Here is a 54,190-nt window from a genome sequence, read left to right as displayed (position 1 = left end):
GGCCCACGGATCCACCCAGCAGCCAGCCCGCCGCCAGGACCACGATCTCGATGGCGGTGCGCACGAGACGCAGGGAGCGGCCCGTGGCGGCCGTGAGTGCGGTCATCAGTCCGTCGCGGGGACCGGGGCCGCAGCGGGCGCCGACGTAGACGGCGACGGAGAGCCCGTTGAGCAGGATGCCGGTGGCGAGCAGGGCGCCGCGGACCGGCGGCGCGGGATGGTCGGGGAGCAGCCACAGGCCGAGGTCAGAGGACCAGCCGACGGTGAGGATGTTGGCGAACGTGCCGAGGGTCGGGCGCTGCCGCAGCGGGATCCACAGCAGCAGGACGGCCGCGCCGACCAGCGTCGTGAGAGTGCCGAAGCTGAGCGAGGTGTGCCGGGCCAGGCCTTCGTTGAGGACGCTCCACGGGCTGAGGCCCAGGCCCGACCGGACCATCAGGGCGAGGCTGATCCCGTACAGGGCCAGGCCCGCGAAGAGCTGGGGCAGGCGGCGCGCGGGGTGTTCGCGCAGCGGGACGTACGTGAGCGGCATGGGGTGACTCCGGGGACGGGCGCCCCGCACCGGGGCACTTTCAAGGCCAATCCCGTCACTCTGTAGATTGACCGGCCCGGATCACACGGCCAATTGCGGGAGAGTGGTTTTGTGGAGATCGCCGACGGCCGGCGCGCGGGGACGCCCCGCACCGTGGGTGCCCGGCAGCTCGCCGCGCTGCTCCCAGATCCCGCGCGGGCGCGTCCCGCCTACCGTCATCTCGCGCACGCCATCGGCGAGTTGATCCTCGACGGACGGCTCGCCCTGCACCTCCGGCTGCCCGCCGAGCGGGAGCTGGCCGGCGCGCTCGGCGTCAGCCGGACGACCGTCACGGCGCTGTACGACCTGCTGCGCGAGAACGGGTTCGCGCACAGCCGCCGGGGCTCCGGCACCTGGACGTCCCTGCCGCAGGGCCGCGCCGCGAAGGGCGTCAGCCGGCTGCTCGCGCCGCAGGACGCCGCGATCGACCTGGCCAGGGCCGCGCCGACGCTGCCCGGCCGGACGCTCGCCGACGCCCTCGCCGAGGTCACGCCGCGGCTGGCCGGGCACGCGGACGGCCCGGGCTACCACCCGTACGGGCTCCCGGAGTTGCGGTCGGCGCTCGCGGCCCGGTTCACGGCCCGCGGCCTGGCCACGACGCCCGAGCAGATCCTGGTGACCGCCGGTGCGCAGCACGCGCTCAGTCTGGTCCTGGGCCTGCTCGCCGGCCCGGGCGACCGGATCATGGTCGAGAACCCGTCGTACCCGAACGCCCTGGAGGCGATGCGCCGCGCCCGGCTGCGCCCCGTGTCCGTACCGGTGACGGACGACAGCGGCTGGGACCTCGGGATCATGGAGTCGACGCTGCGCCGCTCGGTGCCCCGGCTCGCCTATCTGATCCCGGACTTCCACAATCCGACCGGTGCTCTGATGCCGGCGGCCGAGCGGGCCGGGATCCTGGGCGCGGCCGGTCGCAGCGGCACGTGGCTGATCGTCGACGAGACCCTCGCCGAGCTCGCGCTGGACACCACTCCCCCGGCACCGTTCGCCGCGCACGGCCCGGCCGCCCAGGTCGTCACGGTCGGTTCGATGAGCAAGACGCACTGGGCGGGCCTGCGCATCGGCTGGCTGCGCGCTCCCGCCCGGCTCGTCACGGAGCTGGCGGCGCAGCGGGTGGCGACCGACATGGGCGGTTCCGTGGTGGACCAGCTCCTGGCGCTCTCCCTGCTGGCCCGCCAGGGCGATGCGCCGGCCGACCGGCTCGCCCGGCTGCGTGCCCAACGCGCCGCGCTCGCCGAGGCGTTGAGGCAGCACGTCCCGCACTGGACGTGGCGGACGCCGCCCGGCGGGCTGTCCTTCTGGGTCGACCTGGGCGCGAGCGTCGCGTCGGAGTTCGCCGAGCGCGCGCTCGCCCATGGTGTACGGATCGAGAGCGGCGCGTACTTCGCCGCGGACCCGGGCCTGTTCGAGCACCGGCTGCGCATCCCGTACACGCTGCCCGAGGAGACGTTGCGCGAGGCGGTGCAGCGGATGGCCCGCGCCGAGGCCGAGGGGCCCCGGCCGGCGGCCTCAGGCGCGCGGCAGCACTGGATCGCCTGACGCCGCCGGGCCCGCGGAGCCGGTGTCAGGCGCGCTCCTCAGGCGCTCGGCCAGGCCTTGGCCAGCGCGGTGCGCGTGTCCCCGAGCAGCTGCGGCAGCACCTTCGTGTGGCCGACGACCGGCATGAAGTTCGTGTCGCCGCCCCAGCGCGGGACGATGTGCTGGTGCAGGTGGGCGGCGATACCGGCCCCCGCGACGGCGCCCTGGTTCATCCCGATGTTGAAGCCGTGCGCCCCGGACGCGGAGCGCAGCGCGGTCATCGCGAGCTTGGTGAACACGGCGAGCTCGGCGGTCTCCGCCTCGTCGAGGTCCGTGTAGTCGGCGACGTGCCGGTAGGGCAGCACCATCAGGTGCCCGCCGTTGTACGGGTACAGGTTGAGGATCGCGAAGACCCGCTCGCCGCGGGCGACGATCAGGGCGTCCTCGTCGGATTTGCCGGGAGCGGCGCAGAAGGGACAGCCGTCGTCGGCCCCGGGGCCCGTCGGCTTGCCCTCGCCCTGGATGTACGCCATGCGGTGCGGGGTCCACAGACGCCCGAATCCGTCCGGCTCACCCACAGGACCGATCTGCTGCTCCGGCTCACTCGTCATGAAGTGCAGCATATGGCGTCACCTCGGCAGGGCGTGTCGGCGGGGGCCGCCCCTGCCCGGCAGGGGCGATGCTGTCCGGATGACCGACAGTCCTCTCGCCCGCTGGGAGCGGCACAACGGCGTCGTCCTCGCCGTGGCCTCCCTGCTCTACCTCGCTTCGTACGCGATCCGGGTGCTCGGCCACGGCCTGCCGAACGTGGTACGGGACCTGTGCCTGGCGGTGACGTTCGCGGCGTGGGCCGTGTTCCTCGTGGATTACGCGGTGCGCCTGCGGCTGAGCGGGCAGCGCCTGCATCGCTTCCTGCGCACCCACTGGCTGGACACCGTGGTCCTGCTGCTGCCCCTGCTGCGTCCGGTCCGGATCGTGCAGGCCTACGAGACGGTGCAGCGCCACCACGACCAGCCGCGGCTCGCCCTGCACGCCCGGGTGATCACGTACGCGGGCGTCTCGGTGACGCTGCTCGGCTTCGCGGGGTCGCTCGCCCTGTACCAGCAGGAGCACGCGGCGCCGGGCGCGGACATCGTCACGTACGGCGACTCGGTGTGGTTCACCTGCACGACCCTGTCGACGGTGGGCTACGGCGATCTGGCGCCGGTGACCCCGCTCGGCCGGCTGGTGTCGGTGGGCGTGATGGCCTGTGGGCTCGCCCTGCTCGGCGCGGTGACCGGCACGTTCTCGTCGTGGCTGCTGCAGGTCTTCGCGCGGGAAGGGGAGAGGCCCCCGGAGAGCTCGGAAAGCTCTTCGGGGGCCTCTCGCCACGACGGTGACTGACGGCGTCAGACCTGCGCCCGCTCCTCGACGACCTTCGCGATCTTCGCGATGGCCTCGTCGACCGGGATGCCGTTCTCCTGCGAGCCGTCGCGGTAGCGGAAGGACACCGAACCGGCGTTCATGTCCTCGTCGCCCGCGATGACCATGAAGGGCACCTTGGCCTTCTGCTGGTTGCGGATCTTCTTCTGCATGCGGTCCGAGGACGCGTCGACCTCGACCCGCAGGCCCTGGGCGCGGGCCTTCTCGGCGAACGCCTCCAGGTACGGGATGTGCGCGTCGCCGATCGGGATGCCGACGGCCTGGACCGGGGCGAGCCAGGCCGGGAAGGCGCCCGCGTAGTGCTCGAGCAGCACACCGAAGAACCGCTCGATCGAGCCGAACAGGGCACGGTGCAGCATGACGGGCTGCTGGCGCGAGCCGTCCGCCGCGGTGTACTCCAGGCCGAACCGCTTGGGCTGGTTGAAGTCGACCTGGAGGGTCGACATCTGCCAGGACCGGCCGATCGCGTCCTTGGCCTGGACGGAGATCTTCGGGCCGTAGTAGGCGGCGCCGCCCGGGTCGGGCACGAGCGGCAGGTTCTGCTTCTCGGCGGCCTGGCGCAGGGCCTCGGTGGCCTCGGCCCAGTCCTCGTCGGTACCGATGAACTTGTCGGAGTCGTCGCGGGTGGACAGCTCCAGCTCGAACTCGGTCAGGCCGTAGTCGCGCAGCAGGTCGAGCACGAAGGTCAGGAGCGTGTCGAGCTCCTGCGGCATCTGCTCCTTGGTGCAGTAGATGTGCGAGTCGTCCTGGGTGAAGCCGCGCGAGCGGGTCAGGCCGTGCACGACGCCCGACTTCTCGTACCGGTACACGGTGCCGAACTCGAAGAGCCGCAGCGGCAGTTCACGGTAGGAACGCCCTCGGGACTTGAAGATCAGGTTGTGCATCGGGCAGTTCATCGCCTTGAGGCGGTAGTTCTGCTCGTCGAACTGGATGGGCGGGAACATGCCGTCCGCGTAGTGCGGCAGGTGACCCGAGATCTCGAAGAGGTGCTCCTTCGAGATGTGCGGGGTGTTCACGAACTCGTAGCCGGAGACCTCGTGGCGGCGCCGCGAGTAGTCCTCCATGACCTTGCGGATCACGCCGCCCTTGGGGTGGAAGACCGCGAGGCCCGGGCCGAGCTCCTCCGGGAAGGAGAACAGGTCGAGCTCGGCGCCCAGCTTGCGGTGGTCGCGCTTCTCGGCCTCGACGAGGAAGTCGAGGTACGCCTTCAGCTCGTCCTTGGTCGGCCAGGCGGTGCCGTAGATCCGCTGGAGCTGCGGGTTCTTCTCGCTGCCGCGCCAGTACGCGGCGGCGGAGCGCATCAGCTTGAACGCCGGGATGTTCCGGGTGGTGGGCAGGTGGGGACCGCGGCAGAGGTCCTTCCAGCACAGGTCGCCGGTCTTGGCGTCGAGGTTGTCGTAGATGGTCAGCTCGCCGCTGCCCACCTCGGCGTCGGCGCCGTCGGCGGCCTGCGCAGCGTTGCCCTTGAGGCCGATGAGCTCCAGCTTGTAGGGCTCGTCGGCGAGCTCGACGCGCGCGTCGTCGTCGGTGGTCACGCGGCGCGAGAAGCGCTGCCCCCGCTTCTGGATCTCCTGCATCTTCTTCTCGATGCGCTTGATGTCCTCGGGGGTGAACGGCTCCTTGACGTCGAAGTCGTAGTAGAAGCCGTCCTTGATGGGCGGGCCGATGCCGAGCTTGGCGTCCGGGAACAGCTCCTGGACGGCCTGCGCCATCACGTGCGCGGTGGAGTGCCGCAGGATGTTGAGACCGTCCTCGGAGGAGATCTCGACGGGCTCGACCTCCTCGCCGTCCTGCACGGCGTACGCGAGGTCCTTCAGCTCGCCGCCCACGCGGGCCGCGACGATGCTGCGCTCACCGGCGAAGAGCTCGGCGGCCGTAGTGCCCGGCGTCACCACGCGCTCTTCCCGCTCGGAATCGCGTTGGATGATCACACGGACGTCAGACACCGGTCTTCTCCTACCTGAAGATGGAACGCCGCGCCATTACCTGTGACGCGTGCAGAAGCGATCGTACCGAGTCACCGGGACCGCTCGCGAAACGGTTAACGGGCACCCCTCCGAGGCCGGGCCTAGCGTGGAGCGCATGGCACTCGACTGGAACACGCTCCTCGCCGACCAGCTCGACTGGCACTGGCGGCACCAGCTGCGCCCGCGCCTGGCCGGCCTCACCGACGACGAGTACTTCTGGCAGCCCGTACCGGACTGCTGGACCGTGTACCCCGGCCCCGGTCAGGACCGTCCCGCCATCGACTGGGCCTATCCGCCGCCGGTCCCGGCGCCGGTGACGACGATCGCCTGGCGCATCGGGCACATCCTGGTCGGCGTGCTCGGCATGCGCAGCGCCGCGCATTTCGGCGGGCCTCCCGTGGACTACGGGACGTACGCGTATCCGGGCACGGCCGCCGAGGCGCTCGACCGGCTCGACGCGGCGTACGCGGTGTGGATGACCGGGGTGCGCCGGCTCGGTGAGGACGGGCTGGCGCGGCCGTGCGGCCCGGCCGAGGGCCCGTACGCGAAGGAGCCGCTGGCCACGCTCGTGCTGCACATCCACCGCGAGACGATCCACCACGGCGCGGAGATCGCCCTGCTCAGGGACCTGTACGTGCACAAGTTCGGCTAGTCGTCGCCCGCGCACGCCTCTTCGAAGAAGTCCAGGTTCTCCTGGAGCGACTTCATCAGGCGGTCCCGCTCGGCCTCTTCCACCTGCACCGGTACGACTCCGGTGGCGCCGGTGAGCCGCCGGAAGCCGCCCCGGCTCTCCAGCCGCCCGTGCACCCGGATCGGCAGGCCCACCAGGTGCGCGTGGCCCGCTATCCGGTACGCCTCCTCGTCCAGCGTCAGCCGGACGTGCGGGACCTCGGCGCCGGCGATGACGCGCAGCCGCACCGTGCCCTCGCCGCGCGGGCCGGTCCTGCGCAGCCGCTCGACGGTGCCGGTGATCCGGACGGAGACCGCGGGTTCGGCGTGCAGGTAGCGGGCGCCGGCCTCGCGGAGCACGTCCAGGTCGCCGGGTGAGAACTCGACGGGCGCGTCCCCGTCGGTGCACTCCTCGGGCACTCCGGCGGCGGGCGCCCAGGCGACGGCGACCCGGGCGCCCTCGGTGCCGCGCACCAGGGCGACCAGCGCCTCGGTCAGTTCGTGGCTGACGCCTGCCTCGACGGCGCCGTCGAACGCGTCCATGCCGCCGGTGGCCCGCCGGTAGTCGATGGCCTCGCGCACCGCGTACAGCGCCTGGTGCAGCCGGACCGCGAGGGTGCGTCCGGCGGCGACCGGTACGAACGCGGTGAGCCTGCGGCCGCCGGGTGCCGTCTGCACCAGTACGTTCTCCAGGGCCGCGGCGGCAGGCCGACGGTGCCGGGCCCCGTAGTACCCGGCGCGTCCGCGGGCGGCGAGGGCCCCGGCGAGCAGCATCCGCCGCGCGGCGGACCGCAGTTGCTCCTCGGCGGTCCAGGACGAGGCGCCGCCCGGCCCTTCGGGCACGTCCCGCCACCACCGGATCTCGTCGCTGGGCACGGCGAGCGAGATCAGGACCTCGCGGGCGGACGGGGCGCCGCTGCGCTCCAGGGCCAGGAGCGCCTCGCCGAGCAGGTCCTCGCTGTCCGGGAAGGTCCGGTTCTCCGGCACGAGCAGGCTGGTCCGGGCGCCGGAGCCCGGCAGGGTCCAGCGCGCGTACCGTCCCGCGGCGCCCCCGCGGCGCTGCCAGCCGTGCCGGTCGAGCAGGGCGCCGAGGACGGCCGGGTCGACCTGTCCCGGCTCGGGTCCCGGGAGGTCGACGGGGTGCGCGCGGGCCGCGCCGAGGGAACGCAGGGGCTCGCCGCTCGACCGGTGCTGCATGTCGTAACTCCCTTCCGGGCCAGCCGACGTGACCGGTGACCGGTCAGGGCCGCCCGCCCGTCCCGACCCGGTTCATGATCTCGCAGAGCGCGCGGTCGTCGAAGATCCGCGAGGTCGGGACGCGCACGGTGGTCCTGCGCCGGCCGGTGACCGGCTGGCCGGCGAGATTGGTCCAGTAGCAGCAGTGCCGCAGGTCGAGCCGGTCGTGGCTGGCGCGCAGCCAGTCGTCCTGGGAGCGCGGCACGAGCATCACGACGAGGATCTTGTGCACCGAGACCGGGGTTCTGGCGAGCTTCTCCAGGTGTGCGTTGTCGAGCGTGAAGGAGAAGGACGGGCCCCGTGGGTTCGGGGGGATCTGGTACGTCGCTTTGAGCTGCACCTTGATGGTGACCTCGTCGTCCACCGTGTGCCCGGGGGCGCTGTGGCTGACGTGCCAGTCGATGCCGTTGTCGGGAAAGGGCTGCGAGAGCGAGCATCCGGCCGCCGCGGCCACGGCGTGCAGATAGCCCACCTGCAGTGTCTCCATGCAGGCAGTGGTGGCGAGTGTGCCGCGCGACGGTGCGATCCGCCCGGGCAGCAGCCCACCCTGTTCGGGCCGCGCGAGCGCCATGGTCCAACTGGCCTTTCAGAAAGGTGAATCCCCGTGGAGATCAAGAATTTGATCAAGCCGGAGTCAATGGCACCCCGCTGAACTGCCATGACTCGTATCTGTGTTGTCACCGCTCCGCGTAGGGCGCAAACGGCCCGGGTATCACCGGGTGGGGCAGGAGACGCAAAACGACGGGACGTCATCTGCCGGGCGTGAACAGGGAGTTGCATTGTCATGACGTGCTGGTACGAGGGCCCCCTTGCCGCCTTCGACACAGAGACGACCGGCGTGGACGTGGAGACCGACCGCATCGTGTCGGCGGCGATCGTGGTGCAGGACGCGCCGGGCACGCGGCCGCGGGTGACGCGCTGGCTGGTGAACCCGGGTGTCCCGGTGCCGCCCGGGGCGACGGACGTCCACGGTCTGACCGATGAGCATCTGCAGCGCAACGGCCGCTGGCCGGCGCCGGTGATGGAGGAGATAGGCCGCGAGCTGGCGGAGCAGGCGGCGACCGGCCGGCCGCTGGTGATCATGAACGCGCCGTTCGATCTGACCATGCTGGACCGGGAGTTGAAGCGTCATCGCGCTTCGTCGCTGGCCCGCTATCTGGAGAGTTACTCGCTCTGCGTCCTGGATCCGCGGGTCCTCGACAAGCACCTGGACCGCTACCGCAAGGGCCGTCGCACGCTGACGGATCTGTGTGCGCACTACGAGGTGGAGCTGGCGGAGGCGCACGACGCGGCGGCGGACGCACAGGCGGCGCTCGACGTGGTCCGCGCGGTGGGCCGTCGTTTCGCGGCCCGCCTGGAGCGCCTCTCCCCCGCCGAGCTGCACACGCTCCAGGCGGTCTGGCACGCGGCGCAGGCGCGCGGTCTCCAGGCGTGGTTCGCGCGCTCCGGCACTCCGGAGCAGGTGGACCCGGCGTGGCCGCTGCGGCCGGAACTTCCGGCGGCGGCTTGATCGTTCCCCCGCTGGGGGCCCGACAAGCAGAAACGAAAAACCGGCCCGTCTCTCGACGGACCGGTCATTTCCGGGTGGGCGATACTGGGTTCGAACCAGTGACCTCTTCGGTGTGAACGAAGCGCTCTCCCACTGAGCTAATCGCCCGGGAACGGGTTGAACAATACAGGGCGCGGCGGGCTGTGTTCAAACCGGTTGCAGGTGGGCCAGCAGACCGCGCCGTCCGCCGCGCATCATCCACCGGTGGTTGGCGCGGAAGACGGGCCTGCCGAGGACGGCGAAGCGGCGCATCAGGGGTTTGCGCACCTCCACCTCCTGGTCGTAGACCGCGCGTGTGCCGCCGCCGCGTGAGCTGACCGTCCACCGGGCCCAGCCGTCGAGGTCTCCGCTCATGGCGATCTCCAGGACCCCGGCGGCCGGGTCCCGGTGTGTCTCGCGGGCCGTGATCGTGAGCTCGTACGGCAGGAAGGACCGGAACACGGCGACGCCGCTGGTGGTGTCCAGCGGCGCCACCGAGCGGACCTGCGGCCACCACGCCGGGTACTCCTCGGCCCGTTCCAGGACCGCGTACACGGTGGCCGGTGGTGCGGGCAGGTCCCAGACGCTGCGGAAGCGGTAGTGGCTCAGGGCGCTCCAGTCCATGGCCCGAGTCTGCCCGGGCGGCGCTCGCTTCTCGTGGACGTCAGGGCATTTTGTCCCCGATCAGTGCCAGGTTCTCGATGGCGGCGAGGCCGTAGAGGGCGGTGTCGTTGGTGGAGATCCAGTTCGCCTCGGCGCCGGCGACGAGGGTGACGGGGCCGTCGGTCTTCTCCGTCTTCCACGGGGAGGATTCGGTGTAGCCGTCGCTCTTGTAGAACTTCTCCCAGGCGCGCCGGGCGAGCTTGTCGTCGCCGGTGCGCACGGCGGCGTACGCGTCGAGGCGCGAGTGGCCCTGGAAGAGGATGAGGGACCCGAAGTCCGACCCGTACCGCGCCTTCTGCTCCGCCTTGGTGGCGTTGAAGTAGCGGCAGTAGTCGTAGTACGCCTCCTCGAACTCCGGCATGTCGACGAGGTCGATCAGTTCCGCGCACAGCTCGTTCAGGCCGAAGACGGCCGACAGGTGCGAGACGCCGACGACCGGCTCGTCGGCGATCGCGAACCTGCCGGTGTCGAGGTCGTAGAGTCCGCTGCCCTGCACGAATCCGTTGGGCTGTGCGGCGATGGTCTCCATGGTCGACAGGACTCTGGCCCGGGCCTTCTCCCACTGGGGTCCGCGCCGCTCCCACTCGGTGAGCCAGGCCGAGACGAGGCCGCTCCAGTCGGTGCCGAAGCCGATGGACAGGGCGTGCGGGTCGGGCTCGTAGTCGGGGTCGGGGCGGACCTTGCGCTGCGGGTCGAGCACGAGGAAGGTCTCGTCGGAGTCGATGTTGGCGTGCATGAGGTCGCCGACGCGTTCGTCGCCGGTGAGGAAGTAGTAGTAGCGGCGGTACGTGGTGTTGGCGATGCGCTGCTGCTTCGCGGAGTCGGCGTAGTGCTGGACGCCGTGGCGGGTGCCGAGCCCGGCCCACGTGCCGAGGTGGTAGACGTCGACCTCGCCGGTGTGGCGGGTCATGGCCTCGGCGAAGCGGAAGATGTCGGCGCGTCCGCTGCGCAGGTACGCGAACCAGAGCCAGAGGTCGGGCGAGAGCTCGGAGTTGTCCCAGGCGTAGCCGCCGACGTCGTAGCGCCATTGGTGCCGTGCGGTGTCGTAGGAGTGCATCACGTCGCCGTAGTCCCAGAAGCCGTACCAGCGCCGCATCTCCACCTGGTCCTTGTAGTAGGTGAAGAGGAAGTCGAGGTGGTCCTCGATCCTGGCCTTGGCGGGTGTGGAGCGGTCCGGCTCGGAGTAGAGGCCGGGGCCGAAGACCTTCGCCTCGATGAGCTGCCGAGGCGGTGCGGCGAGCTGGGGCAGCACGCGGACGGCCTCGACCTGCTGGGCGAGGACCTCGGGCTTCGGTGTCGACTCGTTGGCCCAGAACATCAGCTCGCTGGTGCGGGCGATTCCGTAGGGCGTGCCGAACTCGGGCTCGTAGTCCTCGTAGGTGATGTTGAGGCCTTCGAGCTGTTCCGCGTACGTGTCCTGGCCCATGCCGTCGTGGTAGAAGCGCAGGTCCATCGGCTGGGCCTCGGGCGACCACAGCCACAGGGTGACCTCGGCCTCGTCGGTGTGCGCGGCGCGGATGTCGAGGCCGGCCGGGTGCTTCTCCCAGAAGTCCCGGATTCCGAAGGAGAGTCCGCCGCTCGGGCCGCCGAGGTACCCGAATCCGCTGGCGCGGCGTCCGCCGCCCGCGGCGATCCAGCCGTGTCCCTTCTTGGTCCGCTTGCGCAGGGTGAAGCCGTCGGCGGACAGCTGGGAGAGGGTGTAGTCGCCCCATTCGGGGATGTAGCGGAGTCGCGTCGTGACGCGCTGGTCCCAGGTCGAGGGGTCGGGCAGTTTCTCGCCCGCGAACTGGGCGGCCTGCACGGCGGCGCCGGGGTCGCGGCGCAGGCCGGTGATGCCCTGGACGGCTTCCCGCAGCAGTCCGGTGTCCTCGCCGCCGATGCGGATGTGCCGGTCGTACGGGGCGTCGCGCATCGGCACGGTGAAGCGGACGCCGAGCCCGCGGACGAAGTCGCCGGAGGTCTTGCCGGGTTCCTGGGTGCCGTCGTAGGTGAGGGTGTGGACCATGCGGAAGGAGTCGGCGCCCGCGTAGAAGTAGAGGCGGACCGAGAACGGCAGCCAGCTGCGGCTTCCCTTGCGGTGTTTGCCGTCGATGCGGACGACGGCGCGCACCGGGCCGTCCTGTTCGACCTTCGTCTTTTCGATGACGCTCTCGAAGCGTTCGTACGTGTCGGTTCCCTGGTCGCCGTCCTCGATCTCGCCCTGGCGCAGCAGTACGAGCCGGCCGTGCTTGGCGATCTCGGTGGAGCCGCGGGTCACGCTCTTGACGAGGGTGGATCCGCTCGTGCCGAGGCGGGCGGTGATGACTCCGGTGTCGACGGTGACGGCTCCGCCGTGCGTGGCGACGGTGACCTTCTTGTCGGGCGCGGCGGGGCTCCCGGCCGCCAGCGTGAGCGTGCCGTTCCCTGCGTCGGGGCCGACGGCGTGCGCGGTCCACTTCAGGGAGCCGTCCGGCCATTGCGCGAGCGGCCAGGTCTGGACGGGGACCCGGGTGCCGTCGTCGGTGCTGAGCGTGAACTCCTGGTCCTTCTCGTACGCGCCCTTCGGCCAGGGCACGCCGACGGTGGAGCCGGGGGCGGCGCCGAGCCCGCCGTCCTCCAGCCAGCCGAGCGTGACGGGTCGGGCCTCGGCGGCCGGGGCGTTCGGCGCGGCCTGCGCCTCCTTGCTGCCGAGTGCCCAGCCGAACTGGGCGGCGGCACCGGCCGCCGCGGCGGCTCTGAGGAGGGCTCTGCGGGGAAACCCTGGGGGGACACCCGGGGAGGCACCTGGGGAGACACCTCGGGAGACAGGGGACATCGTCGTTCCTTTCCGTGCATGCCAAAGGTGCTGTACGAGAAGGGGGTCGAGCGGGGTGCGGGGGTTCAGCGGGCCCGGCCGCGCTCCTCGACGGCGACGGCCGCCGCGGCGAGGACGCCGAGCGCCGGTACGGCGAGCGGGGCGAGGAACCCGGCGCACAGGACCACGACCGCGAGGCCGCACACGAGCAGGAGCGATCCGGCGGGGGCCCGGACGGTGCGCCGGGCGGCGGCGCCGAGCAGGGGCCGCCAGTGCGCTCCGGGTTCCCAGACGGCGGCGGCGCGCAGGACGGTCACGGCGGCGCCGAGCAGGGCGAGGACGCCCACGGCGGCGGCGAGCCGGCCGCCGGGGAGTCCGGTGTGCGCGACCTCCAGATCGATCCGGACGGCGGCGCAGGCCGCGGCCCCGGCGAGTCCGACGAGCCATCCGCGCCGGGCGGCGACGCGGAGGTCGGCCGCGAACTCCCTTCGGCCGCCGCTCTGTTGGCCCAGATACCGGCGCAGGTGCCGGGACCCTGCGGCGAACGCGGCCGGCGCGGTGACGACGGGCACGGACGCGAGCGCGATCCACACCCCGGTCAGCAGGCACTCGGCGAAGACGCCGAACCGGACGCGCCGGCGCGACTCGGTGAACGGTGGCTTCGAGGGCGTACGGGTGTGGCTCATCCTTTGAGTCCCGAGGTCGCCATGCCGTCGATCAGATACCGCTGGAAGGCGGCGAAGAACGCGATGACGGGGATCAGGGCGACCAGGGACATCGCGATCTGGCCGCCGTAGTTGGAGATGCCTTCCTGGTCCCGGAACATCATCAGGCCGAGCGAGACGGTGTATTTGTCAGGGCTGTTGAGGTAGATGAGCGGCCCCATGAAGTCGTTCCACGCGTTGATGAAGGTGAAGATGGCGCTGGTGATGATCGCGGGGCGGCTCAGGGGCAGCACGATGGACCAGTAGGTCCGCAGGTGTCCGCAGCCGTCGAGCTTGGCGGCCTCGTCGAGTTCCCTGGGCAGGCCGCGCATGAACTGGACCATCAGGAAGACGAAGAACGCCTCCGTGGCCAGGAACTTTCCGGCGACGAGCGGCACGAAGGTGTCGATGTAGCCGAGCTTGCGGAACATCACGTACTGCGGGATGAGCAGGACGTGGTACGGCAGCAGCAGGGTGCCGATCATCAGCGTGAACAGCAGGTTCCGTCCGGCGAAGCGGATCTTGGCGAAGGCGTACGCGGTCAGCGAGCTGGAGAGCACGACGCCGGTCACGGCGAGGACCGCGTAGGTCAGCGAGTTGACGAAGAAGCTGCTGATCGAGATGCCGGAGATGCCGTCGGCGAGCCCGGAGAAGTTCGCGAGGACCGGGCTCGCGGGGAACAGGTCGAGGCTCCCGACGATGTCCTTGCTCGGCTTGAAGGACGCGCCGAGCACCCAGATCACCGGGTAGAGGACGACCGCGAGGACGACGAGCGCGCCGACGTGCCAGACGGCGGAGCCGGTGCGCCGGCGCTCGCTCGGGGTGCGCACGACAGGGCTGGTGGCACTGGTCACTTGGCGGCCTCCGTGCTGTCGTCGTAGTGCACCCACTTCTTCTGCGACCAGAACAGGACCGCCGTGACGAGCGCCACCGCGATCACGAGCGTCCAGGCCATCGCGGAGGCGAAGCCCATCTGGGACTCCTTGAAGCCCTTTTGGTAGAGGTAGCAGGTGTAGACGAGCGTGGCGTCGGCCGGCCCGCACTGTGTGTTGGAGACGACGTACGCGGACCCGAAGACCTGGAACGCGTGGATCGACTCCAGCAGGACGTTGAAGAAGAGCACCGGGGAGATCATCGGCAGCGTGACGTTCCAGAACCGGCGCAGCGGTCCGGCCCCGTCCATCTCGGCGGCCTCGTACAGTTCCTGCGGGACCTGCTTGAGCCCGGCGAGGAAGATGACCATGGGTGCGCCGAACTGCCAGATGCTCAGGGCGGCCAGGGCGTAGAGCACGTAGTCCGGGTTGCCGATCCAGCCGCCCACGTCCAGGCCGAGAATGCTCTGCGTACGGTCCACGACGGCGTCGTCGGAGAACAGTGCCCGCCATACGAAGCCGACGGACACACTTGCGCCGATGAGCGAGGGCAGGTAGAACGCGGCCCGGTACAGGCTCTGGCCGCGCCTCTTCTGCGCGAGCAGCAGCGCCACACCGAGCGCGAGCAGCAGTTTCAGCGGGGTGGCCACCACGACGTACTTCAGGGTCACCTGCACCGACTTCTGCCAGCGCGGGTCCTGGAACATGGTGGTGAAGTTGTCCAGGCCGACCCACCGCGGGGGCGTGAACAGGTTGTAGCTGGTGAAGGCGTAGTACAGCGAGGCGATCATGGGCCCCGCGGTGAGCAGGACGAAGCCCGCGATCCACGGGGACATGAAGAGATAGCCGGCGAGGTTCTCGCGGCGCCGTCCGCCGCGCCCGGCGTGGGGCGCGGCGGGCCGCTTCCCTGCCGGGCGTGCGGGCGCTTCCTTGACGAGGGTCATGGCGGTAGGTCCCCTCAGCCCGCGAACGCGGCCTTGGCCTCGCCGAAGAACTGCTGGGCGGCGGCGGCCGGCTTGGTCTTGCCGTGGGCGACCTCGCCGCCGATGCGCAGGAAGGCGGCCTCGACGACATCGGTGCCGGAGGGCTGCGGGGTCATCTTGCCGAGCACGCCGGCCCGGGAGACCTCCGTCTCGTAGGCGGCGACGGCCTTGTTGGTCGCGTCCGTCGGCCGGTACGCCTCGAACTGTTCGGTGGTCGCGAGGATGCCGCGGTCGTAGCCCATGATCGTGCCGACCTCGGGGTCGTGGACCATGAAGTCGATGAACCGGGCGGCTTCCTCGGGGTGCTCGGTCCCGCTGAAGGCGCTGAGCATCAGCGAGGACAGGTACTGGCCGGTCTGCTGGCCGTCCGTGGTGGGGATCGGTACGAGTCCGTAGTCGGAGTCGCCCTCTCCCTCGTACCGGACGGAGAAGTTGTCCCAGGTGAACTCGGAGGCGGCGATCCCCTTGGACAGGCCGGAGGCGGGCTTCACCTGGTCGATCTTGTTCGGGTCGGCGACGAGCCCGGACTTCACCCGGCGGTAGCCGTCCTCCCACCACTGCGTCAGATCCGCTTCGGTGAAACCGAGTCCGGTCCCGGTGAAGAATGCCTTGCCGTTCTGACGGAGGACCAGGTCGTACATGTACATCACGCCGAAGTAGCCGGTGTCACCGGCGATCTTCTGGGTGTCGTGGATCTTCTGCAGCGCCTTCCAGTACTCGTCCCAGGTCCAGCCGAACTTCGGGTCCACGCCCGCCTTCTTGAAGACCTTGAGGTCGACGACCAGTGACATGGTGTTGGCGCCGACGGGTATCCCGACCTGCTTTCCGCCGTCCACCTGACCGGACGTCAGGACTCCGTCGCGGAAGTTCTTGAGGCTCAGATTCCCGGCGTCCGCCTGGGACTTGAGATCCATCAGAACACCGCGCTTGTCGTACTTGCGCAGGAAGGCGACCGAATTCTGGAAAACATCCGGTGGATTGCCACCGGAAGCCTGCGTCTGGAACTTCTCCCAGAAGGCCTCGTAGTCGGTGAATTCGGGCTTGATCTTGATTTTCGGGTTCTTCTTCTCGAAGAGCGCGATCGTCTTCTTGATCGCGATCGCCCGCGGCTCCCCGCCCCACCATGCGTACCGAAGAGTCACCGGGCCGTCGGACGACCCGCTCCCGCCACCGCAGCCGGCCGCCGTCAGACCGAGCGCCGCGAGCGACCCTCCCGCGACCTTCAGCAGGCCACGCCGGTCGAGATCCCTGTTCGTAGGCACAGTTCGCCCCTCCACCCCACGCATTGAATCGTTTTAGGCAAGCGCTTGCCGGGCCAAAGTAGAGAGGAGCTGGGGGTGCGTCAACGGTTCGGACAAGAATTGCATCGAAGCGCTTCGAAAGTGCGGCGCGCGAGGCGCCCTGAACCGTTGCATGGGAACGCGAGAACGCCGAGAGCCCCGGAGACTCGATGTCTCCGGGGCTCTCGGTCCGGGTGGGCGATACTGGGTTCGAACCAGTGACCTCTTCGGTGTGAACGAAGCGCTCTCCCACTGAGCTAATCGCCCGGGCGCAGGAAGAACATTACCCCATGTCAGGGGGTGCCTGAGACCATCCCGCGCCCCGCGCTCACTGCTTGATGTTCCAGGGCATCTCGAGCCCGAACTTCCACACGTAGACCCCCACCAGCACCGCGATGACGACCAGGCCGATCGTGGTCAGGATGATGTTCCGCCGGCGCACCTTGGGGTCGAGGGCGCGCTGCGTGGCCTCCGTGACCTTGCGCTTCGTCCAGCGCAGCACCAGCTGGGCCCAGACGAACTCGGTCGCCCAGATCGCCATGCCCCCGAAGATCACCAGCCAGCCGGGGCCCGGCAGCGGCAGCATGATGATGCCCGCGACCACGACCGCGAGCCCCACGATGAAGACGCCGACCTGCCAGCTCAGGTGCAGGGTCCTGCGCGCCTGGATGAACTCCGGCGCTCGCGAGCCCAGCGGCCTGGCCCCGGATGCGGTCTCGTCGGCACCGGCGACCGCGCCGGCCGCCTCGTCACTCCCCGTATTCATGGGCCCAAACCTACCGGACTCATTCCCGTCACCGGAATGGCCGTTCCCCTACAAGAAAGACTCGGCCGTACGAGCTACCTAAAGACGCCCAAAACACTCAGAGGGGTTTACAACGGCACCGTAGGTGGCATGTCGATTTCGCCGACGTGCGAATCCCCGAGCGCACACTGAGCGAAAGGCCCTGGCGCTTATGAACACCACGGTCAGCTGCGAGCTGCACCTGCGCCTCGTTGTGTCGAGCGAGTCCTCACTGCCTGTACCCGCAGGACTGCGGTATGACACGGCCGATCCGTATGCCGTGCACGCCACCTTCCACACCGGAGCGGAGGAAACCGTCGAATGGGTTTTCGCCCGCGACCTCCTCGCCGAAGGCCTCCACCGGCCGACCGGTACCGGTGACGTCCGAGTCTGGCCGTCCCGCAGCCATGGCCAGGGCGTCGTCTGCATCGCCCTGAGCTCCCCCGAGGGCGAAGCTCTCCTCGAGGCCCCGGCACGGGCCCTGGAGTCGTTCCTCAAGCGGACGGACGCGGCTGTGCCCCCGGGCACGGAGCACCGTCACTTCGACCTCGACCAGGAGCTCTCGCACATCCTCGCGGAAAGCTAGTCGCGCAGGAGGCCCGCGCCGGCAGCCGGTCGGCGTGAGCGGGACGAGGGCGCCTTCGCGCCGTCCACTCGGGGAGACGGCGCGGTTCAGCAAGTTCAGGACAACCGCATACGGCAGACACCGGCGCTGCCGCCGTGGGGCCTACCACGGCGGTGGCGCCGTTGCGTGCCCGCGGCTCCCCCGCACCGGAAGGGCGCTAGGCTCGGCCAGCATCGGCGGGCGCAGGCCCGACCCCCCAGGCCAGGGAGCGAATCGTGCTGATCACCCACGACACCCGGTGCGCGCTGGACGCCGTGGTCGATCTGGTGAACACCGCACCGGACGGCGACGACGACTCCGCGACGGCCGACCGCCTCGCGACCGTGGCGGCGTTGGCGGATTTCGTACGAAAGCACGAGATCAGCGATGTGGGCGTGCTCGCGGAGCGTGACCTCGAGGCGGTCCTCGCGATCCGGGCCCAGTTCGCCCAGGTGTTCGCGGTGCCGGATCCGCACAGCGCGGCCACGGTGATCAACGATCTGGTCGCGGCGGCGGGCACCACCCCTCGGCTGACCGACCACGACGGCTACGACTGGCACGTGCACTACTTCGCGCCCGGCGCGTCCGTCGCCGACCACCTGGCCGCCGACTGCGGGATGGCCCTGGCGTTCTTCGTCGTCGCCGGGGAGCAGGAACGGCTGCGGCGCTGCGAGGCGCCCGACTGCCGGCACGCGTTCGTGGACCTGTCGCGCAACCGCTCACGCCGCTACTGCGACAGCCGCACGTGCGGGAACCGGCTGCATGTGGCCGCCTACCGGGCCCGCCGCAAGGAAGCGGCGGGCTGAGCGTCCTCACAGCAGCAGCAGGTCGTGCAGCGCGGCCATCATGAGCAGACAGCCGATCACCGCCAGGAAGATCATCAGCGGCGGCTGGGAGAGCGCGAAGAGGCAGCCTCGTGGTGCGTCGGGTGGTGCGGGCGTGGGCGGCTCGGGCTCGCTGTGCGGCGGCTGCCCCGGGTCGGCGTCCAGCTGGTCGCCCAGCTGCGGTGTGTCCAGCATCTCGCGGAGATGATGTCGCAGGTTGCGGGTGCCGATTGCCCAACACGCGCGTTCTACGCGGGAGTTCGCCGGATTACGTGACCCTCCATCCGGGCACCTGCGCGATAACTGCGGTTTCCGTCGTACGTACGTCCAGACGTACGAGGCCATGCGGGGACGGGGGTTGGGGTCCTGGCTGCGGCATCGCGTCCGGGCCGGGCCGCTCGTCGCCCGTCAACCTCGTTGGCGTGAAGGGCTCTTGGCTCAGATGCCGTGCTTCTTGAGGATGGCCTCGATGTCGCTGAAGTCGTCGGCCGCGCCGGCCTTCGGGGCCGGCCGGGCGGCGGGCGTGGCGCCGGCGCTCGGGCCCAGCGAGGGGGCCGAGGCGGCCGGGGCGACGGCCCCGCTCCGGGCGGCCTTCGCCGCCGCCTTGCGTTCCTTGCGGGTGCCGCCGCTGCGCCGCTCGACGGCACGGGTCCCCATGAAGGTCAGCCAGGCCACGCCGAGCACACCGAAGCCGGCCCACGCGGTCGGGCTGAACGCGGTGTCCACGACCCAGCCGACCGCGCCGGTCATCACCAGGCCCAGCGGGACCAGGGCGTACGCGGCGGTGCGGGCGGCCGCGAGGAACCGCTTGCGGTAGGCGGTGACCGCGGCGATGCCCAGGCCCGCCACGGACACGGCGGAGCAGACGGTCTCGGCAATCATCCGGTCCTCCAGGGCTCGGGCGTTCTGGTCGCGGGCGGGACATTCCGTCCCCTTCCATCCTGCACCGCAGGGGCGGCCCCGGGCCACGGCCCCGACGGACCTCAGGGAGATCTCGGGGTCAGGTCTCCTCCCCAGGTCCAGGTTGGGGAGGGTCGGCCCGGCCTGGGAGACTGGCCCCATGAACGCCCCGAACCCGATTCTTGACGTGTGGTGCGAGCTGCAGTGCCCCGACTGCCGCTCGGCCCTGGACGACGTGCGCGCGCTGCGCGAGCGCTACGGCGACCGCCTGGAGCTGCGCCTGCGGCACTTCCCGCTGGAGAAGCACAAGCACTCCTTCGCCGGTGCGCAGGCCGCCGAGGAGGCGTTCGAGCAGGGCAAGGGGTGGCCGTTCGTGGAGGCCGTGCTCGGCCGCGTCGAGGAGTTCGACCGCGAGGGCGAGCCGTTCCTCGTCGAGGTGGCGCGTGAACTGGGCCTGGACGCCGAGGAGTTCGACACCGCGCTGGTCGACGGGCGGCACATCCTGATCGTCGACGCCGACCAGGCCGAGGGCAAGGCGATCGGCGTGACGGGCACGCCGACGTACGTCATCGGGGGCGAGCGCCTCGACGGCGGCAAGAGCCAGGACGGCCTGCGTGCCCGTATCGAGGAGATCGCCGACCGGCTGCTCGCCGAACAGCCGCAGCGGTAGCGGTCAGAGCAGCTGCTTGTACAGGTGGTGCCGGGTCGGCTCGTACCCGAGCGACTCGTACAGGCGTAGCGCGGGGGTGTTGCCCGCGAACACGTTGAGGCCGATCCGGGTGGCGCCCGCGGCGATCGAGTCGGCCTCGGCCAGCAGCATCAGGGTGCGTCCGTGGCCCCGGCCGCGGTGGTCGGGCGCGATCTCCACGTCGTAGACGTACGCACCGTCGGGGCGCTGGGCCAGCCACAGGGTGCCGACCGTCTCTCCCCCGTGCTCCAGGACGCTGACCAGCACGTCCGGGGTCGCGATGCCTTCGGGCAGCAGAACCGCGTGATCGCGGTCGGCCTTCGCGCGGGCCTCCTCGGGCGTCGCCCCGCGCTCGATCACGGTGCGCGCGTAGCGTTCCTTGGCCAGCTCAAGCCACGGGCCGTACTCGGCTTCCGTCATGCGCCGCCCGGTGCTGCCCGCGGGCAGTTCGGGCGGCCGCCGCGGCAGCGTCTTCGCCATGTTCCGGTTGCGCTCGACATAGCCGAGGGCGCTCGCGAGCCGGAGCAGGCCGGGCTCGTCCGCGGGGACCGAGGCCTCGACACGGCGGCAGTTCCAGGAGCGGGCCACTTCCTCGGCGGCGAGCGCGGCGACCGTGCCGCGGCCGCGGCCCCGGTCCGGCTCGTCGATCCGCAGATCCAGGACCTGGGCGACGGCCGGGCCGAAGACCGGGTGCGTGGCGAGGTGGAGCGTGCCGACGGGACGGCTGTTCACGCACACCGCGTAGTGGCGCGAGCGCGACCCGTCGGCCGTGCGCTGGAGCGGCTCGGTCGGCCGCAGAGTCGTGGTCATCAGGGGTGTTCTACCCGCCCGTACCCGGGGGACGACAGGCGTTTTACGGGTCGAGGTGGTCTGCGGCCCGCTCGTCCCAGACCTGCATCGCCTTGGCCGTGACCGGGCCGGGGGCGCCCGTCAGGTCGCGGTCGTCGATCCGGTGCACGGCCTGGATGTCGCGCAGCGTCGAGGTCAGGAACACCTCGTCGGCCTCGGCGAGCACCGACAGCGGCAGATCGGTCTCCTTGGCGCCGGTCCACTCGACGGCGAGGGCGCGGGTGATGCCCGCGAGGCAGCCGGAGGCGACCGGCGGGGTGTGGATCTCGCCGTCGAGGACGACGAAGACGTTCGAGCCCGTGCCCTCGCAGAGGCGGCCCAGCGTGTTCGCGAACAGGGCCTCGGAGGCGCCGCGTTCATGGGCACGGGCCAGCGCGACGACGTTCTCCGCGTACGAGGTGGTCTTCAGGCCGGCGAGAGCACCGCGCTCGTTCCGCGTCCACGGGACGGTGATCACGGCGGTGCTGTCGGGCCGCCGGTTGACGCCGCCGAGGGCGACGACGAGCGTGGTGCCCGCGTCACCGCGGTCGGAGCCGAGCGGGGAGATGCCTCCGGTGTAGGTGATGCGCAGGCGGCCCAGCGCCATCGGGTTGGCCTCGACGACGGCGGCGCAGGCGCGGCGCACCTCGTCGAGGTCCGGCTCGGGCAGGCCGAGGCCGCGCGCCGAGCGGACCAGCCGGTCGAGGTGGCGGGTGAGGGCGAAGGGCCTGCCGTCGACCGTCTTCACGGTCTCGAAGATGCCGTCGCCCACGGTGAGCCCGTGGTCGAAGACGGAGACGCGCGCCTCCTCGGTGTCCTGCAGCCGGCCGTCGAGCCAGATCTTCACGTGAGGTCCCTCTGCCTTCCCCGGGCTACGAACCGCTCGTTTGCCCGTCGTACCCTTCCGACGCTACCGCGAGCAGCCGCGACGCCTTCAGTTCGGTCTCCCGCCACTCCCCCTCCGGGTCGGAGCCCCAGGTGATCCCGGCGCCGGTGCCGAATCGCAGGACGTCCCCGGTGTCGCCGCGGTCGATCCAGAACGTACGGATCCCGACGGCCAGTTCCGCGGCGCGCCGGTCCGCGTCGACCCAGCCGATGCCGCCGCAGTACGGGCCGCGCGGCGCCGTCTCCAGGGCGTCGATGATGCGCAGGGCGCTGGACTTGGGCGCCCCGGTCACGGAACCGGGCGGGAACGTGGCGTCGAGGAGTTCGGCCCAGCCGGCCCCCTCGCGCAGCTCGCCGTGCACCAGCGACACCAGGTGGACGAGCCCGGGGTGCTTCTCGACGACGCACAGGTCCGGGACGGTCACGGTGCCGGTGGCGCAGACGCGGCCCAGGTCGTTGCGGACCAGGTCCACGATCATGACGTTCTCGGCGTGGTCCTTCTCCAGGAGGTCCGCCTCGGTGCGGCCGGTGCCCTTGATGGGCCCGGACTCGACGATCCCGCCCTGCCGGCGCAGGAACAGCTCGGGCGACGCCGTCGCGATCTCCACTCCGTGGCCGGGGAGCCGGATGGTGCCCGCGTAGGGCGCCGGGTTCCCGCGTGCGAGGAGGGAGGTGAGGGCGTCCACGTCCGCGTCGGCGGGTAGCGGCGCGGACAGGACGCGGCAGAGGTTGGCCTGGTAGACCTCGCCGGTCGCGATGTGCGCGCGGATCCGTCGCACCCCTTCCGTGTACGCGGCGTGGTCGAGCGACGACGACCAGTGCGCCGGTGCGGGCCCGCGCCAGGCTCCGGGGCGCGGGGCGGGCACCGGTTCCTTGCGTACGTCGGCGAAGCGGGCGCAGACCAGACGCCCCTCGAAGTCGGCGGCCACCGCCCAGAAGCCGGTGGAGTCCAGGGCCGCGGGGTCGCTGGTCACATCGCGCAGGCCGGTCGCGACGAGTTCACCGAAGCGGGCGAGCGGGGGGAGGTCGATCACGCCATCGAGTCTAGGACGGGTGACGGGACGGTGACCTGGAGTGGAGGCGGGGATGCCGGTTCGGTGGCCGCACCTCAGCACGCTGCGCAAACGCGTTTTTGTGCTGGCCCAGGAATCCGCTAGAGTTCAACACGTCGCCGGGACGCGGAAGCGAAACGGAAACACACGCGAACGTAGCTCAGTTGGTAGAGCGCAACCTTGCCAAGGTTGAGGTCGCCGGTTCGAACCCGGTCGTTCGCTCGAAGTGGGGGATCTTCCCGAACCCCTACGCTCCTGGTGGAGTGGCCGAGAGGCGAGGCAACGGCCTGCAAAGCCGTCTACACGGGTTCAAATCCCGTCTCCACCTCCATGCGCGATTAGCTCAGCGGGAGAGCGCTTCCCTGACACGGAAGAGGTCACTGGTTCAATCCCAGTATCGCGCACTGGATCTTCGGACTCCGGTTCGTCTTCGATCCGTCCCGCGCGATTAGCTCAGCGGGAGAGCGCTTCCCTGACACGGAAGAGGTCACTGGTTCAATCCCAGTATCGCGCACGCAGCATCACGCAGTACTCGGCAGTACCCCTCGCGGAGCCTGATAGAGTCTGGCCCGTTCCCGCGCGATTAGCTCAGCGGGAGAGCGCTTCCCTGACACGGAAGAGGTCACTGGTTCAATCCCAGTATCGCGCACCAGCAAGAAGCCCCCGGTCCTCGGACCGGGGGCTTCTTCGTGTCCGGGTGCTCAGGAGGAGAAGAGCATCCGGCCGAAGCCCTTGTTGTGGTGGCCGTGGTGGCCGTGGTGCCCGCCGTGGTGCGGCGCTCCCCACGCCGGGGCCGGAGCGGCCGGATAGGCCTGCGGGGCGGGCGGGGCCGGTGGAACCTGCTGCTGCCACTGCGACTCGAGGCGGGTCAGCGACTCCAGCTCGCCGTAGTCGAGGAATATCCCGCGGCAACCGCTGCACTGCTCGATCTGGACGCCATTGCGGTTGTACGTGTGCATCGGTGCGTGACACTTGGGGCACTGCATGGTGGGGTCAACTCCTCGCCGTTCGGCACTGCTTCGCCGGAAGACTTCCCGGCTTCCGTCCCTCGCACCCTACTTGGCGCGTTCCTGCCCCAACTGTGTCGGTACCAGCACCATTCGGTCACAGGCGTCGACCACTGCCTCCTCCACCTCGTCGAGCGGGCGGCCGGCCTCGGTGGCCTTCGTGACGGCGAGGGCGGCCGTCTGCACAGTGAGGGCGCGGGCCGGGACGTCCAGGGTCGGCCAGGGGTCCGGGGCGTTGAGTCCCGGGGCGCCGCCGGCCTGCCGGTACGCGGTGAGGAAGCGGGTCCATGCGTCGGCGGGCAGCAGGCCGCAGGCGTACCAGGCCGCCGGGCGGGCCAGGTCCCAGGCCGGGTCGCCGATGCCGAGGTCGTCGACGTCGATGAGCAGCCAGGGCCCCGAGCCGGCCGGGTGGCGGACCAACTGGCCCAGGTGGAGATCGCCGTGGCACAGGGCGCGGGCGTGGTCGTAGGGCGCTTCGGCTCGGGCCCAGGGCGGGAGTGTGTCCCAGGCCCGCTCGATGGGCCGGGCGGCGGGGTGGCCGGGTGCCGTGGCGCGCAGCCGGGCCAGGGCGCGGGCCGCTTTGACCGGTCCCCGCATCGGCGGGAGCGCGGCGGGGAGCAGGTGGGCGGGGGTGGTGTGGAGGCGGGCCAGGAGGGCGGCGGCGGCTTCCCAGGGGGCGCGCTCCGGATGGTCGGGGTCGACGGGGGTGCCGTGGGGCCAGAACGTGACGAGACGGCCGTGCAGGGGCGCCGCAGAGTCCCGCAGGGGCGGCAGAAGGATGCCGGTGAGGGCGGGGTGGGCGGCCACGGTGAGGCGCAGGCGCAGTGCTGCCGGGTCCGTGTCGGGGGCGTGGGCCTTGGCGACCGTGTCGCCGTGCCGGACGACGGTGCCGTCGGGACGGTCGGTCAGTGTCGCGGCGCCGCAGGCACAGGAGGCCAGGTCCTGGTGGAGGGTGCCGCGGGCCGTGGCCTGGAGCGCGGGCGCGAGGGGCGTGGTCACGGCCCCGAGCCTACGGGCCGGTCCGGCCGCGCCCGGGCCGTGCGGGAAAAGCAATGCCGCGTGCAGCTCCCCAGCTGCACGCGGCATTTGTGCCGTCCGCCGCACCCCCGTCCCCACGGGGTTTCATGGCCGGATGTCCCCGCCCGGACCGCTCTTCCGGGCCTGGGAGCGCCGCTCAGCGCCCCAGCATCACGCCCACGGACGACGCCTGTGTGACCACCGCGTCCCAGCCGCCGAAGACGACGACGAGAAGGGCCGCGAGAGGGAGAACCATGGCCGTGGCCACCAGCGGGTGGCGGCGGCCGGTCGCGGGGCTGCCCGAAGACACGGCCCTGCGGGTCCACGTGTTGCGGAACGCTGCCGTCCGCGGTGTCGTGTCCGCCATGGTCCTCTCCCGGTCGAATCCTGGGTCCTGCCGGACAGGTCCGGAAGGATCTTGAGTTGTCTGCAGCGGCGGGTGCCTGACCTCGGGGGACGAGTGCTGCACCCGCCGCTTGACCTCAAATCTATGGGCGGCGGCCGCTTGGGACGTCATGCCCTCGTACCGATTGCCGGGCCTCCCGGAGGATGACCGCCCCCACCTCATGTACTCCCCTGGGTGGAGACGAGGCCCCGAAGGCCTACTCGGTCTCGGGGTCATCCCCGAGGGGACGGCCCGTGCGGGCCGCCTTCTCCGCCGCTTCCTCCCGTGGGACCGGCTGCTCGACCAGCGCGAGGACCCGCGTCGCCATGAAGCGCGCGGTGCGCACCACGGAACCGGAGCGGGTGACTTCGCTCACTTCCACGACCCCCCTGCGCACCGCGGTCTCCACTCTGCGGCCTGCGCGGCTCGCCACCACCTCGTACGTCCGCGTCGTGTCCCCGGCGTCCACGACTATCTCGACCCGATCACCCTTCATGGACCCAATCCCCCTTCTGCGACGGTTCGTTGGGAGTCGGGGCAGCCTCAAGCCGCCCTGTTCCCGCGCTCCCTGACCACCTTTCAAGTTTCCCACCCGGCACTGACAATCGAATCCGGCGTGAGGGCGCGGCCTGAGCACACAGTCGGCCGCGTAAACGTAAGCTGTGGCTCGTCAGACGAGACCGGGCAGCAGCGGGGATGAACATGGCGATGATGCGCCTGAGGCGCGAGGACCCGCGCGTCGTCGGCTCGTTCAGGCTTCACAGACGGCTCGGAGCGGGCGGGATGGGCGTCGTCTATCTCGGCTCCGACCGGCGTGGGCAGCGGGTCGCCCTCAAGGTGATCAGGCCCGATCTGGCGGAGGATCAGGAGTTCCGGTCGCGTTTCGCGCGCGAGGTCTCCGCCGCGCGCCGGATCCGTGGCGGGTGCACCGCGCGGCTGGTCGCCGCCGACCTGGAGGCGGACCGGCCGTGGTTCGCGACGCAGTACGTGCCCGGTCCCTCCCTGCACGACAAGGTCGCCGAGGAGGGGCCGCTGGCGGCGTCCGACGTGGCCGCCGTCGGGGCCGCGCTGTCCGAGGGGCTCGTCGCCGTGCACGAGGCCGGGGTCGTCCACCGGGACCTCAAGCCGTCGAACATCCTGCTGTCCCCGAAGGGGCCGCGGATCATCGACTTCGGGATCGCGTGGGCCACCGGCGCCTCGACGCTGACCCATGTGGGGACCGCGGTGGGCTCCCCCGGGTTCCTCGCCCCCGAGCAGGTGCGCGGCGCGGCCGTCACGCCGGCCACGGATGTGTTCGCCCTCGGGGCCACCCTCGCGTACACGGCGATGGGTGACTCGCCCTTCGGGCACGGCAGTTCCGAGGTCATGCTCTACCGCGTGGTGCACGAGGAGGCACAGCTGCACGGGGTGCCGGACGCGCTGGCGCCGCTGCTGCGCGCGTGTCTCGCCAAGGACCCCGAGGAGCGGCCCAGCACGCTGCAACTGTCGCTGCGGCTCAAGGAGATCGCCGCCCGCGAGGCCCAGGGCCTGGGCGAGGCGCGGCCGCCTGCGCCGCGTTCCTCCGACACGGACCGGCCCACGGGACGGCTCTCGGACAGTTACGTGGAGCAGCGCACCCAGCGGCGTACGCAGTCGGGCACGCCCGCGTCGCGGACGGGCAACGGCCGGACGGGGGGCGGTTCCGGGCCGCGCTCCACCCCGTCCCGGTCCGGGAACAGGCCCGCTCCGCGCAGTGGTGCGGGGCGCCCGGCTTCGCGGACGAACGGGACGGGCGCGGGCAAGAAACTGCGGCCGGCCAATCCGCGGCTGCTGCGGCAGCGGCTGTTCGTGTTCGTGGTGGTGACGCTGCTCGTGGCGCTGGCCATCGCAGCGGCGCAAGGCTGCCAGGGGCCTTCGCGCGGGCTCGGTGACAGTGGCGTACCGCGGACGACGGCGGTCGCCGACCGCTCGCTGCCGCCCGCGGCGGACTGATTCAGAGTTCGGGTCGGCCCGTGGCCACCGCGTAGAACGCGACGGCGGCCGCCGCGCCCACGTTGAGCGAGTCGACGCCGTGGGCCATGGGGATGCGGACCCATTCGTCGGCCGCCATGAGCGCCTTGGTCGACAGGCCCTCGCCCTCCGCGCCGAGCATGAGCGCGACGCGGTCCATGCGGTGCGGGGCCACCTCGTCCAGGGACTTGGCCTTCTCGGCCGGGGTGAGCGCGAGCAGGTTGAAGCCCGCCTCCCGGACGGTCTGCAGCGACTTGGGCCAGGCCTCCAGGCGTGCGTACGGCACGGAGAAGACCGCGCCCATGGAGACCTTCACCGAGCGGCGGTAGAGCGGGTCCGCGCAGTCGGGTGAGAGCAGGACCGCGTCCATGCCGAGGGCGGCGGCCGAGCGGAAGATCGCGCCGATGTTGGTGTGGTCGTTGACCGACTCCATGATCACGACGCGGCGGGCGGTGGCGAGGAGGTCGTCGGACGTCGGCAGCGGCTTGCGCTGCATGGAGGCGAGGGCGCCGCGGTGCACGTGGTAGCCCGTGACCTGTTCGGCGAGGTCGGGGGCGACGGCGTAGACCGGGGCGGGCACCTCGTCGATGACGTCGCGCATGACGTCGACCCACTTCGCGGACAGCAGCATCGAGCGCATCTCGTAGCCCGCCTGCTTGGCGCGCCGGATCACCTTCTCGCCCTCGGCGATGAACAGGCCCTCGGCCGGCTCCCGCTTGCGGCGCAGTTCGACGTCGGTCAGGCCCGTGTAGTCGCGCAGGCGCGGGTCCTCGGGGTCTTCGATGGTGATGAGATCGGCCACAGGGTGATACTGCCTTGTCCTGGGAGTGGTGCCAACGGCTCGGGGCGAGTTCGGTTACCGCTGGTTACGTTCGGGGCCCTCGCGCACCACGTCGCCGACGACGATGACCGCCGGGGGCTTCACGCCCTGCGCGATCACCGTTTCGCCGACCGTGGCGAGCGTCGCGTCGACCCGGCGCTGGGCGGCGGTGGTGCCTTCCTGGACCAGCGCGACCGGGGTGTCGGGGGCCTTGCCGTGGGCGACCAGCGCCTCGGCGATCTTCCCGATCTTGTCGACGCCCATGAGGATGACGAGGGTGCCGGTCAGCTTGGCGAGCGAGGCCCAGTCGACCAGGGAGCGCTCGTCGTCCGGTGCCACATGGCCGCTGACCACGGTGAACTCGTGGGCGACACCGCGGTGGGTGACCGGGATGCCGGCCGCGCCGGGGACCGAGATCGAGCTGGAGATGCCGGGGACGACGGTGACCGGGATGCCTTCGGCGGCCAGCGCCTGGGCCTCCTCCATGCCCCGGCCGAAGACGAACGGGTCGCCGCCCTTGAGCCGGACGACGGCCTTGCCCTGCTTGGCGTGCTCTATCAGCGCGTTGTTGATCGCTTCCTGGGCCATGAAGCGCCCGTACGGGATCTTCGCGGCGTCGATGACCTCGACGTGCGGCGGAAGCTCGTCGAGGAGGTCGCGCGGGCCGAGGCGGTCGGCGATGACGACGTCGGCCTCGGCGAGGAGGCGGCGGCCACGCACGGTGATCAGGTCCGGGTCGCCGGGGCCGCCGCCGACCAGGGCGACGCCCGGGGTGCGGGTCCGCTCGGCGGTGACGGTGCCGTCGCGCAGGGCCTCCACGAGGGCGTCGCGGACGGCGGCGGTGCGGCGCGGGTCGCGGTCGGCGGCCTCGGTGGACAGCACCGCGACGGTGACGCCCTCGGTGCGGCCGGTGGCCGGGGTCCAGGCGGTGGCCGCCTCGGCGTCGTCGGAGCGGACGCACCAGACGCGGGCCTCTTCCGCCTCGGCGGAGGCCTGCTCGTTCGCGGTGCGGTCGCCGGTGGCGACGAGCACGTACCAGGCGCCTTCGAGGTCGCCCCGCTCGTAGCGGCGCCTGACCCAGGTCAGTTCGCCCGCGTCCGCCATGGCCTCCACGGAGGGGGTCGCCGAGGGGGAGATCAGGGTGAGGTCCGCGCCGGCCGCGATGAGAGCCGGGAGACGGCGCTGGGCGACCTGGCCGCCGCCGATGACGACGGTCTTGCGGCCGGTGAGGCGGAGTCCTACCGGGTAGGCGGGGTGCTGTGCGGCGGGCATGGGGCGCTGCTCCTCGGGCGGGCGGTGAGGGGGCTACGGCTCTGGAGCACCCCGGCTATGTGCAGGTCAGACTACGTGGGGGCGCCTCGGCTCGGCGCCCCCACGTCCACATACCGGCTACTTCTCGGTGACGCCCGCGGAGTCGAACGTGGCGACCTCGTGCATCGCGCGGGCCGCGCTCTGCACGATCGGCAGGGCCAGCAGGGCGCCGGTGCCCTCGCCGAGCCGCAGGTCGAGGTCGACCAGCGGGCGCAGGCCCAGCTTGTTGAGCGCGGCGACGTGGCCGGGCTCGGCGCTGCGGTGGCCCGCGATGCAGGCGGCCAGCACCTCGGGGGCGATGGCGCGGGCGACCAGGGCGGCCGCGCCGGCGCTGACGCCGTCCAGGATCACCGGCGTACGCAGCGAGGCACCTCCGAGCAGCAGGCCGACCATCGCGGCGTGCTCCAGGCCGCCGACCGCCGCGAGGACGCCGATCGGGTCCGCCGGGTCGGGCCGGTGCACGTCGAGGGCGCGGCGCACGACCTCGATCTTGCGGGCGTGGGTCTCGTCGTTGATGCCGGTGCCGCGGCCGGTGACCTCGGCCGGCTCGACCTCGGTGTAGACGGAGATCAGGGCGGCCGACGCGGTGGTGTTGGCGATGCCCATCTCGCCGGTCAGCAGCGCCTTGTTGCCGGCGGCGACCAGGTCGCGGGCGGTCTCGATGCCGACCTCGATGGCGGCCTTGACCTCTTCGCGGGTCAGGGCGGGACCGGCCGTCATGTCGGCGGTGCCGGCGCGGACCTTGCGGGGCAGCAGGCCGGGCGTGGCCGGGAGTTCGGAGGCGACGCCCACGTCGATGACGCAGACCTCGGCGCCGACCTGGTTCGCGAACGCGTTGCAGACCGCGCCGCCGCCCAGGAAGTTGGCGACCATCTGGCCGGTGACCTCCTGCGGCCAGGGGGTGACGCCCTGGGCGTGGACGCCGTGGTCGCCCGCGAAGATCGCGACGGCCGCGGGCTCCGGGATCGGCGGCGGGCACATCCGGGAGAGGCCGGACAGCTGCGCGGAGATGATCTCCAGCATGCCGAGCGCGCCCGCGGGCTTCGTCATGCGCTTCTGCCGCTCCCACGCCTCGCCGAGCGCCTTGGCGTCCAGCGGGCGGATGTTGGAGACGGTCTCGGCGAGCAGGTCGTGCGGGTCCTCGCCGGGCAGCGCGCGGCGGCCGTACGTCTCCTCGTGCACGACCCAGGACAGGGGGCGGCGCTTGGACCAGCCCGCCTGCATCAGCTCGGGCTCCTCCGGGAACTCGTCGACGTACCCGACGCACAGGTACGCGACGACCTCGAGGTGCTCGGGCAGGCCCAGGGTGCGGACCATCTCGCGCTCGTCGAAGAAGCTGACCCAGCCGACGCCGAGGCCCTCGGCGCGGGCGGCGAGCCACAGGTTCTCGACCGCGAGCGCGGAGGAGTAGGGGGCCATCTGCGGCTGGGTGTGGCGGCCCAGGGTGTGGCGGCCGCCGCGGGTCGGGTCGGCGGTGACCACGATGTTCACCGGGGTGTCGAGGATGGCCTCGATCTTCAGTTCCTTGAACTGCTTCGCCCGGCCCTTGGGCAGCGACTTGGCGTACGCATCCTTCTGCCGCATGGCCAGCTCGTGCATCGTGCGCCGGGTCTCGGCGGAACGGATGACGACGAAGTCCCAGGGCTGGGAGTGGCCGACGGACGGCGCCGTGTGGGCGGCCTCCAGGACGCGGAGCAGGACCTCGTGCGGGATGGGGTCGCCGCGGAAGCCGTTGCGGATGTCGCGGCGCTCGCGCATGACACGCAGGACGGCCTCGCGCTCGGCGTCGTCGTAGCCGGGGGCGGCCGCGGCGCTCGGCTCGGCGTCGTCGAATCCGGGCTCGGGCAGCTGCTCCGGCTCGGCCTCGGGGTGCGCGTCGGCGGCCGGCGTCTGCTGGGGCTCCGTCTCCGTCGCGGGCTCCGGGGCGACCTCGATCAGCTCGGGCTCGTCGAAGAACTCGGGCTCGGGGGTCACGGCGGGGTCGCCGTCGCGGGGCGCGGGCACGACGGCCTCGGCGGGCTGCTCGGCGACCGGCTCGACGGTGGGGGTCTCGGCGGCCGGGACCTCGGCGGGCTGGACCTCGGGCTGCTGTGTCTCCTGCACCGGGGGCTCGACGGGAGCGGGCTCCTCGGCCGGGAGCGGCAGGGGCTCGGCGACCGGTTCGACGGGCTGCTCGACCGGCTGCTCGGCGATCGGCTCCGCGACGGGCTCGGCCACGGGCTCCGCGACCGGCGGCTGCTCGGCGGCAGGCGCGACCTGCTCCTGGGAGGCCTCGGGCAGCTCCGCGGGCTCGGGGACCTCGGCGGTCTCCGGCGTCGGCTCGGGCAGCGGCGGGACGACCATGGCCTGCGGCGGCGTCGGTGCCAGGTGCGGCGTCGTGGGCACCGTGCCCTCGACGGGCACGAACTGGCCGAGGGGCTGCTCGGGCGGGGTCTGCTGCGGGAAGTCGTACTGCTGGGGCTCGTGCGCGGCGGCGTACTGGCCCGACTGGCCCAACTGGTCTGTCTGGCCCGCGTAGGCGGCGACCGGCGTGGGCTCGGCGACGGGCACGAACTCCTGCGCGCCGGCGGGCGTGTGCGGGTGCTGCGGGACGGGCTCGGCGTAGAACGCCCCCACCGGCTCCGGGACGACCGTTTCTGCGGGTGCCGACGGCATCGCCTGCTCGGGCTGCGGCTGCGCGGCCTCGGCGGGCTGCCACGGGGCGGCGCCCTGCGGCGGGATGTCGAGGTACTCGGGACCGGTGGTGGGCGGGCCCGCCTGGCGCACCGGCATCGGGTGGGGCGGGGTCGCCTGCGCGGGGCCGCGGTCGGCCAGCGAGCGCACGGGGCTGCCGCCGGTCTCCGGCGTGGGCGGGCCCATGTGCAGCGGGCGCCGGCCCGGGCCCTGGCTGACCGGGGCGGGGGCGGGCGCGTGCATCGGGCCCAGGTCGTGGTGACCGCTGTCGCGGCCGGCCATCTCGTGCGGGCCCGGCTCGTGCGCGACGGGCGCCTGCGGGTGCTGCTGCGGCGCGGGCATCGCGGCCTGCGGCTCGCCCCAGGCCCCCTGGGAGCCCGGCATCAGGAGCATCTCGTCGTCCTCGACGGTGGCGTCGGCGGGATCGAGGTAGGTGTACGCACCCGGGGCGGGAACGCCCGGCTGTCCCACCGCGCCTGCGTTCTCCGGCAGCCCTTCGCCCGGAACCTGACCGGTGTCGGTCATGCCTACCCCTCGCCCATCGATGAGAACTTCCTGGCCGCTCCCGGCCGACCGCCGGAGATGCGAGCCCCTGCTGAGCCGCTGACCGGAGCGACGCGTCGTCCGCCCGTCATGAAGAACGAGCACGCGCGCCGCGCGGCACGAACCGCCCCGGACAACAGGCATTGTCCTGGCCGGATCGCGACCGTGACACCTGGATCGGGCACGGCCTTCTGTGGACTGCGCCACGTTGCGCGTCCCCCGGTCGTTGCCGTACCACACAAGCTCCAAAAGTGGTGCGTTTCCCGGACATTGGCCGATGAACCGTCGGATGTCCAGGTGCGGTACAACGATCGGCCAGCCTACCGCGCGCGTTGGGCCGTCAGGGTCACGGGTGGCGGTCCGGGAGCCGCCCGGACAGCAGGAACCCCACGGTCCGCTCCTTCTCCGTCCAGGCGCGAGTGTCCAGTTCGACGGATTGCAGGAGGGCGCACTCGACGTCGTACCCGTGCTCCGTCAGGTTCCGGCCGATGAGTTCGGCGGCGTCGCGTGTCGCGGCGTGCGTGACGATGCGTGCGGGCCGCCGGTCGGCGACGGCCGAGACGACCGCCGCTCCCCCGCCGCCGACGCGTACGACGTCGGGCTCGGGCAGGTCCTCGAGGACGTGCGGGGCGGTGCCGTGCACGATCTGGGCCTGCACGCCGAAGCGGCGGGCCGTCGCGAGCGTGCGGGCGCAGGCGTCGGCGTCCCGGTCGACGGCGATGACGGCGGCGCCGAACCGGCCGGTCTCGGCCGTGAACGCGCCGCTGCCGCAGCCGATGTCCCAGACGAGGTCGCCGACCCTCGGGCCCAGGCGGGCGAGTTGGGCCGCGCGCAGTTGTTCGGTCTCGGCCTCGCCGAAGGGGCCCGCGTACTCGGCGGCGGGCAGCGCCCAGCCCCGGGGCACGGTGTCGGGGTCGCCGCCGGCCAGCCAGCCGCCGGTCTCCGGGGCGCCGACGGTGACCGGGCCGCCGATGACGATGACGACGTTCGGGTCGCGCCACGTGTGGTCGGCGGCCTTGTCGGAGGTGACGACGGTGACCTGTTCGCGGTCGGTGCCGAGTTCCTCGCAGATGACGAAGGTGCGGTGGACGCCTTCGAGGAGGAGGCCGAGTTCGGCGGGGCCCGCGCCGGGCGAGGTGAGGACGGCGACCTTGGTGTGGGCGCGGCACACGTTCACCGCGCGGCGCAGGGTGCGGCGGTGGGCGACGACGACCTGGGCGTCGTCCCAGGGCATGCCGGCGCGGGCGAAGGCCTGGGCGACGGAGGAGACGGCGGGCACGACCTCGACCTCGAGGCCGTACTGCGGGGCGCGCAGGGTGCGGACGACGCCGAAGAAGCCGGGGTCGCCGTCGGCGAGGACCACCGCGGTCCCGCGGTGTCCGGTGATGCGGCGGGCGGCGAGTTCCACGCTGCCCAGCCGGATCCGCTCGGCGCGTGCGGGTACCTCGGGCAGTGCCAGGTGGTGGGCGGCTCCGGCCACGAGGGTGGCCGCGCCGAGGGCGGAGCGGGCCGCCGCGGTCGGCGGAGAGCCGTCCCAGCCGATCACCGTGACCCGGTCGGCCATCGTCGTCAGTCTCCAGGGTGTGCTCGGGTGCGTACACGGATGCGGTGCGTACACGGATCGGGGGAAGCCGCCGGGCGGGAAGGGGCCGGGCTGGGCACCGAGAGCGTACCTGGTGGGTCTGGCGACTGCCTGTGGGGTCAGTTCCAGTCCGAGAAGGCCGTGAAACCTCCGGCCTCGGCGAGCTGCTCGGTGACGCCCTCGATGTCCTCGGGCAGCAGGCTCCAGACGATGAAGTCGGTGCGGACCTCGGCCCAGCTGCCGTCCTCGGTGCGGGTACGCGCTATGCACGCGTTGCGCAGGACGCCCTCGCTGATGCAGCCGATCTTCTGGGCGACCTGCTGGGAGGCCGTGTTGTCGGCGGCGGTGCGCAGTTCGATGCGCTCCATGCGCTGGTCGCGGAAGAGCCACTGGGCCATGGCGAGCGCGGCCTCGGAGGCGTAGCCCTCGCCGCGGGCCCAGGGGGCCACGATGTACGACAACTCGGTGGCGCGCACGTGCCAGTTGGTCTTCGTGAGCTGGATGATGCCGACCAGGCGCTGGGTGAGGAACTCGGTGACGGCGAGGTCCAGGCCGGTGCCCGCGGCACGCTCCTTGGGCGCGTAGTCGGTGATCCAGGACCGCGCGCCGTCCTCGGTGAAGGGCTGCGGCACGGACGTCCAGGCGGCGACCATCTCGTCGTTCATCATCTCGGTCAGGGCGGGGACGTCGTCCTCGTCGAGCGCACGCAGCACCAAGCGCTCCGTGCTGATGGAGATCTCGGGGAAGGTGTTCGTCATGCGCCGCTCCGTAACCTTCGTGGCCGCCTTCAACCTTCTTGTCGGCCGGGTGAAGTGCCCAGCATGCAGCATGAAGGCACGTAACTGCACATGGGGGCCGCCCCTGTCAGCCAGGAGCGGCCCCCATGGGCGGTGCGGCGTTCAGGCCCCGGTGACCGGGAGTACCGCGCCCTGGTACTTGTCCTCGATGAACTTCTTCACCTCGGGCGAAGTCAGCAGCTCGGCCAGCTTCTTGACGCGCGGGTCGTCCTCGTCGCCCTTCTTGACGGCGAGGACGTTGTTGTACGGATTGTTCTTCGCGGTCTCCAGAAGGATGGCGTCCTTCTTGGGGCTCAGGCCCGCGTCGAGTGCGAAGTTGTTGTTGACGGCGGCCACGTCGACGTCGTCCAACGAGCGCGGCAGCTGGGCCGCTTCGAGCTCCTTGAAGGTGAGGTGTTTCGGGTTCTTCGCGACATCCTTGGGAGTCGCGTTCACACCGGCGCCCTTCTTGAGCTCGATCACGCCCTGGGAGGCGAGGAGTTCGAGCGCCCTCGCCTCGTTGGTCGCGTCGTTGGGCAGCGCGACGGTCGCCCCGTCCTTCAGCTTCGTGACGTCGCCGGTCTTCTTGGAGTAGAAGCCGAGCGGCGGCAGATAGACCTCGGTGACGGCGGCCAGTGTCGTGCCCTTGGACGTGTTGAAGTCGTCCAGGTAGGGCTTGTGCTGGAACAGGTTGGCGTCGAGCTCGCCCTGCTGGAGCGCGGTGTTCGGCAGGACGTAGTCCGTGAACTCCTTGATCTGCAGGTCGAGTCCGGCCTTCTTCGCCAGGTTCTTCTGGACGTACGTGAGGACTTCGCCGGCCGGAGTCGGGGTGGCGCCGACGACGAGCGTGCCGCTCTTGTCGTCGGAGCCGGACCCCGTGCCGCCGGATCCGCAGGCCGTCAGGCCGAGCGCGAGGGCTGCGGCGATGACGGCGGCGGGCAGGGTGACGGTGCGCATCGGATGCTCAGAACTGTGAGGTCGCCGCTCAGAACGAGGGGAGGACGGAGCCCTTGTACTTGTCCTCGATGAACTTCTTCACCTCGGGCGACGTCAGGAGCTTGGCGAGCTTCTTGACGCGCGGGTCGTCCTCGTTGCCCTCCTTGACGGCGAGCACGTTGTTGTACGCGTTGTTCTTCGTGGACTCCAGGGCGAGGGCGTCCTTGGCGGGCTTGAGGCCGGCACCGATGGCGTAGTTGCCGTTGATCACCGCGGCGTCGACGTCCTTGAGGGAGCGCGGGGTCTGGGCCGCCTCGACCTCCTTGAACTCGAGGCCCTTCGGGTTCTTGGCGATGTCCTGCGGGGTCGCGGTGGCCTCGGAGCCGCTCTTGAGCGTGATGATCTTGTTGGCGGCGAGGAAGCGCAGGGCGCGGCTCTCGTTGTCGGCGTCGTTCGGAAGGGCGATGGTGCCGCCCTTCTTGAGGTCGTCGAGCTTCTCGGCCTTCTCGGAGTAGAGGCCGAGCGGCTCCAGGTGGACGGTGGCGACCGACTTGAGGTGCGTGCCCTGCTTCTTGTTGAAGTCCTCGAGGTACGGCGTGGTCTGGAAGTAGTTGGCGTCCACGGACCCGTCCTCGGTCGCCGTGTTCGGCGTGACGTAGTCGGTGAACTCCTTGACCTCGAGGTTGAGGCCGGCCTTCTTCGCCAGGTTGTCCTTGATGTAGTCGAGGATCTCGGCGTGCGGGACGGGGGTCGCCGCGACGACCAGCTTGTCGTTGGCGTCGGCCTTGGTGTCGGCCTTGTCGGAGCCGCAGGCGGACAGGCCCAGGGTGAGGGCGCCAGTGACGAGGACAGCTGCGGTGATCTTGGTGGTGTTACGCACGAAAAGTGCCTTTCTCCATGGGTGGTGCAACCCGCCGGGTGAGGCGGGGAGACAGGATTCTGCGGGTCAGCGGGTCTTGGCGGGGGCGGGCTCCGCGCCGGCCGGACCGCCGGGCAGGAAGCCGCCGAGCACGCGGAAGCGGAGCGGCTCGCCGCCCTTGCCGGCGCGGCGGTGCAGGACGCGGGCACCGCTGTCGCCCGCGAACTGGATGACGGCGATGACGACGGCGAGGATCGCCACGATGATCCACATCATCTGGGTCTCGAAGCGCTGGTAGCCGTAGCGGATCGCGAGGTCGCCGAGGCCGCCCGCGCCGACCGTGCCGGCCATCGCGGAGTAGCCGATGATGGCGACGATCGTCGTCGTGGTGGCCGAGATGAGCGACGGCAGCGACTCGGGGACGAGGACCTTGCGGACGACGGTCCAGGTGTTGCCGCCCATCGACTGCACGGCCTCGACGAGCCCGCCGTCGACCTCGCGCACGGACGTCTCGACGAGGCGCGCGAAGAACGGAATGGCCCCGACGGCGAGCGGCACGATGGCGGCCTCGCGGCCGATGGTGGTGCCGACGATCCAGCGCGTGAAGGTCATCAGCGCGACCATCAGGATGATGAAGGGCATCGAGCGGACGATGTTCACGATCTGCCCGATGACCTTGTTCGCCACGACGTTCTGCAGCAGTCCGCCGCGGTCCGTGAGGACGAGCAGGATGCCGAGCGGAAGGCCCGCGACGACGGCGATCAGCGTGGACCAGCCGACCATGTAGAGGGTGTCCCCACATGCCTGGGACAGCAGCGGCTGCATCTCCGACCAGGTCACTTGGTGACACCTTCCTTCTGCAGATCGGCGTGTGCCGTGTTCGTGACCAGCTCGGCCTGAAGGCCCTGCTCGCGCAGGAAGCCGATCGGGACGACGTTCTCCTCGTAGCGGCCGGGCAGTTCGATGCGCATGCGGCCGACCTGCTTGCCCGCGACGGTGTCCATCGCGGCGCCGAGGATCGAGATGTCGATGTTGTACGTGCGCGACAGCTGCGAGATGACCGGCTGGGTCGTCGACTCGCCGTGGAAGGTGACGTCGAGGACGGTGCGGTCCGCGCCGGAGGCGTCGCCGCTGACCGGGAACAGCGCGGCGGCGAGCTCCGAGCCGGGTGTCGCGAGCAGTTCGCTGACGGTGCCGGACTCGACGATCTGCCCGCGCTCCATGAGAGCGGCGGAGTCGCAGACGGTCTTGACGACGTCCATCTCGTGCGTGATGAGCAGGACGGTCAGGCCGAGCTGCCGGTTGAGGTCGCGAAGGAGCTGGAGGATCGAGCGGGTGGTCTCCGGGTCGAGGGCGCTGGTCGCCTCGTCGGAGAGCAGCACCTTCGGGTCGCCGGCCAGCGCGCGGGCGATGCCGACGCGCTGCTTCTGGCCGCCGGAGAGCTGGGCCGGGTAGGACGTGGCCTTGTCGGCGAGGCCGACGAGGTCGAGCAGCTCCAGCGCCTTGGCGGAACGTTCCTTCCCCGACTTGCCGAGGATCTCCAGCGGCAGCTCGATGTTGTCCTGGACGGTGCGCGAGGACAGCAGGTTGAAGTGCTGGAAGACCATGCCGATGCGGCTGCGCGCCTCGCGCAGCTCCTTGCCGGCGCGCGGTCCGCGCCCGGCGAGAGCGGTGAGGTCCTGGCCGGCGACCGTCACGGTGCCGGAGGTGGGGCGTTCGAGGAGGTTCACGCAGCGGATCAGCGAGGACTTGCCGGCGCCGGACTGACCGATGACGCCGTACACCTCACCTTCGCGCACGTGGAGATCGACGCCGTCGAGGGCGGTGACCTCGCGGCCGCGCGAGCGGTAGACCTTTGTGAGGCCCTGGGTGGTGATCACGTGGGTTTCCGTCACTGTCGAGTGCACGGCACGGGTGGCGCCGGGCACGGGGCAATCATTTCGGGAACTTGCGGAGTTTCCGGGCGCGGCAGGCTCTCGCTCCGAACGCGGCACGGCACTGGCATCGGTGCGGCTGGCATCAGTACGGAGAATCTGTGCGCGGGGCACGGCCCGGTCACGTAGGTGAACTGCTTCTCCCTGCGGAGTCACTCCCTACGGACAGGGCGCGCGGGTCTCGCTTCGGGGCGCGAGATCGGTGCGGGGGCCCTCAGAAGGCGCACATTCGACACATACAACGAGCACCGGGCGTCATCGTCGCCTCGGTCGCAAGGGTGCGGCTGCTCGTCGTGGTCATGCGGGCAAGTAAAGCAGAGATGAGGACGCGGCCCGCCCCCGCTGTCCGAATAGCGGACAGCGGCGGACAGGTGCGGCGGCCGGGTCAGGCCCCGGCGGTGATCTCGATCCCGGCCTCCGTGGCCAGTGCTGACACGGCCGACAGGTCCTTCACCACGACGTCCGCGGAGAGCTCGTGGGCCTCGTGCGTTGTGGTCAACGCCACGGTGGTCATGCCGCCCGCGCGGCCCGCCGTGAGACCGGCCGGGGCGTCCTCGAAGACGACGCAGCGTGCCGGGTCCATGCCGAGCTTCTCGGCGGCGAGCAGGAACGGCTCGGGGTCCGGCTTGCCGCGCGTGATGTCGTCGGCGGCGATGAGCAGCGGCGGGTTGATCCCGACGGCGGCGAGGCGGGCCTCGGCCAGGCGGCGGGTCGCGGAGGTGACGACGGCCCAGCGGCCGTCGGGCAGGGAGTCCAGCAGTTCCTTGGTGCCGGGCAGGACGTGGGTGCCGCCGTTGGGCACGTCCTCGACCTCGAGCTCCTCGATGCGGGCCACGGCCTCGGCGATCTTCTCGGCGGGCAGCAGGTCGGCGGCGATCTCGGCGGCGGGGCGGCCGTGCAGCTCCACGGCGGCGAAGTCCTCTGCGGTGATCCCGTACTCCTGCGCCCAGCGGGTCCAGCAGCGGTACACCGACTCCATGGACGAGAGCAGGGTTCCGTCGTTGTCGAACAGCAGGGCGTCAGCGGTGATCTTCATGTTTCCCAAGGCTACGGGCCACCCCGGGGGCGAGCGCATCGGGTCTTTTGGCCCGTAATAGGCTCACGGCCATGCTTGATGCCCTGACCCTGGTGACGGGTCTCGCCGCGCTCGCGCTCGCCGCGTGGTGCGGTTTCGCCGCCTACCGCGACCAGCCGACCAAGGACTGGCACTTCATCGGCATGGCCGTGGTCTCGGCGCTCGCGCTGGTGCAGCTGGTCATCGGGATCGTGCAGCTGGCGCGGGGCGAGAAGCCGGTGCAGGGCACGACGATCTTCGTCGCGTATCTGATCGGGGCGTTCGCGTGCGTGCCGGCGGCGGGGTTCATGTCGCTGGCGGAGCGTACGCGCTGGGGTTCGGTCACGGTCGCCGCCGGCGGCGTGGTGCTCGCCGTGCTCGAAGTGCGGCTCTACGACATCTGGGGAGGCTGAGGTGACCGCCACCTCCGAGAACACCGAGAACACCGAGAACACCGAGAACACCGGGAACACCGGGAACACCGGGAACACTGCCGATGCTGAGGGCGCCAAGAAGACGTCGCGGGCGCTGACGAGCGGTCCGGGCACGCTGCTCGTGTGGCTGTACGGCGTGATGGTCGTCGGCGCGGTGTCCCGCTCGGTCTTCCAGATCGCGACGGACTTCGGCAGGGCGCCGCTCGCGTACACGCTCTCCGCCGTCGCGGGTGTCGTCTACGGCTTCATCACGTACTCGCTCGTGCGGGGCGGCGAGACGGCCCGCAAGGCGGCGCTGGTGTGCTGCGCCGCCGAGCTCGTGGGCGTCCTGGGGGTCGGGACCTGGACTCTGGTGGAGCCCTCCGCGTTCGCGGACTCCACCGTCTGGTCCGACTACGGCATGGAGTACCTGTTCATCCCGGTGCTGCTGCCCGTCTCCGCACTGTTCTGGCTGCGCCGGGCCCGGAACGCTACGCGCTAGCCGTCAGCGCCCCGGCTTCGATGTCCTTGGCCAGCGTCACCACGGTCAGCCGCTCGTCGACCTGCTTCGTCGCCACGGCCGCGTAGCCGTGCTTGCGGTACAGGCGCAGGTTGTGTTCGCTGCGGTGGCCCGTGAACAGCTCGAAGCGCTTGGCCGTGCCCGCCGTGCCGAGCGCGGACTCGACGGCGGCGAGCAGGCGGCCGCCCAGGCCGTGGCGCTGCATGCGGGGGTGCACGATGAGCTTGTTGATGCGGGCGGTGCCGTCCGCGCCGAGCGTGCCGCGCACCGACGCCACCACTTCGTCACCGAGGCGGGCCACCAGGACGGTGCCGCCCGTCAGTTCGGCCCTGACCGAGTCGAGGGACTGCGTGAGCGGCTCGATCGAGTAGTCGCCGTAGAGCTGCGCCTCGCTCTGATAGCAGAGGTACTGCAGCTTGAGGATCTGCTCGGTGTCCGCTTCGGTCGCCGCAGAGATGGTCACGCTCATGCCCATGTGTGCATGCCTCCCGCTCACCTGTCCGCCGGTTGTCCCTCACCCTTTTCCCCTACGGGCCCCGGGCGCAACCTCGGACGCGAGGATTCTGCGCAGGCATCCCAGACATCTGGAACGTTCCGGCCCAAGGCTGCCCTGTGACATACCCAACTCGCCTGCGATCTCCCGGTACGTGAGGTCTTTCGGGGACAGCAGTGCGCCGATGAGGCGGGGGCAGCGTCCGGGGAGCCTGCGCACGGCGGCGTGCAGGGCACGGGCGCGCTCCCTGGTCAGCGTGTGGTGCTCGGGGTCCGATTCGGCCGTCTCGGCGGCGGGTTCGGTGGCGTACGGCAGTTCGCGCAGGGCCGCACGGCGCTGACGGCCCGCCTCCGCGCGGACCGTCGCCGTCAGCCAGGCCGCGGGGTCGGCGGGCGGGCCCTGGGTGTCGAGGTGTTCCAGCAGGCGGACCCAGACGGCCTGTTCGAGGTCGCGGGGCTCGGCGGTGCCGGGGAGCTCGGCCCGGACCTCGGCCGCGAGCAGGGGGCGCAGGGTCTCGATCACCGGGTCGTACGTCGTTGTCGTCATGCCCGGCGGGACGCGGCCGTCCCGGCACGAGGTTGCCGGGGCGGCCGCGTCTCACTCCAACCGGGGCCCGCGGGTCAGCCGTTGACGAAGTCCTCGCGGGCGAGCAGGGCGGTGTCGCAGTTGTCGGAGAAGATGCCGTCGATGCCCGTGGCGAAGTACGCCTTGAAGGCGCCGAACGCGTCACCGTAGGCGTTCGGGTCCGTGCCCTTCTTGAAGTCGGCGGGCAGGAAGGTGTTCTCGTTGCGCATCGTGTACGGGTGGAGGATCAGCCCGGCCGCGTGCGCGTCCTTCACGAGGGTGGTCGGCTCCAGGAGCTTGCCCGCCGCGTCCTTGGGGATGACGAGGTCCAGGGTCGGGCCGATGCCCTGCGCGTACGTCGCGATCTCCTGGAGCCCCTTGGGCGTGATCAGGTCGGCGACGGTGCGCGGGTCGCCGATGTCGACGAAGTCCGCCGGGCGGGAGCCGGCCGTGGAGAGCAGGACGACCAGCGGGTTGTCGACCAGCTTGTTCAGGCGCTGGATGCTCGTCGGCTCGAAGGACTGCAGGAAGGCCGGCGAGTTCTTGCGGTGCAGGCCGTACGCGCGCAGCAGTGTGGCGAGGCGCTCCTCCAGGCCGAGGCCGAGCTTGCGGAAGTAGGTGGGGTGCTTGGTCTCGACGTGGATCCACACCTCCTTGCCGCGCTTCCTGCTCTGCTCCGCGCGCCACTTGAGCACCTCTTCGAAGGTGGGGATCTCCCAGCGCCCGTCGTAGAGGGTGTTGCGCTGCCGGGTCGCCGGGATGCGCTCCTTGGCCCGCAGCGTCTTCAGCTCGGCGAGCGTGAAGTCCTCGGTGAACCAGCCGGTCGTGGAGACCCCGTCGATGATTTTCGTGGTCTTGCGGGAGGCGAACTCGGGGTGGGCCGAGACGTCCGTGGTGCCCCCGATTTCCGGTTCGTGACGGCATACGAGCCGGCCGTCCTTGGTCGGGACGATGTCGCCTGCCTCGATGACATGGGCGCCCATGTCGAGCGCCAACTGGTACGAGCCCAGGGTGTGCTCGGGGCGGTAGCCGCTGGTGCCGCGATGGGCGACGACCGTCGGCACGGGCAGGCTGCGATAACCCTGGCCGGAGTGATTCCCGCCACTGCCGCGGTCGGCGGCCACGGCGGCCGACGGCGCGCCGAGGGCGGCCGCGCCCGCGCCGAGCACCGCGGCGCCCAGCAGCGAGCGCCGGCCCACCGCCCCCTCGGCCCGCGTCTCCTGTGCCTGCTGTGCGTCCTGCGACTTCTCGTTCCCCATGAAGCACTCCTCCCGCCAAGTCCCGCCTTGCACCTGTCAAAGCGGGACCGATCGTAGGTGTGCGGGAGTGACGAGTGGGAGACCCCGGACGGAACGTCAGGGTGATGCGGGATGACTCCTGGGTGTCGTCGCCGCATCAACGGGGCGCTCACTCAGGTCAACTCTGCGTATCGGGTCGGTGAACCCGATGTGCAACGGGTACCCGGCCGCGAGTATCGTCCTCACCTGCACAGACCCCTACGCACATTCCTGTCCGTTCCTTGACACCGGAGGGCCCGTTGTCCCGCTTCGCGCTCATCAAGGCAGTGCTCGGTCCGATCATGCGCCTGATGTTCCGCACGCGTGTGGAAGGCGCCGAGAACATCCCGGGCACCGGCCCCGTCATCCTGGCGGGCAACCATCTGACGTTCATCGACTCCATGATCCTGCCGCTCGTCTGCGACCGGCAGGTGTGCTTCATCGGCAAGGACGAGTACGTCACCGGCAAGACCCTCAAGGGCCGCCTCATGGCGTGGTTCTTCACCGGCGTCGGCATGATCCCGGTCGACCGGGACGGTGCCAACGGCGGCGTGGCCGCGCTGATGACCGGCCGCCGCATCCTGGAGGAGGGCAACATCTTCGGGATCTACCCGGAGGGCACGCGCTCCCCCGACGGCCGGCTGTACCGCGGCCGCACCGGCATCGCCCGCCTGACGCTCATGACGGGCGCGCCCGTCGTCCCGTTCGCGATGATCGGCACGGACAAGCTGCAGCCGGGCGGGGCGGGCATCCCGCGCCCCGGGCGGGTGACCGTGCGGTTCGGTGAGCCGATGGAGTTCTCCCGCTACGACGGCATGGGCCGCGACCGCTATGTGCTGCGGGCCGTGACCGACTCCGTGATGGCGGAGGTCATGCGGCTGTCGGGCCAGGAGTATGTGGACATGTACGCCACGAAGGCGAAGGCCGCTTAGGCGAAGGCCGCCTGAACGACGCGACGTGGGCCCCGGTCGCCGGAGATCTCCGGCGACCGGGGCCCACGTGTTTCTCCTGCGGCGCTCAGTGCTCCAGGCGCTGCCCCCTGAGCAGGAACCAGGCGGCGACCGCCGTCACCAGCAGGACCGCCGCGCCGACGCCCGCCGCCACCTGAAGGCCGTCCACGAAGGCCGTCTGCGCCGAGGTCAGCAGTTCGTGCGCCTGCTGCGCGGGGAGGGCCGAGGACGATTCGACCGCGCCGCCCAGGGACTCGTGGGCGGCCGACGCCACGTCCGCGGGGGTGCCCGGCGGCGCCGTGAAGCCCGCGTAGACGCCCGTGACGATCGAGCCGAGCAGGGCGATGCCGAGGGCCGCGCCGAGTTCGTACGCCGTCTCGGAGACCGCCGACGCCGCGCCCGCCTGTTCCTTGGGCACGCTGGAGAGGATCACGTCCGCCGTGACCGTGAACGAGAAGCCGGCGCCGACCCCGACGACCAGCAGCACCCCGCCGAGCAGCGGGTAGCCCGTGCTCTGGCTCAGCGTCGTGAGGGCGGCCAGGGCGAGGCCCACGGCCGCGAGGCCGCCGGCGACGACGGAGCGCACCGAGAAGCGGCGCGCCACCACTCCCGCGATCAGACCGGCCGCCACCGCGCCGACAGCGGCGGGCAGTTCGGCCAGGCCCGCCTCGAACGGGCGCCGCCCCTGCACCAGTTGAAGGAACTGGGACAGGAAGAAGACCAGTCCGGACAGGCCGAGGATGGTGAGGAGGTCGGCGAGGACCGCGCCGGAGAAGCCGCGGTTGCGGAACAGGCGCATGTCCAACAGCGGTGAGTCCAGCGTGAGCTGGCGGCGGACGAACCAGGTGAGCGCCGCCGCGCCGATGACAGCCGACACCGCCACGTCCCAGCGGAAGCCGTGCGCCGCCGCCTCCTTCACCGCGTAGACGACAGCGATCATGCCGACCAGGGACAGCACGACACTGACCAGGTCCCAGGGACCGGGGACCGGGTTCTTCGACTCGGGGATGAGCTTGATGCCGACCACGACGAGGACCGCCATGACGGGCAGGTTGATGAGGAAGACCGAGCCCCACCAGAAGTGTTCGAGCAGGAAGCCGCCGACGACCGGGCCGACCGCCGCGCCCGCCGAGGCCATGGCGCCCCAGATGCCGACGGCGAGGGAACGCTCGCGCGGGTCGTGGAAGATGTTGCGGATCAGGGCCAGGGTCGACGGCATGAGGGTCGCGCCCGCGACGCCCAGCAGGGCGCGCGCCAGGATCATCAACTCCGGTGTCGTGGCGTACGCGTTGAGGACCGAGACCGCGCCGAACGCGACGGCGCCCACCAGCAGCAGCTTCTTGCGGCCGATGCGGTCGCCGAGGCTGCCCATGGAGACGAGGAGTCCGGCGATGACGAAGGAGTAGACGTCGCCGATCCACAGCAGCTGGGTGCCGGAGGGCTTCAGGTCCTCGCTGATGTACGGGGTCGCGAGGCCGAGGACCGTCGCGTCCACGGCGACGAGCAGCACCGCGAGCACGAGGACGCAGAGGGCGAGCCACCGTCCGGGCCTCGACACCACCTCCGCCGCGGATGTGCGCTGCTTCGTGCTGGTCATGGTTCCACGCTCCGTCGTGCGCCGCCGAGCAGCAGCTCGGCGATCATGAATGAGAAGTCCTTCGCCGCCACGCGGCCGTCCATGACGGCCCAGGCGCCGCTGCCGATGAGGCCGTACAGCGCCTCGGTCAGCCACACGGGGGTCAGATCGATCCGGAACTCGCCGGTTTCCTGGCCGCGCCGGAACAGCGCCGCGATCCGGGCGTCGAGGTGGGCCCAGCCCGCGTGCTGCTCGTCGCCCTCGAAGAGCTGGTTCTCGGTGACGAGGAAGGCGAGCAGCGGGGCCGCGCCCTCGATCTCGGCGATGAGGCGGCGCAGCGCGTCCTCGGCCCGGTCCTCGTCGAGGCGGGCCCGGTCGAGCGCCGCCTCGCACTCCTGGATGCCGAGGTCCTCCAGGGCGCGGACGAGGGCGTCGCGGCCGGCGAAGTGCCGGTGCAGGGTGGCGCGGCTGATGCCCGCGGCCCGGGCGACCTCGTCCGTGGTGGCCGTGGACTTGCGGGTGAGCAGGGCCGCGGCGCTGCGCAGTACCTGTTCGCGATCGAAGGACATGAGACGAGAGTAGCGCAGATGAGACACGATTGTCTCATTCACAGGGTGTCCGTAACCCCGGTGGCCGGTTCGCTCACCCAGTGTTACGACTGTCGGTACGTTCAGGTCTTCCGGGAGGTAGAGACATGGGGTGCTGCATCTTCGCGGCGATGGCGGCGATCGGGCCCCGCGTCGCGCTCGTCATCACCTGGCTGTTCACGAACCTCGTGGACCGGGCCTTCACCGGCCTCCTGCTGCCGCTGGCCGGTCTGGTCCTGCTGCCGTGGACGACCCTGGGCTACGTCTTCGCGTACGCCCCGGTCGTCGGGGTGCGCGGCATCGGATGGGTCGTGGTGCTGTGCGGGCTGCTGCTCGACCTGTCCAGCTACGGGGGCGGGGCGCGGGCCCGCCGCTGAGAGCCGGTGGCGGTACGACGCGGGGCCCGGTCCGTCCACCGATGGACGAACCGGGCCCCGCGTCGTGCGCGCCGGCGCTGCTTCCTGGCGTCGGCGCTACTTCTTGGCGTCGGCCCAGCCCCGCTGCACCGCCAGGTCCTGCTTGACCTCGGCGAGCTGGACGGCGACCGCGCTGGGCGCGGTGCCGCCGCGGCCGGAGCGGGAGGCCAGGGCCCCCGGCACGTTGAGGACCGTGCGCACCTCGGGCGTGAGGTGCTCGGAGATCTTCGCGAACTGGTCGTCGGTCAGCTCGTCGAGTTCCTTGCCCTCGGCCTCGGCGACCTTCACGCACTCGCCCGCGACCTCGTGCGCGACACGGAACGGCACGCCCTGCTTGACCAGCCACTCGGCGATGTCCGTGGCGAGCGAGAAGCCGGCCGGGGCCAGCTCCTCCATGCGCTCGCGGTGGACGGTGAGCGTGGCCATCATGCCAGTGAAGGCGGGCAGCAGGATCTCCAGCTGGTCGCAGGAGTCGAAGACCGGCTCCTTGTCCTCCTGCAGGTCGCGGTTGTACGCGAGCGGGAGGGCCTTGAGGGTCGCCATCAGGCCCGTGAGGTTGCCGATGAGGCGGCCGGACTTGCCGCGCGCCAGCTCGGCGATGTCCGGGTTCTTCTTCTGCGGCATGATCGACGAGCCGGTCGAGAAGGCGTCGTGGAGGGTGACGAAGGAGAACTCCTTCGTGTTCCACAGGATGATCTCCTCGGCGATCCGGGAGATGTTCACGCCGATCATCGCGGTGATGAAGGCGAACTCGGCGACGAAGTCGCGCGAGGCGGTGCCGTCGATGGAATTGGCGACCGAGCCGTGCTCGAAGCCGAGGTCCGTCGCGACCGCCTCGGGGTCGAGGCCGAGCGAGGAGCCGGCCAGGGCGCCCGAGCCGTACGGCGAGACGGCCGTGCGCGCGTCCCACTGCCGCAGCCGCTCGGCGTCCCGGGCCAGCGGCTGGACGTGCGCGAGGACATGGTGGGCGAACAGCACCGGCTGGGCGTGCTGGAGGTGGGTGCGGCCGGGCATCGCGACGTCCGGGTGCGCCTCGGCGAGGCCGACGAGGGCCTCCTGCAGGTCGGCGATCAGGCCCCCGATGATCCGGGCGTGGTCGCGCAGGTACATCCGGAAGAGCGTCGCCACCTGGTCGTTGCGGGAGCGGCCCGCGCGCAGCTTGCCCCCGAGGTCGGGGCCGAGCCGCTCGAGCAGGCCGCGCTCCAGGGCGGTGTGCACGTCCTCGTCGGCGACGGTGCCGACGAACGAGCCGTCCGCGACGTCGGCCTCCAGCTGGTCGAGCCCGGCGATCATGCGGGTGAGCTCGTCGTCGGTGAGCAGGCCGGCCTTGGTGAGCACGCGCGCGTGGGCGCGGGAGCCCGCGATGTCGTACGGCGCCAGACGCCAGTCGAAGTGGACGGAGGCGGAGAGTTTCGCCAGGGCCTCGGCGGGGCCGTCGGCGAACCGGCCGCCCCAGAGGCGGACATCGCCGGTGTTGCTGCTCACGTGCTCTGCTCCTCATGCCGGTTGATGTGCGACCACATTCGCGGACCACAGTATCGGTATGCATGATTATGCAGAGGCATGCATGAATCGTCAATCCCGCCGGGCACGGCAAGGAACACGCCGGGTTCAGCCTGGACGGGTCACCGGGGCTGCCACCACCGCTCCCGCCCGCTACGTTCTCACCCATGCGCCTTCTATGCCGTTTAGGGCTTCTTCGTACCGGAATCGTCACCTCCGCCGCTTTCCTCGGCATGCTCGGCGCCGCTCCGCCCGGCGGCGCCGCCGCCACTGTGCTGCCCGCCCGCATGGCGGACACGGGCGGCGGCAGTCAGCTGGTCACCGCCGAGGCGCCGCGGACGGCCTCGACGCGCGGCACCGTCACCTGGTGGGACCGGCGGGCCGACGGCCGCTGGGTGAAGGCCGGTTCGGCGCCCGCGCGGTTCGGCGCGAAGGGGCTCGTCGAGGGCGCCCGGCGCAAGCAGGGCACGAACACGACGCCCACCGGCCTGTACGACCTGCCGTTCGCGTTCGGCAACGCGGCGGCGCCCGGCGGCACTTCGGTGACGTACCGCCGGGTGCACAACGACTCCTGGTGGTGCCAGGACAACGACGCGCGCGCCTACAACCGCTGGACCGAGCCGCGCCCGCGCGACTGCCGCGCGTCCGAGTCCGAGCACCTCGCCGACTACCGCACGCAGTACGCGCACGCGCTCGTCATCGGCTTCAACTACCACCGGCCGGTGCGCGGCCGCGGCGCCGGCATCTTCCTGCACGTCAACGGGCAGGGGGCGACGGCCGGTTGCGTGTCCGTACCGAAGGACGCGATGCGGCGGATCCTGGCGTGGGCGCGGCCGGGGCGGGCGCCGCACATGGCGATCGGGACGGCGGGCGGGGCGACGGCGATCACCAGGTACTGATACGCGTGTAGCGACCATATATCGAGACGCGGTTGCACCCGCGCACGACGACGGCGTTGCATCGCCCGGTGCACAGCGAAACCGAACAGACGAACCCCAGTTCCCCCGAGAGCCCCGCCGCGGCGAGCGGGTCCGCCGACCGGGCGGCCCGGCTCGCGGTCACGGTGTTCCCCGTCCTCGTGCTCGTCGCGGGCGGGCTGGGGCTCGCCACCCCGGACACCTTCGCCGGATGGGGCACCAACGTGCCGTATCTGCTGGGCGTCGTGATGTTCTGCATGGGCCTGACCATGACCCTCGGCGACTTCAAGGGCGTCGCACAGCGCCCGTGGGCCGTGGGGCTCGGGCTCGTCGCGCACTACGTGATCATGCCGGGGCTCGGCTGGCTCATCGCCCACGCGCTCGGCCTGTCCCCGCAGTTGGCGGCCGGCGTCATTCTCGTCGGCTGCGCGCCCAGCGGTACCGCATCCAATGTCGTGACCTACCTGGCACGCGGCGACGTCGCCCTGTCCGTCTCCGTCGCCACGGTCTCCACCGTGCTCGCGCCGCTGATCACCCCGCCACTGACGCTGCTGCTCGCGGGCGCCTATCTGCCGGTGGACGCGGGGTCGATGATGACGGACATCCTCAAGACCGTGCTGCTGCCGGTGCTGGCGGGCCTGGTCGTGCGCCTGGTGCTCGGCCGCTACGTGGACCGGGTGCTCGGCGTGCTGCCGTGGCTGTCCGCGCTGACCATCGCCGTGATCGTGGCGGTGGTGGTGGCGGGCAGCGCCGAGGCCATCAAGTCGGCGGCCCTGCTGGTGCTGCTGGCCGTGGTGCTGCACAACGGGCTCGGACTCGCGCTCGGGTACGGAGCCGGCAAGGTCGCGCGGCTCGGGGCGCCCGCGTCGCGCGCGATGGCGTTCGAGGTCGGCATGCAGAACTCGGGCCTCGCCGCCTCACTGGCCACGGCCCACTTCAGCCCGCTGGCCGCGCTGCCCGCCGCGGTGTTCTCGGTGTGGCACAACGTGTCCGGCGCGCTGGTCGCGGCCTGGATGTCGTACCGGGCCAGGGTCGCGGACAAGGACTGAGCCCCGCCAGGAGACGTACGGAAGCCGGCCAAGTCGACACTGGACAGGTGTAGACAGGTCGGCTTCTTCGTGGCTACCTTCTAGACATGCCTGGACAGGTTCACAAGCATCACCGCGTCGCCCATGTGCTGGCGGAGGAGATCCGTACGGGCGTGCACGCCGACGGCAGCAAACTGCCCGGCGAGCACGCGCTGCGGGAGCGGTTCGGGGTCAGCCGGACGACCGTGCGGCAGGCCCTCGGCGTGCTCGGCGAGCAGGGGCTCATCGAGACGCACGCCGGGATCGGCTCGATCGTCACCTTCGACGGCGCTCCGCTCGACCAGCGCCTCGGCTGGACCCGGGCGCTCGCCGCCCAGGGCACCGAGCTGACCACGCACACGCTGCGTTTCGAGCGGATACGCGACACCGCCCTCGCCGCCGAACTCGGCCTGGAGCAGGTCGAGTTCATCGCGCTGGACCGCGTGCGCCGACTGCCCGACGGGCACGGTGTCTCGCTGGAGTTCAGCCGGGTGCCCGCCGTCGGACCGCTGGCCGATCTCGTCGAGCGTGGCCTCGACGGCGGCTCCCTGAGCCGCACGCTCACCGCGGCCGGCCGGATTCCGGACTCCGGCGACGCGCACATCGCCGTCACCGGGCTCGAAGCGGCCGACGCCGCGGCCCTGCGCCGCTCCCCCGGCGAGCCCTTCCTCCGTGTCGCCCAGGTGTTCCGCGACGCGGACGGGGGCGTGGTCGAGCAGGTGACGAGCCTGCTGGACCCGTCCCGATTCCAACTGCACGTCCGTTCCGGCCGAGGAGGCCACCCGTGAGCACCACCCCTGATCCCGCCCTCGCCGACCGCGCCGCGGGCGCCTTCTACGGCCTCGCGCTCGGCGACGCGCTCGGCATGCCGACCCAGGTCATGTCCCGCGCCGACGTCGTCCGGGTCTACGGCACGCTGAACGGCTTCGAGCCCGCGGGGCCCGACAACCCGGTCAGCGCGGGCATGCCCGCCGGGTCCGTCACGGACGACACGGACCAGGCCGTCATCGTGGCGCGGCTGATCGTGGAGGGCGGCGGGCACGTCGACCCGCTGCGGTTCGCCGGGGAACTCCTCGCCTGGGAGAAGGAGATGAAGGCCAAGGGGTCGTTCGACCTGCTCGGCCCCTCGACCAAGGCGGCGCTGGACGCCGTGGCCCGGGGCACCGACCCCAAGGAGGCCGGCAAGTACGGCACCACGAACGGTGCCGCGATGCGGGTCACCCCCGTCGGCATCGCCTTCTCCTACGCCGCCGACGACCCGGACCCGTTCCTCGACCGGGTCGTCGAGTCCTGCCAGGTCACGCACGACACGACGGTGGGCATCGCGGGCGCGGCGGCGGTCGCCGCGGCCGTCTCCACCGGAGTCGCGGGCGGCTCCCTCGACGACGCCTTCGACGCGGCGATCGCCGCGTCGGCGGCCGGCGCCCGGCGCGGCCACTGGATCGCGGGCGCCAGCATCTCGGCGCGGATCGGCTGGGCGCGCGAGCTGGTCGCCGGGCTCGACGAGGCCACGGCGCTCGACCGGATCGACGCGCTCGTCGGTACCAGCGTGGCCGGCCAGGAGTCCGTCCCCGCGGCGTTCGCGGTGCTCGCGCTGACCGGCGGCGACCCGTGGCGCTCGGCGCTGCTCGCGGCGAACCTCGGCGGCGACAGCGACACGATCGGCGCGATCGCGGGCGCGATCGCCGGTTCCGTGCGCGGTCTGGGCGCGCTGCCCGCCACCGCCGTACGGACGCTGCGCGAGGTCAACCAGCTCGAACTGGAGCCGTTGACACGCCAGTTGCTCACCTTCCGCACAGCCTGACCCACCCTGCTAAGGAGGTTCCGCGATGGCCGCTTCAACGAAGAACGACCGCGTCGGCACCGTGGAGACCCGAGGGATCGAACCGGTCCCCGACAGCGAGCGGCACGGCCACGCGAGCCAGATGTTCTGGACGTGGTTCGCCGCCAACATCTCGATCCTCGGGCTGCCGCTCGGTGCGACGCTGGTCGCCTTCCGCGGCCTGAACATCTGGCAGGCCGTGCTCGTCGCGGTCGTCGGCTCGGTCGGTTCGTTCGCCCTGGTCGGCGCGCTCAGCCTGGCGGGCAGGAAGGGGGGTGCGCCCGCGCTGACCCTGTCGCGCGCGGTGTTCGGGCAGCGCGGCAATCACGGGCCCACCCTGGTGACCTGGCTGAGCCGGGTCGGCTGGGAGACCATCACCACGACCACGGCGGCGTACGCGCTGCTGGCCCTGCTCGACACGGTCCTCGGGGTCGGCAGAGGCACCGTCCTCACCCTGGTCTGCCTGCTGGTCTTCATCGTCTGCACGCTGCTGATCAGCGGGCTCGGACACGCCACGATCATGTGGATCAACAAGTGGGCGACCGTGCTCTTCGGTGTCCTGAACCTGGTCGTGATGGGCTTTCTCGTCGCGACCGTGGACTGGTCGAAGGTCCTGGACACCCCGGCGGGCCCGGTCAGCGGCGTCGTCGCGGGCATCGGCTTCATCGCGGCGGGCACCGGCATCGGCTGGGCCAACGCCGGTGCGGACTACGCCCGTTACCTGCCGCGGGCGATCCCCGGCGGGCGGCTCGTGCGGGCCTCCGCGTTCGGCGCGGGCATCCCGCTGGTGCTGCTGATCTCGCTCGGCTCGCTGCTCACGGCGGGCGACCCGTCCCTCGCGACCTCGGCCGACCCGGTCTCGGCGATCAACGCGATGCTGCCGTCGTGGATGGCGGTGCCGTATCTGATCGCGGCGTTCGGCGGACTTCTGATGTCCAATCATCTGTCGACGTACTCGGCCGGGTTGACGATGATCACGCTCGGCCTGCGGGTGCCGCGGGCGTGGGCGGTGTGCGTGGACGTCGTCCTGATGTTCCTCGGCGGGGTCTACTTCATGCTGATCGCGGACGACTTCTACGGCCCGTTCAGTACCTTCCTGACGCTGCTGGCCGTGCCGATCTCGGCGTGGATCGGGGTGATCGCCGTCGACATGCTGCGGGGGCGGGATTACGACCCGGCGGGGCTGATGAACACGGGGCGGGGCGGCCGGTACTGGTACCGCGGCGGCTTCCATCTGCCCGCCGTCGTCGCCTGGGTGGCCGCGATCGTGGCCGGGCTGCTGTTCACGAAGGCCGCGACGAGCGCGGACGACGTGTGGTTCGAGGGGCCGCTCGCCGGGTCGTGGCTCGGTGCGAACGGTCTCGGCTGGCTCGTCGCGATCGTCGTCGGCGGTGCGCTGTACGCGCTGCTCGGACGCCGCACGCCGGTGACGGCCGACTCCCCCGCACCTGATCCCGTAACCCTGAAGGAGGCCACCCGATGACCGCCGACTCCCGTGTCGTGCTCGCCGGGAACGTCATCGCCGACCTGGTCATCGACGTGCCCGCGCTGCCGGAGCGCGGCGGCGACGTCATCGGCACCCGCACCGCGCTGTACGCGGGCGGCGGCTTCAACACCTTGACGGCCGCCCGGCGGCTCGGCGCCGAGGCCGTGTACGCGGGCCTGCACGGCACCGGCCCCTACGGAGAGCTGGTGCGGGCCTCCCTCGCGACGGAGGGCATCGAGACGCTGCTCCCGGTACGGATCGACGGTGACACGGGGTTCTGTGTGGCGCTGGTCGACGGGGGCGGCGAGCGGACGTTCGTGACGAGCTTCGGGGTCGATGCGCGGATGACGCCGGAGGAGGCGGCGGGCATCGCCGGGGCCGTGCGCGGCGGCGACCTCGTGCAGGTCTCCGGTTACGGCCTGGTGATGGAGGTCAACGGGCCGCTGCTGTCCGCGCTGGTCGCGGGCCTCGCCGACGACGTACGGGTCTGCTTCGACCCGGCGCCGCTGGTGTCCGACATCCCGGCCGAGGTGCTGGACCCGGTGCTCGCTCGTACGGACTGGCTGAGCTGCAACGCGCGGGAGGCCCGGCTGATGTCCGGGGTGGCCGAGCCGCGGGAGGCGGCGCTCGCGCTGCGCGGGCGGCTGCGGGACGGGGCGGGGGTGCTGGTGCGGGCCGACAAGGACGGCTGCTGGGTGGCTCCGCCGGGGTCGCAGGACGTGGTGCACGTCGCCGGGTTCGCCGTGGACGCGGTCGACAGCAATGGGGCCGGGGACGCGCATGTCGGGGCGTTCTTGGCGCTGTTGGGGCGGGGGGTTTCAGCGGTCGATGCGGCTCGGGGGGCGAATGCGGCTGCGGCTCTGGCGGTTACTCGGCGGGGGCCCGCGACGGGGCCGACCCGGAGTGAGCTCGCGGCGTTCGTCGGGCCCGAACTGGCGGGTGTACTGGGCCTGCCGTGAAGC

Annotated in this window: 55 protein-coding genes and 7 tRNA genes (1 of these 62 cut by a window edge); 23 read left to right on the top strand and 39 right to left on the bottom strand. The window is 71.5% G+C overall.

Annotation, left to right across the window (positions count from 1 at the left end; all coding sequences use genetic code 11):
- Positions 1–532 carry the 5' portion of a YczE/YyaS/YitT family protein gene (locus tag ACQUQD_RS33560; RefSeq protein ID WP_428955932.1) on the bottom strand. 152 nt of this gene lie to the left of the window's left edge, so 532 of the gene's 684 nt are visible here — the first part of the coding sequence; its start codon is at positions 530–532; the stop codon falls past the left edge of the window.
- A gap of 111 nt (positions 533–643) precedes the next feature.
- Here ACQUQD_RS33560 and ACQUQD_RS33555 point away from each other — a divergent pair, with 111 nt between their 5' ends.
- Positions 644–2,110, top strand: coding sequence for a PLP-dependent aminotransferase family protein (locus ACQUQD_RS33555; protein ID WP_428955931.1), 1,467 nt, complete (start codon positions 644–646; stop codon positions 2,108–2,110).
- Between the two features lie 38 nt (positions 2,111–2,148).
- Here ACQUQD_RS33555 and ACQUQD_RS33550 read toward each other — a convergent pair whose 3' ends face one another.
- Positions 2,149–2,712, bottom strand: coding sequence for an HIT family protein (locus tag ACQUQD_RS33550; protein WP_428955930.1), 564 nt, complete (start codon positions 2,710–2,712; stop codon positions 2,149–2,151).
- 67 nt (positions 2,713–2,779) lie between these two features.
- Between ACQUQD_RS33550 and ACQUQD_RS33545 the strand changes: the two genes are divergently transcribed.
- Positions 2,780–3,472, top strand: a complete 693-nt coding sequence (locus ACQUQD_RS33545; protein ID WP_428955929.1) for a potassium channel family protein — start codon at positions 2,780–2,782, stop codon at positions 3,470–3,472.
- Positions 3,473–3,477: 5 nt separating this feature from the next.
- On the opposite strand, the gene thrS is transcribed toward ACQUQD_RS33545, so the two are convergent.
- Positions 3,478–5,457 carry a threonine--tRNA ligase gene (gene thrS / locus ACQUQD_RS33540; protein ID WP_428955928.1) on the bottom strand — a complete coding sequence of 660 codons (1,980 nt, stop codon included), beginning with the start codon at positions 5,455–5,457 and terminating at the stop codon, positions 3,478–3,480.
- Between the two features lie 136 nt (positions 5,458–5,593).
- On the opposite strand from thrS, the gene ACQUQD_RS33535 reads away from it, so the two are divergent.
- Positions 5,594–6,130: a DinB family protein gene (locus tag ACQUQD_RS33535; RefSeq protein WP_428955927.1), complete on the top strand. Its 537-nt coding sequence runs from the start codon at positions 5,594–5,596 to the stop codon at positions 6,128–6,130.
- Here ACQUQD_RS33535 and ACQUQD_RS33530 read toward each other — a convergent pair.
- Both ACQUQD_RS33530 and ACQUQD_RS33525 read right to left on the bottom strand, forming a co-directional pair.
- Positions 6,127–7,344, bottom strand: a complete 1,218-nt coding sequence (locus ACQUQD_RS33530; protein WP_428955926.1) for a hypothetical protein — start codon at positions 7,342–7,344, stop codon at positions 6,127–6,129. The genes ACQUQD_RS33535 and ACQUQD_RS33530 overlap by 4 nt on opposite strands.
- A 43-nt stretch (positions 7,345–7,387) precedes the next feature.
- Positions 7,388–7,954 carry a DUF4365 domain-containing protein gene (locus ACQUQD_RS33525; RefSeq protein WP_428955925.1) on the bottom strand — a complete coding sequence of 189 codons (567 nt, stop codon included), beginning with the start codon at positions 7,952–7,954 and terminating at the stop codon, positions 7,388–7,390.
- A 213-nt stretch (positions 7,955–8,167) separates the two neighbouring features.
- Here ACQUQD_RS33525 and ACQUQD_RS33520 point away from each other — a divergent pair, with 213 nt between their 5' ends.
- Positions 8,168–8,893 (top strand): 3'-5' exonuclease, encoded by a 726-nt coding sequence (locus ACQUQD_RS33520; RefSeq protein WP_428955924.1) that lies wholly within the window; start codon positions 8,168–8,170, stop codon positions 8,891–8,893.
- 75 nt (positions 8,894–8,968) lie between these two features.
- Here ACQUQD_RS33520 and ACQUQD_RS33515 read toward each other — a convergent pair.
- From ACQUQD_RS33515 to ACQUQD_RS33475, 9 genes are all read right to left on the bottom strand, one after another.
- Positions 8,969–9,040: transfer RNA gene (locus tag ACQUQD_RS33515), tRNA-Val, on the bottom strand.
- A gap of 39 nt (positions 9,041–9,079) precedes the next feature.
- Entirely contained in the window at positions 9,080–9,535 is a 456-nt protein-coding gene (locus tag ACQUQD_RS33510) for an SRPBCC family protein (RefSeq protein ID WP_428955923.1), read from the bottom strand.
- 40 nt (positions 9,536–9,575) lie between these two features.
- A complete protein-coding gene (locus tag ACQUQD_RS33505) occupies positions 9,576–12,368 on the bottom strand; it encodes a Tat pathway signal sequence domain protein (protein WP_428955922.1) in 2,793 nt (930 codons plus the stop codon).
- Positions 12,369–12,433: 65 nt separating this feature from the next.
- On the bottom strand, positions 12,434–13,033 hold the full coding sequence (locus ACQUQD_RS33500) for a hypothetical protein (RefSeq protein ID WP_428955921.1): 600 nt from the start codon (positions 13,031–13,033) through the stop codon (positions 12,434–12,436).
- Positions 13,030–13,905, bottom strand: a complete 876-nt coding sequence (locus tag ACQUQD_RS33495; RefSeq protein ID WP_428955920.1) for a carbohydrate ABC transporter permease — start codon at positions 13,903–13,905, stop codon at positions 13,030–13,032. The genes ACQUQD_RS33500 and ACQUQD_RS33495 overlap by 4 nt, the downstream gene beginning before the upstream one ends.
- Complete coding sequence (locus tag ACQUQD_RS33490; RefSeq protein WP_428955919.1) at positions 13,902–14,867, bottom strand: carbohydrate ABC transporter permease; 966 nt, start codon at positions 14,865–14,867, stop codon at positions 13,902–13,904. Before ACQUQD_RS33490 ends, ACQUQD_RS33495 begins: the two co-directional genes overlap by 4 nt.
- Before the next feature lie 14 nt (positions 14,868–14,881).
- Entirely contained in the window at positions 14,882–16,192 is a 1,311-nt protein-coding gene (locus tag ACQUQD_RS33485) for an ABC transporter substrate-binding protein (protein ID WP_428955918.1), read from the bottom strand.
- Between the two features lie 189 nt (positions 16,193–16,381).
- A tRNA-Val gene (locus ACQUQD_RS33480) sits at positions 16,382–16,453 on the bottom strand.
- A 61-nt stretch (positions 16,454–16,514) separates the two neighbouring features.
- Positions 16,515–16,952 carry a TIGR02611 family protein gene (locus ACQUQD_RS33475; RefSeq protein ID WP_428955917.1) on the bottom strand — a complete coding sequence of 146 codons (438 nt, stop codon included), beginning with the start codon at positions 16,950–16,952 and terminating at the stop codon, positions 16,515–16,517.
- A 190-nt stretch (positions 16,953–17,142) separates the two neighbouring features.
- On the opposite strand from ACQUQD_RS33475, the gene ACQUQD_RS33470 reads away from it, so the two are divergent.
- Together ACQUQD_RS33470 and ACQUQD_RS33465 are read left to right on the top strand one after the other, a co-directional pair.
- Positions 17,143–17,556: an SsgA family sporulation/cell division regulator gene (locus tag ACQUQD_RS33470; protein WP_004002642.1), complete on the top strand. Its 414-nt coding sequence runs from the start codon at positions 17,143–17,145 to the stop codon at positions 17,554–17,556.
- Between the two features lie 254 nt (positions 17,557–17,810).
- Positions 17,811–18,380, top strand: a complete 570-nt coding sequence (locus ACQUQD_RS33465) for a CGNR zinc finger domain-containing protein (protein ID WP_428955916.1) — start codon at positions 17,811–17,813, stop codon at positions 18,378–18,380.
- A gap of 6 nt (positions 18,381–18,386) precedes the next feature.
- Here ACQUQD_RS33465 and ACQUQD_RS33460 read toward each other — a convergent pair whose 3' ends face one another.
- The gene (locus ACQUQD_RS33460; RefSeq protein ID WP_428955915.1) at positions 18,387–18,593 is read right to left on the bottom strand and encodes a hypothetical protein; all 207 of its coding nucleotides are present in this window, start codon (positions 18,591–18,593) and stop codon (positions 18,387–18,389) included.
- 243 nt (positions 18,594–18,836) lie between these two features.
- Positions 18,837–19,280 carry a hypothetical protein gene (locus tag ACQUQD_RS33455; RefSeq protein WP_428955914.1) on the bottom strand — a complete coding sequence of 148 codons (444 nt, stop codon included), beginning with the start codon at positions 19,278–19,280 and terminating at the stop codon, positions 18,837–18,839.
- Between the two features lie 178 nt (positions 19,281–19,458).
- Between ACQUQD_RS33455 and ACQUQD_RS33450 the strand changes: the two genes are divergently transcribed.
- Positions 19,459–19,968, top strand: coding sequence for a DsbA family protein (locus tag ACQUQD_RS33450; protein WP_428955913.1), 510 nt, complete (start codon positions 19,459–19,461; stop codon positions 19,966–19,968).
- A 3-nt stretch (positions 19,969–19,971) separates the two neighbouring features.
- Here ACQUQD_RS33450 and ACQUQD_RS33445 read toward each other — a convergent pair whose 3' ends face one another.
- Genes ACQUQD_RS33445 through ACQUQD_RS33435 form a run of 3 tightly spaced genes read right to left on the bottom strand, consistent with a single transcriptional unit; the run spans position 19,972 to position 22,733 of the window.
- On the bottom strand, positions 19,972–20,796 hold the full coding sequence (locus ACQUQD_RS33445; protein WP_428955912.1) for a GNAT family N-acetyltransferase: 825 nt from the start codon (positions 20,794–20,796) through the stop codon (positions 19,972–19,974).
- Between the two features lie 43 nt (positions 20,797–20,839).
- Positions 20,840–21,661, bottom strand: coding sequence for an aminotransferase class IV (locus tag ACQUQD_RS33440; protein ID WP_428955911.1), 822 nt, complete (start codon positions 21,659–21,661; stop codon positions 20,840–20,842).
- Positions 21,662–21,686: 25 nt separating this feature from the next.
- Positions 21,687–22,733 (bottom strand): chorismate-binding protein, encoded by a 1,047-nt coding sequence (locus ACQUQD_RS33435; RefSeq protein ID WP_428955910.1) that lies wholly within the window; start codon positions 22,731–22,733, stop codon positions 21,687–21,689.
- 167 nt (positions 22,734–22,900) lie between these two features.
- Between ACQUQD_RS33435 and ACQUQD_RS33430 the strand changes: the two genes are divergently transcribed.
- The 5 genes from ACQUQD_RS33430 to ACQUQD_RS33410 all read left to right on the top strand — a co-directional run bounded on the left by ACQUQD_RS33430 (position 22,901) and on the right by ACQUQD_RS33410 (position 23,403).
- A tRNA-Gly gene (locus ACQUQD_RS33430) sits at positions 22,901–22,973 on the top strand.
- A gap of 35 nt (positions 22,974–23,008) precedes the next feature.
- A tRNA-Cys gene (locus ACQUQD_RS33425) sits at positions 23,009–23,082 on the top strand.
- A 1-nt stretch (position 23,083) separates the two neighbouring features.
- Positions 23,084–23,155, top strand: a tRNA-Val gene (locus tag ACQUQD_RS33420).
- 38 nt (positions 23,156–23,193) lie between these two features.
- Positions 23,194–23,265 (top strand) — tRNA-Val (locus ACQUQD_RS33415).
- A gap of 63 nt (positions 23,266–23,328) precedes the next feature.
- Positions 23,329–23,403, top strand: a tRNA-Val gene (locus ACQUQD_RS33410).
- Positions 23,404–23,452: 49 nt separating this feature from the next.
- Here ACQUQD_RS33410 and ACQUQD_RS33405 read toward each other — a convergent pair.
- The 4 genes from ACQUQD_RS33405 to ACQUQD_RS33390 all read right to left on the bottom strand — a co-directional run bounded on the left by ACQUQD_RS33405 (position 23,453) and on the right by ACQUQD_RS33390 (position 25,656).
- A complete protein-coding gene (locus ACQUQD_RS33405) occupies positions 23,453–23,737 on the bottom strand; it encodes a zf-TFIIB domain-containing protein (protein ID WP_372351958.1) in 285 nt (94 codons plus the stop codon).
- A gap of 69 nt (positions 23,738–23,806) precedes the next feature.
- A complete protein-coding gene (locus tag ACQUQD_RS33400) occupies positions 23,807–24,757 on the bottom strand; it encodes a phosphotransferase (RefSeq protein WP_428955909.1) in 951 nt (316 codons plus the stop codon).
- A gap of 175 nt (positions 24,758–24,932) precedes the next feature.
- Positions 24,933–25,142, bottom strand: a complete 210-nt coding sequence (locus ACQUQD_RS33395) for a hypothetical protein (protein WP_428955908.1) — start codon at positions 25,140–25,142, stop codon at positions 24,933–24,935.
- A 235-nt stretch (positions 25,143–25,377) separates the two neighbouring features.
- A complete protein-coding gene (locus ACQUQD_RS33390; protein WP_428955907.1) occupies positions 25,378–25,656 on the bottom strand; it encodes a hypothetical protein in 279 nt (92 codons plus the stop codon).
- 200 nt (positions 25,657–25,856) lie between these two features.
- On the opposite strand from ACQUQD_RS33390, the gene ACQUQD_RS33385 reads away from it, so the two are divergent.
- Positions 25,857–27,131: a serine/threonine-protein kinase gene (locus ACQUQD_RS33385; RefSeq protein WP_428955906.1), complete on the top strand. Its 1,275-nt coding sequence runs from the start codon at positions 25,857–25,859 to the stop codon at positions 27,129–27,131.
- A 1-nt stretch (position 27,132) separates the two neighbouring features.
- Here ACQUQD_RS33385 and ACQUQD_RS33380 read toward each other — a convergent pair whose 3' ends face one another.
- From ACQUQD_RS33380 to ACQUQD_RS33335, 10 genes are all read right to left on the bottom strand, one after another.
- Positions 27,133–27,951 (bottom strand): TrmH family RNA methyltransferase, encoded by an 819-nt coding sequence (locus tag ACQUQD_RS33380; protein ID WP_428955905.1) that lies wholly within the window; start codon positions 27,949–27,951, stop codon positions 27,133–27,135.
- Positions 27,952–28,005: 54 nt separating this feature from the next.
- Positions 28,006–29,241 (bottom strand): uroporphyrinogen-III C-methyltransferase, encoded by a 1,236-nt coding sequence (gene cobA / locus ACQUQD_RS33375; protein ID WP_428955904.1) that lies wholly within the window; start codon positions 29,239–29,241, stop codon positions 28,006–28,008.
- Between the two features lie 117 nt (positions 29,242–29,358).
- Positions 29,359–32,478, bottom strand: coding sequence for a nicotinate-nucleotide--dimethylbenzimidazole phosphoribosyltransferase (cobT, locus tag ACQUQD_RS33370; RefSeq protein ID WP_428955903.1), 3,120 nt, complete (start codon positions 32,476–32,478; stop codon positions 29,359–29,361).
- A 364-nt stretch (positions 32,479–32,842) separates the two neighbouring features.
- Positions 32,843–34,060, bottom strand: coding sequence for a precorrin-6y C5,15-methyltransferase (decarboxylating) subunit CbiE (gene cbiE / locus ACQUQD_RS33365; protein ID WP_428955902.1), 1,218 nt, complete (start codon positions 34,058–34,060; stop codon positions 32,843–32,845).
- 137 nt (positions 34,061–34,197) lie between these two features.
- Positions 34,198–34,836 carry a GNAT family N-acetyltransferase gene (locus ACQUQD_RS33360; protein ID WP_428955901.1) on the bottom strand — a complete coding sequence of 213 codons (639 nt, stop codon included), beginning with the start codon at positions 34,834–34,836 and terminating at the stop codon, positions 34,198–34,200.
- A gap of 141 nt (positions 34,837–34,977) precedes the next feature.
- Positions 34,978–35,811: a MetQ/NlpA family ABC transporter substrate-binding protein gene (locus ACQUQD_RS33355; protein ID WP_428955900.1), complete on the bottom strand. Its 834-nt coding sequence runs from the start codon at positions 35,809–35,811 to the stop codon at positions 34,978–34,980.
- A 28-nt stretch (positions 35,812–35,839) separates the two neighbouring features.
- Positions 35,840–36,670, bottom strand: coding sequence for a MetQ/NlpA family ABC transporter substrate-binding protein (locus ACQUQD_RS33350; RefSeq protein WP_428955899.1), 831 nt, complete (start codon positions 36,668–36,670; stop codon positions 35,840–35,842).
- Positions 36,671–36,736: 66 nt separating this feature from the next.
- Positions 36,737–37,489 (bottom strand): methionine ABC transporter permease, encoded by a 753-nt coding sequence (locus ACQUQD_RS33345; RefSeq protein ID WP_428955898.1) that lies wholly within the window; start codon positions 37,487–37,489, stop codon positions 36,737–36,739.
- Positions 37,486–38,529: a methionine ABC transporter ATP-binding protein gene (locus tag ACQUQD_RS33340; RefSeq protein WP_428955897.1), complete on the bottom strand. Its 1,044-nt coding sequence runs from the start codon at positions 38,527–38,529 to the stop codon at positions 37,486–37,488. The genes ACQUQD_RS33345 and ACQUQD_RS33340 overlap by 4 nt, the downstream gene beginning before the upstream one ends.
- Positions 38,530–38,968: 439 nt before the next feature.
- The gene (locus ACQUQD_RS33335; protein ID WP_428955896.1) at positions 38,969–39,619 is read right to left on the bottom strand and encodes an HAD family hydrolase; all 651 of its coding nucleotides are present in this window, start codon (positions 39,617–39,619) and stop codon (positions 38,969–38,971) included.
- Positions 39,620–39,690: 71 nt separating this feature from the next.
- Between ACQUQD_RS33335 and ACQUQD_RS33330 the strand changes: the two genes are divergently transcribed.
- Both ACQUQD_RS33330 and ACQUQD_RS33325 read left to right on the top strand, forming a co-directional pair.
- Positions 39,691–40,050: a hypothetical protein gene (locus tag ACQUQD_RS33330; protein WP_428955895.1), complete on the top strand. Its 360-nt coding sequence runs from the start codon at positions 39,691–39,693 to the stop codon at positions 40,048–40,050.
- Between the two features lie 115 nt (positions 40,051–40,165).
- Positions 40,166–40,552 carry a hypothetical protein gene (locus ACQUQD_RS33325; RefSeq protein ID WP_428957718.1) on the top strand — a complete coding sequence of 129 codons (387 nt, stop codon included), beginning with the start codon at positions 40,166–40,168 and terminating at the stop codon, positions 40,550–40,552.
- Here ACQUQD_RS33325 and ACQUQD_RS33320 read toward each other — a convergent pair.
- The 3 genes from ACQUQD_RS33320 to ACQUQD_RS33310 form a co-directional block, all read right to left on the bottom strand.
- The gene (locus ACQUQD_RS33320) at positions 40,542–41,045 is read right to left on the bottom strand and encodes a GNAT family N-acetyltransferase (protein WP_428955894.1); all 504 of its coding nucleotides are present in this window, start codon (positions 41,043–41,045) and stop codon (positions 40,542–40,544) included. The genes ACQUQD_RS33325 and ACQUQD_RS33320 overlap by 11 nt on opposite strands.
- 39 nt (positions 41,046–41,084) lie before the next feature.
- A complete protein-coding gene (locus tag ACQUQD_RS33315; RefSeq protein ID WP_428955893.1) occupies positions 41,085–41,609 on the bottom strand; it encodes a sigma-70 family RNA polymerase sigma factor in 525 nt (174 codons plus the stop codon).
- A gap of 74 nt (positions 41,610–41,683) precedes the next feature.
- Positions 41,684–42,886 carry a glycerophosphodiester phosphodiesterase gene (locus tag ACQUQD_RS33310; RefSeq protein ID WP_428955892.1) on the bottom strand — a complete coding sequence of 401 codons (1,203 nt, stop codon included), beginning with the start codon at positions 42,884–42,886 and terminating at the stop codon, positions 41,684–41,686.
- 260 nt (positions 42,887–43,146) lie between these two features.
- Between ACQUQD_RS33310 and ACQUQD_RS33305 the strand changes: the two genes are divergently transcribed.
- A complete protein-coding gene (locus ACQUQD_RS33305) occupies positions 43,147–43,836 on the top strand; it encodes a lysophospholipid acyltransferase family protein (protein ID WP_428955891.1) in 690 nt (229 codons plus the stop codon).
- Between the two features lie 85 nt (positions 43,837–43,921).
- Here the strand turns inward: ACQUQD_RS33305 and ACQUQD_RS33300 are convergent, their stop codons facing one another.
- Together ACQUQD_RS33300 and ACQUQD_RS33295 are read right to left on the bottom strand one after the other, a co-directional pair.
- Positions 43,922–45,451, bottom strand: coding sequence for an MFS transporter (locus tag ACQUQD_RS33300; RefSeq protein WP_428955890.1), 1,530 nt, complete (start codon positions 45,449–45,451; stop codon positions 43,922–43,924).
- Complete coding sequence (locus tag ACQUQD_RS33295; RefSeq protein WP_428955889.1) at positions 45,448–45,999, bottom strand: TetR/AcrR family transcriptional regulator; 552 nt, start codon at positions 45,997–45,999, stop codon at positions 45,448–45,450. Before ACQUQD_RS33295 ends, ACQUQD_RS33300 begins: the two co-directional genes overlap by 4 nt.
- 125 nt (positions 46,000–46,124) lie before the next feature.
- Here ACQUQD_RS33295 and ACQUQD_RS33290 point away from each other — a divergent pair, with 125 nt between their 5' ends.
- Positions 46,125–46,394: a hypothetical protein gene (locus tag ACQUQD_RS33290; protein WP_428955888.1), complete on the top strand. Its 270-nt coding sequence runs from the start codon at positions 46,125–46,127 to the stop codon at positions 46,392–46,394.
- Between the two features lie 96 nt (positions 46,395–46,490).
- Here ACQUQD_RS33290 and argH read toward each other — a convergent pair whose 3' ends face one another.
- Entirely contained in the window at positions 46,491–47,918 is a 1,428-nt protein-coding gene (gene argH / locus ACQUQD_RS33285; protein ID WP_428955887.1) for an argininosuccinate lyase, read from the bottom strand.
- Between the two features lie 251 nt (positions 47,919–48,169).
- Between argH and ACQUQD_RS33280 the strand changes: the two genes are divergently transcribed.
- The 6 genes from ACQUQD_RS33280 to ACQUQD_RS33255 all read left to right on the top strand — a co-directional run bounded on the left by ACQUQD_RS33280 (position 48,170) and on the right by ACQUQD_RS33255 (position 54,187).
- A complete protein-coding gene (locus tag ACQUQD_RS33280) occupies positions 48,170–48,835 on the top strand; it encodes a L,D-transpeptidase family protein (RefSeq protein WP_428955886.1) in 666 nt (221 codons plus the stop codon).
- Positions 48,836–48,903: 68 nt separating this feature from the next.
- Positions 48,904–49,902, top strand: a complete 999-nt coding sequence (locus ACQUQD_RS33275) for a bile acid:sodium symporter family protein (RefSeq protein WP_428955885.1) — start codon at positions 48,904–48,906, stop codon at positions 49,900–49,902.
- Positions 49,903–49,988: 86 nt separating this feature from the next.
- Complete coding sequence (locus ACQUQD_RS33270; protein ID WP_428955884.1) at positions 49,989–50,708, top strand: GntR family transcriptional regulator; 720 nt, start codon at positions 49,989–49,991, stop codon at positions 50,706–50,708.
- Positions 50,705–51,724 carry an ADP-ribosylglycohydrolase family protein gene (locus tag ACQUQD_RS33265; protein WP_428955883.1) on the top strand — a complete coding sequence of 340 codons (1,020 nt, stop codon included), beginning with the start codon at positions 50,705–50,707 and terminating at the stop codon, positions 51,722–51,724. The genes ACQUQD_RS33270 and ACQUQD_RS33265 overlap by 4 nt, the downstream gene beginning before the upstream one ends.
- 25 nt (positions 51,725–51,749) lie before the next feature.
- Positions 51,750–53,225, top strand: coding sequence for a purine-cytosine permease family protein (locus tag ACQUQD_RS33260; protein WP_428955882.1), 1,476 nt, complete (start codon positions 51,750–51,752; stop codon positions 53,223–53,225).
- On the top strand, positions 53,222–54,187 hold the full coding sequence (locus ACQUQD_RS33255; protein ID WP_428955881.1) for a PfkB family carbohydrate kinase: 966 nt from the start codon (positions 53,222–53,224) through the stop codon (positions 54,185–54,187). Before ACQUQD_RS33260 ends, ACQUQD_RS33255 begins: the two co-directional genes overlap by 4 nt.
- Positions 54,188–54,190: the final 3 nt, after the last annotated feature.

Origin of the sequence: Streptomyces sp. cg35, from assembly GCF_050410835.1 — a bacterium.
GTDB lineage: Bacteria > Actinomycetota > Actinomycetes > Streptomycetales > Streptomycetaceae > Streptomyces.
Note: the sequence above shows the minus strand (reverse complement) of the source record. Positions and strands in the feature narration are given on the sequence as shown.

Bases quoted from the DNA above. Each gene is read 5' to 3' on its own strand.
- ACQUQD_RS33550 (WP_428955930.1), bottom strand. From the start codon at position 2,712: ATGCTGCACTTCATGACGAGTGAGCCGGAGCAGCAGATCGGTCCTGTG.
- ACQUQD_RS33545 (WP_428955929.1), top strand. From the start codon at position 2,780: ATGACCGACAGTCCTCTCGCCCGCTGGGAGCGGCACAACGGCGTCGTC.
- ACQUQD_RS33535 (WP_428955927.1), top strand. From the start codon at position 5,594: ATGGCACTCGACTGGAACACGCTCCTCGCCGACCAGCTCGACTGGCAC.
- ACQUQD_RS33530 (WP_428955926.1), bottom strand. From the start codon at position 7,344: ATGCAGCACCGGTCGAGCGGCGAGCCCCTGCGTTCCCTCGGCGCGGCC.
- ACQUQD_RS33525 (WP_428955925.1), bottom strand. From the start codon at position 7,954: ATGGCGCTCGCGCGGCCCGAACAGGGTGGGCTGCTGCCCGGGCGGATC.
- ACQUQD_RS33520 (WP_428955924.1), top strand. From the start codon at position 8,168: ATGACGTGCTGGTACGAGGGCCCCCTTGCCGCCTTCGACACAGAGACG.
- ACQUQD_RS33510 (WP_428955923.1), bottom strand. From the start codon at position 9,535: ATGGACTGGAGCGCCCTGAGCCACTACCGCTTCCGCAGCGTCTGGGAC.
- ACQUQD_RS33505 (WP_428955922.1), bottom strand. From the start codon at position 12,368: ATGTCCCCTGTCTCCCGAGGTGTCTCCCCAGGTGCCTCCCCGGGTGTC.
- ACQUQD_RS33500 (WP_428955921.1), bottom strand. From the start codon at position 13,033: ATGAGCCACACCCGTACGCCCTCGAAGCCACCGTTCACCGAGTCGCGC.
- ACQUQD_RS33490 (WP_428955919.1), bottom strand. From the start codon at position 14,867: ATGACCCTCGTCAAGGAAGCGCCCGCACGCCCGGCAGGGAAGCGGCCC.
- ACQUQD_RS33485 (WP_428955918.1), bottom strand. From the start codon at position 16,192: ATGCGTGGGGTGGAGGGGCGAACTGTGCCTACGAACAGGGATCTCGAC.
- ACQUQD_RS33475 (WP_428955917.1), bottom strand. From the start codon at position 16,952: ATGAATACGGGGAGTGACGAGGCGGCCGGCGCGGTCGCCGGTGCCGAC.
- ACQUQD_RS33470 (WP_004002642.1), top strand. From the start codon at position 17,143: ATGAACACCACGGTCAGCTGCGAGCTGCACCTGCGCCTCGTTGTGTCG.
- ACQUQD_RS33460 (WP_428955915.1), bottom strand. From the start codon at position 18,593: ATGCTGGACACACCGCAGCTGGGCGACCAGCTGGACGCCGACCCGGGG.
- ACQUQD_RS33455 (WP_428955914.1), bottom strand. From the start codon at position 19,280: ATGATTGCCGAGACCGTCTGCTCCGCCGTGTCCGTGGCGGGCCTGGGC.
- ACQUQD_RS33450 (WP_428955913.1), top strand. From the start codon at position 19,459: ATGAACGCCCCGAACCCGATTCTTGACGTGTGGTGCGAGCTGCAGTGC.
- ACQUQD_RS33445 (WP_428955912.1), bottom strand. From the start codon at position 20,796: ATGACCACGACTCTGCGGCCGACCGAGCCGCTCCAGCGCACGGCCGAC.
- ACQUQD_RS33405 (WP_372351958.1), bottom strand. From the start codon at position 23,737: ATGCAGTGCCCCAAGTGTCACGCACCGATGCACACGTACAACCGCAAT.
- ACQUQD_RS33395 (WP_428955908.1), bottom strand. From the start codon at position 25,142: ATGGCGGACACGACACCGCGGACGGCAGCGTTCCGCAACACGTGGACC.
- ACQUQD_RS33390 (WP_428955907.1), bottom strand. From the start codon at position 25,656: ATGAAGGGTGATCGGGTCGAGATAGTCGTGGACGCCGGGGACACGACG.
- ACQUQD_RS33385 (WP_428955906.1), top strand. From the start codon at position 25,857: ATGAACATGGCGATGATGCGCCTGAGGCGCGAGGACCCGCGCGTCGTC.
- cobA (WP_428955904.1), bottom strand. From the start codon at position 29,241: ATGCCCGCCGCACAGCACCCCGCCTACCCGGTAGGACTCCGCCTCACC.
- cobT (WP_428955903.1), bottom strand. From the start codon at position 32,478: ATGACCGACACCGGTCAGGTTCCGGGCGAAGGGCTGCCGGAGAACGCA.
- cbiE (WP_428955902.1), bottom strand. From the start codon at position 34,060: ATGGCCGACCGGGTCACGGTGATCGGCTGGGACGGCTCTCCGCCGACC.
- ACQUQD_RS33360 (WP_428955901.1), bottom strand. From the start codon at position 34,836: ATGACGAACACCTTCCCCGAGATCTCCATCAGCACGGAGCGCTTGGTG.
- ACQUQD_RS33355 (WP_428955900.1), bottom strand. From the start codon at position 35,811: ATGCGCACCGTCACCCTGCCCGCCGCCGTCATCGCCGCAGCCCTCGCG.
- ACQUQD_RS33335 (WP_428955896.1), bottom strand. From the start codon at position 39,619: ATGAAGATCACCGCTGACGCCCTGCTGTTCGACAACGACGGAACCCTG.
- ACQUQD_RS33330 (WP_428955895.1), top strand. From the start codon at position 39,691: ATGCTTGATGCCCTGACCCTGGTGACGGGTCTCGCCGCGCTCGCGCTC.
- ACQUQD_RS33320 (WP_428955894.1), bottom strand. From the start codon at position 41,045: ATGGGCATGAGCGTGACCATCTCTGCGGCGACCGAAGCGGACACCGAG.
- ACQUQD_RS33315 (WP_428955893.1), bottom strand. From the start codon at position 41,609: ATGACGACAACGACGTACGACCCGGTGATCGAGACCCTGCGCCCCCTG.
- ACQUQD_RS33310 (WP_428955892.1), bottom strand. From the start codon at position 42,886: ATGGGGAACGAGAAGTCGCAGGACGCACAGCAGGCACAGGAGACGCGG.
- ACQUQD_RS33300 (WP_428955890.1), bottom strand. From the start codon at position 45,451: ATGACCAGCACGAAGCAGCGCACATCCGCGGCGGAGGTGGTGTCGAGG.
- ACQUQD_RS33295 (WP_428955889.1), bottom strand. From the start codon at position 45,999: ATGTCCTTCGATCGCGAACAGGTACTGCGCAGCGCCGCGGCCCTGCTC.
- ACQUQD_RS33290 (WP_428955888.1), top strand. From the start codon at position 46,125: ATGGGGTGCTGCATCTTCGCGGCGATGGCGGCGATCGGGCCCCGCGTC.
- ACQUQD_RS33280 (WP_428955886.1), top strand. From the start codon at position 48,170: ATGCTCGGCGCCGCTCCGCCCGGCGGCGCCGCCGCCACTGTGCTGCCC.
- ACQUQD_RS33270 (WP_428955884.1), top strand. From the start codon at position 49,989: ATGCCTGGACAGGTTCACAAGCATCACCGCGTCGCCCATGTGCTGGCG.
- ACQUQD_RS33260 (WP_428955882.1), top strand. From the start codon at position 51,750: ATGGCCGCTTCAACGAAGAACGACCGCGTCGGCACCGTGGAGACCCGA.
- ACQUQD_RS33255 (WP_428955881.1), top strand. From the start codon at position 53,222: ATGACCGCCGACTCCCGTGTCGTGCTCGCCGGGAACGTCATCGCCGAC.